The 53,544-nt window shown below is 66.9% G+C and carries 60 protein-coding genes and 1 tRNA gene; 32 read left to right on the plus strand and 29 right to left on the minus strand.

Annotated features, from left to right (window positions below; translation table 11 throughout):
- The first annotated feature begins 550 nt into the window (after positions 1–550).
- The gene (locus tag AB7U46_RS02780) at positions 551–865 is read left to right on the plus strand and encodes a head-tail connector protein (protein ID WP_428335407.1); all 315 of its coding nucleotides are present in this window, start codon (positions 551–553) and stop codon (positions 863–865) included.
- Between the two features lie 170 nt (positions 866–1,035).
- On the opposite strand, the gene AB7U46_RS02785 is transcribed toward AB7U46_RS02780, so the two are convergent.
- Positions 1,036–1,281, minus strand: coding sequence for a hypothetical protein (locus tag AB7U46_RS02785; protein WP_428335408.1), 246 nt, complete (start codon positions 1,279–1,281; stop codon positions 1,036–1,038).
- Between the two features lie 176 nt (positions 1,282–1,457).
- Between AB7U46_RS02785 and AB7U46_RS02790 the strand changes: the two genes are divergently transcribed.
- Genes AB7U46_RS02790 through AB7U46_RS02815 form a run of 6 tightly spaced genes read left to right on the plus strand, consistent with a single transcriptional unit; the run spans position 1,458 to position 6,678 of the window.
- On the plus strand, positions 1,458–2,972 hold the full coding sequence (locus AB7U46_RS02790) for a terminase large subunit domain-containing protein (RefSeq protein WP_428335409.1): 1,515 nt from the start codon (positions 1,458–1,460) through the stop codon (positions 2,970–2,972).
- Positions 2,969–3,301 (plus strand): HNH endonuclease, encoded by a 333-nt coding sequence (locus tag AB7U46_RS02795; RefSeq protein WP_428335410.1) that lies wholly within the window; start codon positions 2,969–2,971, stop codon positions 3,299–3,301. The genes AB7U46_RS02790 and AB7U46_RS02795 overlap by 4 nt, the downstream gene beginning before the upstream one ends.
- 2 nt (positions 3,302–3,303) lie before the next feature.
- Entirely contained in the window at positions 3,304–4,566 is a 1,263-nt protein-coding gene (locus tag AB7U46_RS02800; protein ID WP_428335411.1) for a phage major capsid protein, read from the plus strand.
- On the plus strand, positions 4,566–5,120 hold the full coding sequence (locus tag AB7U46_RS02805; RefSeq protein ID WP_428335412.1) for an HK97 family phage prohead protease: 555 nt from the start codon (positions 4,566–4,568) through the stop codon (positions 5,118–5,120). Before AB7U46_RS02800 ends, AB7U46_RS02805 begins: the two co-directional genes overlap by 1 nt.
- 1 nt (position 5,121) lies before the next feature.
- Positions 5,122–6,174, plus strand: coding sequence for a phage portal protein (locus AB7U46_RS02810; protein ID WP_428335413.1), 1,053 nt, complete (start codon positions 5,122–5,124; stop codon positions 6,172–6,174).
- Between the two features lie 3 nt (positions 6,175–6,177).
- Positions 6,178–6,678, plus strand: a complete 501-nt coding sequence (locus AB7U46_RS02815; protein ID WP_428335414.1) for a hypothetical protein — start codon at positions 6,178–6,180, stop codon at positions 6,676–6,678.
- A gap of 560 nt (positions 6,679–7,238) precedes the next feature.
- Here AB7U46_RS02815 and AB7U46_RS02820 read toward each other — a convergent pair.
- A tRNA-Ala gene (locus AB7U46_RS02820) sits at positions 7,239–7,314 on the minus strand.
- 196 nt (positions 7,315–7,510) lie between these two features.
- Positions 7,511–7,840 carry a TIGR02300 family protein gene (locus AB7U46_RS02825; protein ID WP_428335415.1) on the minus strand — a complete coding sequence of 110 codons (330 nt, stop codon included), beginning with the start codon at positions 7,838–7,840 and terminating at the stop codon, positions 7,511–7,513.
- A gap of 146 nt (positions 7,841–7,986) precedes the next feature.
- Between AB7U46_RS02825 and AB7U46_RS02830 the strand changes: the two genes are divergently transcribed.
- The 3 genes from AB7U46_RS02830 to AB7U46_RS02840 are packed head-to-tail and all read left to right on the plus strand — an operon-like array spanning position 7,987 to position 9,948.
- Positions 7,987–8,685 (plus strand): M48 family metallopeptidase, encoded by a 699-nt coding sequence (locus AB7U46_RS02830; protein WP_428335416.1) that lies wholly within the window; start codon positions 7,987–7,989, stop codon positions 8,683–8,685.
- Positions 8,686–8,732: 47 nt separating this feature from the next.
- Complete coding sequence (locus AB7U46_RS02835) at positions 8,733–9,380, plus strand: GntR family transcriptional regulator (protein ID WP_428335417.1); 648 nt, start codon at positions 8,733–8,735, stop codon at positions 9,378–9,380.
- Positions 9,381–9,435: 55 nt separating this feature from the next.
- Complete coding sequence (locus AB7U46_RS02840) at positions 9,436–9,948, plus strand: acyl-CoA thioesterase (RefSeq protein ID WP_428335418.1); 513 nt, start codon at positions 9,436–9,438, stop codon at positions 9,946–9,948.
- Positions 9,949–10,100: 152 nt separating this feature from the next.
- Here the strand turns inward: AB7U46_RS02840 and lpdA are convergent, their stop codons facing one another.
- From lpdA to sucC, 8 genes are all read right to left on the minus strand, one after another.
- Entirely contained in the window at positions 10,101–11,489 is a 1,389-nt protein-coding gene (gene lpdA, locus AB7U46_RS02845) for a dihydrolipoyl dehydrogenase (protein ID WP_428335419.1), read from the minus strand.
- 72 nt (positions 11,490–11,561) lie between these two features.
- Positions 11,562–11,990 carry a hypothetical protein gene (locus AB7U46_RS02850; RefSeq protein WP_428335420.1) on the minus strand — a complete coding sequence of 143 codons (429 nt, stop codon included), beginning with the start codon at positions 11,988–11,990 and terminating at the stop codon, positions 11,562–11,564.
- 102 nt (positions 11,991–12,092) lie between these two features.
- Positions 12,093–13,625: a 2-oxoglutarate dehydrogenase complex dihydrolipoyllysine-residue succinyltransferase gene (odhB, locus tag AB7U46_RS02855; protein ID WP_428335421.1), complete on the minus strand. Its 1,533-nt coding sequence runs from the start codon at positions 13,623–13,625 to the stop codon at positions 12,093–12,095.
- A gap of 3 nt (positions 13,626–13,628) precedes the next feature.
- Positions 13,629–16,598, minus strand: a complete 2,970-nt coding sequence (locus tag AB7U46_RS02860; RefSeq protein ID WP_428335422.1) for a 2-oxoglutarate dehydrogenase E1 component — start codon at positions 16,596–16,598, stop codon at positions 13,629–13,631.
- Positions 16,599–16,650: 52 nt separating this feature from the next.
- Complete coding sequence (locus tag AB7U46_RS02865; protein ID WP_428335423.1) at positions 16,651–17,022, minus strand: hypothetical protein; 372 nt, start codon at positions 17,020–17,022, stop codon at positions 16,651–16,653.
- 13 nt (positions 17,023–17,035) lie between these two features.
- The gene (locus AB7U46_RS02870) at positions 17,036–17,407 is read right to left on the minus strand and encodes a hypothetical protein (protein WP_428335424.1); all 372 of its coding nucleotides are present in this window, start codon (positions 17,405–17,407) and stop codon (positions 17,036–17,038) included.
- Positions 17,408–17,478: 71 nt separating this feature from the next.
- Positions 17,479–18,366 carry a succinate--CoA ligase subunit alpha gene (sucD, locus tag AB7U46_RS02875; protein ID WP_428335425.1) on the minus strand — a complete coding sequence of 296 codons (888 nt, stop codon included), beginning with the start codon at positions 18,364–18,366 and terminating at the stop codon, positions 17,479–17,481.
- 4 nt (positions 18,367–18,370) lie between these two features.
- A complete protein-coding gene (sucC, locus tag AB7U46_RS02880) occupies positions 18,371–19,564 on the minus strand; it encodes an ADP-forming succinate--CoA ligase subunit beta (RefSeq protein WP_428335426.1) in 1,194 nt (397 codons plus the stop codon).
- A gap of 328 nt (positions 19,565–19,892) precedes the next feature.
- Between sucC and AB7U46_RS02885 the strand changes: the two genes are divergently transcribed.
- A complete protein-coding gene (locus tag AB7U46_RS02885) occupies positions 19,893–20,963 on the plus strand; it encodes a glycosyltransferase family 2 protein (RefSeq protein ID WP_428335427.1) in 1,071 nt (356 codons plus the stop codon).
- On the opposite strand, the gene AB7U46_RS02890 is transcribed toward AB7U46_RS02885, so the two are convergent.
- The gene (locus AB7U46_RS02890; protein ID WP_428335428.1) at positions 20,950–22,191 is read right to left on the minus strand and encodes a hypothetical protein; all 1,242 of its coding nucleotides are present in this window, start codon (positions 22,189–22,191) and stop codon (positions 20,950–20,952) included. The genes AB7U46_RS02885 and AB7U46_RS02890 overlap by 14 nt on opposite strands.
- A gap of 68 nt (positions 22,192–22,259) precedes the next feature.
- On the minus strand, positions 22,260–23,222 hold the full coding sequence (gene mdh, locus AB7U46_RS02895) for a malate dehydrogenase (protein ID WP_428335429.1): 963 nt from the start codon (positions 23,220–23,222) through the stop codon (positions 22,260–22,262).
- A 236-nt stretch (positions 23,223–23,458) separates the two neighbouring features.
- Here mdh and AB7U46_RS02900 point away from each other — a divergent pair, with 236 nt between their 5' ends.
- A complete protein-coding gene (locus AB7U46_RS02900; RefSeq protein ID WP_428335541.1) occupies positions 23,459–24,193 on the plus strand; it encodes a sulfite exporter TauE/SafE family protein in 735 nt (244 codons plus the stop codon).
- A gap of 97 nt (positions 24,194–24,290) precedes the next feature.
- On the opposite strand, the gene AB7U46_RS02905 is transcribed toward AB7U46_RS02900, so the two are convergent.
- The gene (locus tag AB7U46_RS02905; protein ID WP_428335430.1) at positions 24,291–24,605 is read right to left on the minus strand and encodes a hypothetical protein; all 315 of its coding nucleotides are present in this window, start codon (positions 24,603–24,605) and stop codon (positions 24,291–24,293) included.
- A gap of 178 nt (positions 24,606–24,783) precedes the next feature.
- Between AB7U46_RS02905 and AB7U46_RS02910 the strand changes: the two genes are divergently transcribed.
- Genes AB7U46_RS02910 through AB7U46_RS02925 form a run of 4 tightly spaced genes read left to right on the plus strand, consistent with a single transcriptional unit; the run spans position 24,784 to position 27,464 of the window.
- Positions 24,784–25,659, plus strand: coding sequence for an HpcH/HpaI aldolase/citrate lyase family protein (locus tag AB7U46_RS02910; protein ID WP_428335431.1), 876 nt, complete (start codon positions 24,784–24,786; stop codon positions 25,657–25,659).
- A gap of 10 nt (positions 25,660–25,669) precedes the next feature.
- Complete coding sequence (locus AB7U46_RS02915) at positions 25,670–26,227, plus strand: NnrU family protein (RefSeq protein ID WP_428335432.1); 558 nt, start codon at positions 25,670–25,672, stop codon at positions 26,225–26,227.
- Positions 26,224–26,427, plus strand: a complete 204-nt coding sequence (locus tag AB7U46_RS02920) for a DUF1737 domain-containing protein (protein WP_428335433.1) — start codon at positions 26,224–26,226, stop codon at positions 26,425–26,427. The genes AB7U46_RS02915 and AB7U46_RS02920 overlap by 4 nt, the downstream gene beginning before the upstream one ends.
- Positions 26,427–27,464 carry a MaoC family dehydratase gene (locus AB7U46_RS02925; protein WP_428335434.1) on the plus strand — a complete coding sequence of 346 codons (1,038 nt, stop codon included), beginning with the start codon at positions 26,427–26,429 and terminating at the stop codon, positions 27,462–27,464. The genes AB7U46_RS02920 and AB7U46_RS02925 overlap by 1 nt, the downstream gene beginning before the upstream one ends.
- A 117-nt stretch (positions 27,465–27,581) precedes the next feature.
- Here the strand turns inward: AB7U46_RS02925 and AB7U46_RS02930 are convergent, their stop codons facing one another.
- On the minus strand, positions 27,582–28,706 hold the full coding sequence (locus tag AB7U46_RS02930) for an alpha/beta fold hydrolase (protein WP_428335435.1): 1,125 nt from the start codon (positions 28,704–28,706) through the stop codon (positions 27,582–27,584).
- Between the two features lie 305 nt (positions 28,707–29,011).
- Between AB7U46_RS02930 and sdhC the strand changes: the two genes are divergently transcribed.
- The 7 genes from sdhC to AB7U46_RS02965 all read left to right on the plus strand — a co-directional run bounded on the left by sdhC (position 29,012) and on the right by AB7U46_RS02965 (position 34,061).
- A complete protein-coding gene (gene sdhC / locus AB7U46_RS02935) occupies positions 29,012–29,407 on the plus strand; it encodes a succinate dehydrogenase, cytochrome b556 subunit (protein ID WP_428335436.1) in 396 nt (131 codons plus the stop codon).
- Positions 29,408–29,417: 10 nt separating this feature from the next.
- Entirely contained in the window at positions 29,418–29,816 is a 399-nt protein-coding gene (locus tag AB7U46_RS02940) for a succinate dehydrogenase, hydrophobic membrane anchor protein (RefSeq protein ID WP_428335437.1), read from the plus strand.
- 15 nt (positions 29,817–29,831) lie between these two features.
- Complete coding sequence (gene sdhA / locus AB7U46_RS02945; RefSeq protein WP_428335438.1) at positions 29,832–31,637, plus strand: succinate dehydrogenase flavoprotein subunit; 1,806 nt, start codon at positions 29,832–29,834, stop codon at positions 31,635–31,637.
- A complete protein-coding gene (locus tag AB7U46_RS02950; RefSeq protein ID WP_428335439.1) occupies positions 31,637–31,945 on the plus strand; it encodes a hypothetical protein in 309 nt (102 codons plus the stop codon). Before sdhA ends, AB7U46_RS02950 begins: the two co-directional genes overlap by 1 nt.
- A gap of 3 nt (positions 31,946–31,948) precedes the next feature.
- On the plus strand, positions 31,949–32,731 hold the full coding sequence (locus AB7U46_RS02955; protein ID WP_428335440.1) for a succinate dehydrogenase iron-sulfur subunit: 783 nt from the start codon (positions 31,949–31,951) through the stop codon (positions 32,729–32,731).
- 196 nt (positions 32,732–32,927) lie between these two features.
- Entirely contained in the window at positions 32,928–33,107 is a 180-nt protein-coding gene (locus AB7U46_RS02960) for a hypothetical protein (RefSeq protein WP_428335441.1), read from the plus strand.
- 90 nt (positions 33,108–33,197) lie between these two features.
- Positions 33,198–34,061 carry an urea carboxylase-associated family protein gene (locus AB7U46_RS02965; protein ID WP_428335442.1) on the plus strand — a complete coding sequence of 288 codons (864 nt, stop codon included), beginning with the start codon at positions 33,198–33,200 and terminating at the stop codon, positions 34,059–34,061.
- 127 nt (positions 34,062–34,188) lie between these two features.
- On the opposite strand, the gene AB7U46_RS02970 is transcribed toward AB7U46_RS02965, so the two are convergent.
- Complete coding sequence (locus AB7U46_RS02970; protein WP_428335443.1) at positions 34,189–34,533, minus strand: ArsR/SmtB family transcription factor; 345 nt, start codon at positions 34,531–34,533, stop codon at positions 34,189–34,191.
- Between the two features lie 213 nt (positions 34,534–34,746).
- Between AB7U46_RS02970 and AB7U46_RS02975 the strand changes: the two genes are divergently transcribed.
- From AB7U46_RS02975 to AB7U46_RS02995, 5 genes are all read left to right on the plus strand, one after another.
- Positions 34,747–35,118 (plus strand): AtpZ/AtpI family protein, encoded by a 372-nt coding sequence (locus AB7U46_RS02975; protein ID WP_428335444.1) that lies wholly within the window; start codon positions 34,747–34,749, stop codon positions 35,116–35,118.
- Positions 35,119–35,144: 26 nt separating this feature from the next.
- The gene (locus tag AB7U46_RS02980) at positions 35,145–35,885 is read left to right on the plus strand and encodes a F0F1 ATP synthase subunit A (RefSeq protein WP_428335542.1); all 741 of its coding nucleotides are present in this window, start codon (positions 35,145–35,147) and stop codon (positions 35,883–35,885) included.
- A 66-nt stretch (positions 35,886–35,951) separates the two neighbouring features.
- The gene (locus AB7U46_RS02985) at positions 35,952–36,191 is read left to right on the plus strand and encodes a F0F1 ATP synthase subunit C (protein ID WP_428335445.1); all 240 of its coding nucleotides are present in this window, start codon (positions 35,952–35,954) and stop codon (positions 36,189–36,191) included.
- A 75-nt stretch (positions 36,192–36,266) separates the two neighbouring features.
- A complete protein-coding gene (locus AB7U46_RS02990; protein WP_428335446.1) occupies positions 36,267–36,827 on the plus strand; it encodes a F0F1 ATP synthase subunit B' in 561 nt (186 codons plus the stop codon).
- Between the two features lie 4 nt (positions 36,828–36,831).
- Positions 36,832–37,386, plus strand: a complete 555-nt coding sequence (locus AB7U46_RS02995; RefSeq protein ID WP_428335447.1) for a F0F1 ATP synthase subunit B — start codon at positions 36,832–36,834, stop codon at positions 37,384–37,386.
- A 67-nt stretch (positions 37,387–37,453) separates the two neighbouring features.
- Here AB7U46_RS02995 and AB7U46_RS03000 read toward each other — a convergent pair whose 3' ends face one another.
- From AB7U46_RS03000 to AB7U46_RS03015, 4 genes are all read right to left on the minus strand, one after another.
- Positions 37,454–38,224 (minus strand): FadR/GntR family transcriptional regulator, encoded by a 771-nt coding sequence (locus AB7U46_RS03000; protein WP_428335448.1) that lies wholly within the window; start codon positions 38,222–38,224, stop codon positions 37,454–37,456.
- 116 nt (positions 38,225–38,340) lie between these two features.
- Complete coding sequence (locus AB7U46_RS03005; RefSeq protein ID WP_428335449.1) at positions 38,341–39,015, minus strand: OmpA family protein; 675 nt, start codon at positions 39,013–39,015, stop codon at positions 38,341–38,343.
- A gap of 121 nt (positions 39,016–39,136) precedes the next feature.
- On the minus strand, positions 39,137–40,177 hold the full coding sequence (locus AB7U46_RS03010) for a methylated-DNA--[protein]-cysteine S-methyltransferase (protein WP_428335450.1): 1,041 nt from the start codon (positions 40,175–40,177) through the stop codon (positions 39,137–39,139).
- 96 nt (positions 40,178–40,273) lie between these two features.
- Positions 40,274–41,209: a Hint domain-containing protein gene (locus AB7U46_RS03015; RefSeq protein WP_428335451.1), complete on the minus strand. Its 936-nt coding sequence runs from the start codon at positions 41,207–41,209 to the stop codon at positions 40,274–40,276.
- 162 nt (positions 41,210–41,371) lie between these two features.
- Between AB7U46_RS03015 and nth the strand changes: the two genes are divergently transcribed.
- From nth to AB7U46_RS03030, 3 genes are read left to right on the plus strand one after another with little or no spacing between them, the layout of a single operon-like run.
- Positions 41,372–42,016 carry an endonuclease III gene (gene nth / locus AB7U46_RS03020; RefSeq protein WP_428335452.1) on the plus strand — a complete coding sequence of 215 codons (645 nt, stop codon included), beginning with the start codon at positions 41,372–41,374 and terminating at the stop codon, positions 42,014–42,016.
- 19 nt (positions 42,017–42,035) lie between these two features.
- Positions 42,036–43,022: an adenosine kinase gene (locus AB7U46_RS03025; RefSeq protein ID WP_428335453.1), complete on the plus strand. Its 987-nt coding sequence runs from the start codon at positions 42,036–42,038 to the stop codon at positions 43,020–43,022.
- A gap of 3 nt (positions 43,023–43,025) precedes the next feature.
- Positions 43,026–43,703 (plus strand): class I SAM-dependent methyltransferase, encoded by a 678-nt coding sequence (locus AB7U46_RS03030; protein ID WP_428335454.1) that lies wholly within the window; start codon positions 43,026–43,028, stop codon positions 43,701–43,703.
- A gap of 9 nt (positions 43,704–43,712) precedes the next feature.
- On the opposite strand, the gene AB7U46_RS03035 is transcribed toward AB7U46_RS03030, so the two are convergent.
- From AB7U46_RS03035 to AB7U46_RS03070, 8 genes are all read right to left on the minus strand, one after another.
- Entirely contained in the window at positions 43,713–44,720 is a 1,008-nt protein-coding gene (locus tag AB7U46_RS03035; protein WP_428335455.1) for an ABC transporter permease, read from the minus strand.
- The gene (locus AB7U46_RS03040) at positions 44,717–46,249 is read right to left on the minus strand and encodes a sugar ABC transporter ATP-binding protein (protein ID WP_428335456.1); all 1,533 of its coding nucleotides are present in this window, start codon (positions 46,247–46,249) and stop codon (positions 44,717–44,719) included. The genes AB7U46_RS03035 and AB7U46_RS03040 overlap by 4 nt, the downstream gene beginning before the upstream one ends.
- A 70-nt stretch (positions 46,250–46,319) precedes the next feature.
- The gene (gene torT / locus AB7U46_RS03045; protein WP_428335457.1) at positions 46,320–47,387 is read right to left on the minus strand and encodes a TMAO reductase system periplasmic protein TorT; all 1,068 of its coding nucleotides are present in this window, start codon (positions 47,385–47,387) and stop codon (positions 46,320–46,322) included.
- An 80-nt stretch (positions 47,388–47,467) separates the two neighbouring features.
- Positions 47,468–48,436 (minus strand): biotin-dependent carboxyltransferase family protein, encoded by a 969-nt coding sequence (locus tag AB7U46_RS03050; RefSeq protein ID WP_428335458.1) that lies wholly within the window; start codon positions 48,434–48,436, stop codon positions 47,468–47,470.
- A complete protein-coding gene (locus tag AB7U46_RS03055; protein WP_428335459.1) occupies positions 48,426–49,301 on the minus strand; it encodes a 5-oxoprolinase subunit B family protein in 876 nt (291 codons plus the stop codon). The genes AB7U46_RS03050 and AB7U46_RS03055 overlap by 11 nt, the downstream gene beginning before the upstream one ends.
- 9 nt (positions 49,302–49,310) lie before the next feature.
- Positions 49,311–50,684, minus strand: coding sequence for an acetyl-CoA carboxylase biotin carboxylase subunit (locus AB7U46_RS03060; protein ID WP_428335460.1), 1,374 nt, complete (start codon positions 50,682–50,684; stop codon positions 49,311–49,313).
- A 4-nt stretch (positions 50,685–50,688) separates the two neighbouring features.
- Positions 50,689–50,922, minus strand: a complete 234-nt coding sequence (locus AB7U46_RS03065) for an acetyl-CoA carboxylase (protein ID WP_428335461.1) — start codon at positions 50,920–50,922, stop codon at positions 50,689–50,691.
- Between the two features lie 17 nt (positions 50,923–50,939).
- Positions 50,940–51,719 carry a 5-oxoprolinase subunit PxpA gene (locus tag AB7U46_RS03070; protein ID WP_428335462.1) on the minus strand — a complete coding sequence of 260 codons (780 nt, stop codon included), beginning with the start codon at positions 51,717–51,719 and terminating at the stop codon, positions 50,940–50,942.
- 227 nt (positions 51,720–51,946) lie between these two features.
- Here AB7U46_RS03070 and AB7U46_RS03075 point away from each other — a divergent pair, with 227 nt between their 5' ends.
- Positions 51,947–52,846, plus strand: coding sequence for a LysR family transcriptional regulator (locus AB7U46_RS03075; protein WP_428335463.1), 900 nt, complete (start codon positions 51,947–51,949; stop codon positions 52,844–52,846).
- Between the two features lie 10 nt (positions 52,847–52,856).
- Here AB7U46_RS03075 and AB7U46_RS03080 read toward each other — a convergent pair whose 3' ends face one another.
- Positions 52,857–53,378: a hypothetical protein gene (locus tag AB7U46_RS03080; protein ID WP_428335464.1), complete on the minus strand. Its 522-nt coding sequence runs from the start codon at positions 53,376–53,378 to the stop codon at positions 52,857–52,859.
- Between the last annotated feature and the right edge of the window lie 166 nt (positions 53,379–53,544).

A 53,544-nucleotide genomic window follows, 5' to 3' on the forward strand; every position in this document is an offset into this window, starting at 1 on the left:
ACCAAAACGGTGACGTCTGAGCCCTTGACGTCACCAAAACGGTGACAGGACGTCACCAAAACAGTGACGAAACCGGCCTTTTCAGGTGGGGTGACGTCACCAAATCAGTGACACCCTTAATTACCATATACACCGGCGATTTAAGGCTGCGCCGAAAGAGCCGGAAAGGCTCAAGCGCCAGCACCGTTACCACCATTGCCAGCGTTCGCTGTGGCTCTGGCTAGCATGGCTGGAGCGGCAGGGGTGAGATAAGACGATCGGGTTCGTCTCAAGCGTTTGCATGTGCTTTGCAATGCATTTGCATGGCGGTTTTCACTGCAATATCAATGACTTGCGGTGGCATCACCCGCAATCGCCCTCATTGATTGAAGCAAAACACGACGCACGTTCAACAATATCAATGGCTTAGGCGTGATGTTTCGCTGATCGACCCGGCACCGGCTGCGCATTCAGGAATAGCCCTTCCATGCGATGAAACGTTAGGAAGTGTGATAGTTATCAAAGTCTTGGCCTGAAGGTATGATAGGGGCACCCAATTGGAGGTGCGCCTGTGACCGTCGCAACCGAACTGCTCTCCCAAGCCAAGAGCCACGCCCGCGTTGACCATGACGACGAGGACGCGACGATTGCGCTGATGCTGGCAACCGCATTGGCTGATGTTGCGCACGCTGCGGCCTTTGGCCTGCCCGCCACGCTGGCCGAGCTTCCCGCCGATCTGCAATTCGCGGCCTGCGATCAATTCAGCCTGCTTTACGACAACCGGGGCGGCGTGACCGAACGAGATCGCCCGCTTGGGCTGTCGCTGGCCGCGTCACGCATCTGCGCGCGCTATCGCGGCGTCTCGCTGGGCGAGGTGGCGGAATGACCGAGGCCGCGCCGACCAAGCGCCCGAGGGGCAGGCCCCGCAAGACTGGTCCCAATGCCGAGACTTCGGAGGGGGCCGGGACCGGCGGTCGGACTGTTCCTCTCGCTCTCCCGGAAAAATCGGGCGGGGAGGATTGGACGCCCGGCCCAATCAAGAGCCGGGCGTTTAACTCATACAGCCAAAAGCGTGCGTTCGGCGGCGATGCACGCTCTCTTCTCGGTGTCCGTAAGGAAGACGGTGATGGCTCCCGCCCCTTGGTGTTGGGAAAGCCCGAGTGCGATGCAATGGATTGCTTCGTAGCTGGGGCCTCGACGGTTCTTCGGCAGGTCGCGCAATCGCGACGTGAGGGCCAAAATAAGCGCTTCGGCATCGTCGGCACTCAAGGTCTTCTTCCAAGTTGGGTTAGTGTTTGTCATGGCGCGTTCTCCACATGGCACAAAGATCCAGCGGCTAAGCGCCGCTCAATTGAATATGCCGTGCCATGCCTTGCCGTGACCACGCTCGGGCGCATGAGCCCCCCGAACCTACGGCCGAAGCCGCGCAGCAAGGGTAGACGCACCAATTCTCGACGTCAAGTGATAGGATTCTGCTGATGGTCGCGGAAACGGTGATCGGCTTCCTTGAAACCCTGAAAATTCCCGAGGGGCCGAAGGCTGGCGAGCCTCTGCGGTTGGCCGAATATCAAAAGGCTTTCGTGCGCGGCGCGATGGCTCCGGGCATCATGGTGGGCTGCCTCTCGATCGGGCGCGGCAATGCCAAGACCGCGCTTTCGGCGGGCATTGCGCTTGGCTCTTTGATGGGCGTTTGGGATGCCCAACCCCGGCGCGAAATCCTCATGGCCGCGAGAAACCGCGACCAAGCCAAAACCGCCTTCGGCTTCATGGTCGGCTTCATCAATGGGCTGTCGGAGGAAGATCAAGGGCTGTTCACCATCCGGCGCGGCTCACGGCTGGAGATCGAATATTCCGCCAATGGCGAAGGGCTGGCAAGGTGCATCGCAGCCGATGGCCGCTCGATCCTTGGCGGCGCTCCGACGCTGGCGATTTTGGACGAGAGGGCGGCATGGGAACGCGAAAAAGGCGACCGGCTAGAAGACGCGATTTTGTCGGGCCTCGGCAAACGCGATGGCCGGGCGTTGATCATCTCGACCTCGGCGCCCGATGACGCGAACACCTTTTCTCGGTGGCTGGACGAACCGCCCCCCGGAACCTTCGTTCAGGAACACCGGCCCCCGTTCGGGCTGCCCGCCGATGATCTGGAAAGCCTTCTGATTGCCAACCCCGGCGCGGGTGAAGGCATCGGCGCAAGCCCCGAATGGCTGGTGGCACAAGCCCGGCGGGCGATCGCGCGCGGCGGCTCTGCGCTGTCCAGCTTTCGCAACCTCAACCGGAACGAACGGGTTTCGAGCGAAAGCCGATCGGTGCTTTGCAGCGTCGACGAATGGTTGAGCGCGGAATGCGCGCCCGATGATCTGCCCGAGCGGGCCGGGCCTTGCGCGCTGGGCGTCGATCTGGGCGGCTCTCGTTCCATGTCGGCGGCGGCGTTCTACTGGCCCGACACCGGGCGGCTTGAGGCTGTCGGCACCTTCCCCGGCGCCCCCGGCCTTGCCGATCGAGGGGCCGCCGATGGCGTGGGTGATCGGTATTCGCAGATGCACGACCGGGGCGAATTGACGGTGATGGGCGAGGCGACGGTGCCGCCCGGCCCGTGGCTGGCCGAAGTCGTGCGGCGCCTCGACGGGGGGCAACCGGCCTGCATCTGCGGCGACCGTTTCCGCAATGCCGAGTTTATCGAGGCGATGGACAAGGCGGGCCTGTCGCGGGTGCCGGTGATCTGGCGCGGCTTTGGCTGGAAGGACGGTTCCGAAGACATCGAACGGTTTCGCCGCGCGCTCTTTGACGGCGAAATCTCCGTCGCCCCTTCGATGCTTCTGCGCTCCGCCTTTTCCGACGCGATCACGCTGGTTGATCCGGCAAACAACCACAAGCTGGCGAAAGGGCGCTCTCTGGGACGCATCGACGCTGCGGCGGCAACCGTGCTGGCCGTGGCGCAGGGGGCGCGCATGAAGGCCACGCCAGAGCGCAAGCCGAAGGTGGCGTGGTTGTGAGCAAGCGCGACGAACACATTCGCTACTCGAAGCACGTCACGCGCACCAAGCGCTGGGCGGTGCTGCGGCAGGCGATCCTTGAGCGCGACGGCTGGGCCTGCCGGTGCTGCGGCGAGCGGCGGCGGCTTGAGGTGGACCATATCCAGCCGGTGCGACTGCGCCCGGATTTGGCCTTCGAACCCCGGAATTTGCAGGCGCTTTGCCCGCGCTGCCACACGAAAAAGACCCGGCTCGAGGTCGGGCACAAACCGAAATCCCCCGCGCGAAAGGCGTGGGATGCAGCCGTTGCCGAACTGGCGACGAAACCCAACCCGGCAATGGAGAATTGAACATGCTGGCCTCTACGACGATTGCCAAACGGCAAAGTGAAATCCGCCAGACCCTTGCAGGCCTGTGCGGCAAGGCGACCCCGACCGAGGACGAAACCCGCCAGATGGGCGACCTCGACCGCGAATATCAGACCAACGAAACCCGCTATCGCGCGGCGCTCATTGCCGAAGACACCGAGCGGCGCGAAGCGGGGGCCGATCTGGAAACCCGGGCGGGCCGTGAATGGTCTGACCTGATCGCCGGTTTCCAGATGCGCCAGGTGATCGGCGCGCTGAATGAAGGTCGCGCGCTGGACGGCCAGACCGCCGAAGTCGTGACCGAGCTGCGCAACGCGGGCGGCTATCGCGGCATTCCGGTGCCGCTGATGGCGCTCGAAGCGCGGGCCGGCGAAACGGTCTCGACCGGCACCCCGGACCCGATGCAAACGCGCCCGATCATCGACCGCCTGTTCCCGGCCTCTGTCGCGGCGCGCATGGGCGCGCAGATGATCCAGATCGGTTCCGGCGCGGTGGAATGGCCGGTGGCGACCTCTGCCGTGACGGCGGGATGGGCGGCGAGCGAAACCGGCAGCATCCCCGATCCGACCGCTTACGAAACGACCGACAAGTCGCTGAAGCCCGAGCAAACGATGGGCGTTCAAATGCGGATCACCCGCAAGGCGCTGTTGCAGTCGGGCGAGGCGCTGGAAGCGGCGATCCGGCGCGACATGAACGGGGCGATGGCGGCGGAACTCGATCGCGCGATCTTCCTCGGCACCGGCGCGGACGGGCAACCTCTGGGTGTGATCACCGGCGCCGCGACCTATGGCATCACCTCGACCGCGATCGACGCAGCGGCATCATGGGGCGCTTATCGCGAGGCCGTGGTGCGCTTCATGGCGGCGAATGCGGCGGGCGGGCCGGGGGGCGTCAATCTGATGATCCGCCCCGAGGTCTGGAATTTCATGGATGACGCCGAGGCCTTCGCGGGCACCGCCGTGACGGAATGGGACCGCCTGCTGAAGAACATCCCGGCGGGCAATATCGCCATGTCTTCGACCGCGCTTGCGGCTCCGGTTGCTGATGCCTGCACCTCGCTCCTGACCACCTCGGCGGGCGGCGTGGCGCCGGTCTTCGTTGGCATGTGGGGCGCCGTGGACCTGATCCGCGATCCGTTCAGCGATGCCGCCTCGGGCGGGCTGCGCCTGACCGCGCTGACCACCTGCGACGTGACCGTCGCGCGCGGTGCGCAGCTTGAACTCCTGACCGGCGTGCAGGTGGCGTGATGCTCTGGGGCGGAAATCTCGGAACGCTGGAAATCCGCGCGGAAGGTGGGGCAACCCACCTTTCGGCCCGGTTCCCCTATGGCGCCGAAACCGAGCTGGCACCGGGGCGGCGCGAGGTTTTCGCCCCCAATGCCTTCCGGGCGCGGATCGAGGCGGGCGAGGAAATCCACCTGCTCAGCCAACACGACTATGCAAAGCCCCTCGCCAGCACGGCGGCGGGCACCCTGCGGCTTCGCAGCACCGACACCGCGCTTGAGATCCGCGCAACGGTGGACGGCTCGACCACCTGGGCGAAAGACTTCCTTGCGGCGCATCGGGCGGGCCTCATTCGCGGCCTGTCGCCCGGTTTCCGGGTGCCGAACGGCGGCGATCGAGTGGAACGGCGCGGCGCGGATCTTCTGCGCACAGTTACGGCGGCGCAGCTGTTCGAGGTCTCGGCCGTCACGGTTCCGGCCTATCCCGCCGCGCAGATCGAGGCGCGGGGCTGGGAAACGCATCAAGACCGGCAGCCCTTCGCGGGCGCGGTTCACCCCCTCAATCGGTGGAGGCTCTGACATGTGGCCGTTCAAACGGAAACTGGAACAGCGCGACACGCTGGCGGCAGGCTATACGGCGGCGATCCTTGCCGCGCGGGAAAGCTATATCTCGGGCGTGTCGGGGATCGCGGAACTGACCGCGACGGTTCAAACCTGTGTCACGCTCTGGGAATCGGCCTTCGCGCTGGCCGATGTGACCGGCACCGACCTGCTGGACCGGCGCACGATGGCGCTCATTGCCCGATCGGCGGCGATGCGGGGCGAGGCGGTGCTGTTGATCCGCGATCGGCTCATTCCCTGCGCCGATTGGGATCTGAGCACCCGCGACGGCATCCCCCGCGCCTATCGCGTCACGGTCTCGGAGGCGGGCGGCTCGACCTCGCAAACCGTCTTGGCGGGCGAGGTGCTGCACCTGCGGCTGGGCGTTGACCCGGTGGCGCCTTGGACGGGACAAGCGCCGCTGCGCCGCGCCAGCCTCTCGGCCTCGCTCTTGCATGAGATCGAGACCGCGTTGCGCGATACCTGGCAGAATGCCCCGATGGGCTCGCAGATCGCGCACATGCCGGAAGGCTCTGCCGGTGATATGGCGGCGATGCGCAATGCCTTCAAAGGGCGGCGCGGTGCGGCGCTGGTGGTCGAAGGCGTGGCGCAGGCGACGGCGGCAGGCATGAACCCGAACCTTGGCCGCAGCCCGGACCAACTGACCCCCGATCTGCAACGCGCCATGCCTGCCGAGCTGCTGGACGCGGCGCGCGGCGCGATCTTCGCAAGCTATGGCGTGCTGCCCGCGATGTTCTCGCAGGCCGCGCAGGGGCCGCTTGTGCGCGAGGCGCAACGGCATCTGGCGCAGGTCATCATGCAGCCCATGGCGATGCTGCTGGCCGAGGAAGCGACCGAGAAGCTGGGCGGGGCGGTCAAGATTGACGTGGTGCGCCCGATGCAGGCTTTCGACGCCGGCGGCAAGGCTCGGGCGCTGGCGACAATGGTGGGCGCGCTGGCGCAGGCGAAAGAGGCCGGGATCGAGGGCGCGACGTTGAACGATGCTCTCAGCTTCATCGACTGGGCGGACTGAGCCATGCTTCAGCTTCCCCCGCATCTTATCAATCGGAGAGAACGGCGGGCGCGCGATGCCCGCCGGGGCCGCATGGGCGAGGCGCGGTATAACGCCTTGGTCGTGGAACTGGCCCGTGTGATCCGGCTTGCCTTTCAGGCGGGCGCGACGGGCAGCCTGTGGGGCCTCGAAGGGCCGCTTCGGGCGGGCATCCGCTCCGATCTGTGCTTGCAGGGCTGGGGGTGGAGCGCCGCCGATCTGATGGCGCGGGAAGTGCTCGAGGACGCTCACCGCATCGCAGGGGCGATCCGCCCGACATGGAACGAGGGACAACCGGAATGGACGATCGAGGCCGGAACACTGATCGAGCGGACCCGCTGCGCGAACTGCGGCAAGGAATTGCCCGAGACGCGCCACAAGTTTTGCTCCGACCTCTGCGCGAGTGCCATGCACATGCGGGTTCGGCGGATCAAGGAGGCGAACGAAGAAACGGCGCTCGACATGGCGGTGAGGAACACCCTCTAAGTGCGGAATGCGAGTGGTGCGGCGGGCCGTTGCCCGAGGGCGCGACTGCGCGGCGGATGTATTGCAGCGGGAAGTGCAAGAACGCTGCGAACAATGCCCTTGTTGCGCAGGCGCGTGCCGAGGCGCGCAAGGGGCGCATCTGTCCGATGTGTGGCGGGCCGGTTCCTGATCATCTTCGGGCCGATACGATCTATTGCAGCAGACTTTGCCAAAGAAGGGCGAGTAAGGCTTATGCGCGTGGCAAGCGCGAGAAGACGTGCGCCCATTGCGGCAAGCCGTTCTTTGCTCACCACGACACGCAAAGGTTCTGCTCGGTGCGATGCGGGCACAGGGTCTCGCCGATCGAGCCCAAGCCGTGCGCGCATTGCGGCATGATGTTCACGGGCAGGCCGGGGCAACGATTCTGCGGCAAGCCCTGCACCACGGCGGCGCGCTGGGCAGCGGGCGGGATGAAATTACCAACCCGGCGCAAGGGCGGCTGACCTGTTCCCCCGGTGTTCCCCCAAAGCAAAACCCCGCCGAATGGCGGGGCTTTTTGCTTTGTAAGCCTTTGATTTATTTGGTGGAGCCAAGGGGGGTCGAACCCCTGACCTCTTGAATGCCATTCAAGCGCTCTCCCAACTGAGCTATGGCCCCACCGGAGGTCTGCAGCGCGTCGCCGCCCTGCGTGGGGGGTCGTATAAGGCCCCCCCAGACAGGGCGCAAGAGGAATTTCCGCTCCCCTCGCGTTTTTTTCGAAAACCCGTTTCGCCCCCGCCCCGCGCACCGGACATGCGCGCAAAGCAAAGGGCGCGAGGCCTGGCCCCGCGCCCGTATCGCCTTGAAAAGACGATCAGTTCTCTTCTTCGCCGCCGGGAACGTCGGCGATGTCGTCGAGCGAGACGTTGTCGTCCTCGTCATCCTCGAGCAGATCGTCGTCGAGATCGACATCGCCCGAATCCTCGTCGAGATCCTCGTCGGACAGATCCTCGACATCGAGATCGTGTTCCCGCGGAGCCGCCTTGTCGGCGACCAGAACGCGACCGCGGCCCGCCGCCGTCAGGTTCTCGACCGTGAAGCTGTTGCCGCAGACCGGGCAGGTCATCGGGTCTTTCATCAGATCGTAAAAGCGGCTCGCGCAATGCGGGCAGAGGCGCTTGACGCCCCATTCCTCTTTCGGCATGGAATTCTCCTGGCAAGCTCTTTCGCACAGAGTCGCAGCCAACTGCCACAAGACCCGCGGGGTGTCAAAGGCTTTTCGCGCCGAACGCCCCGTCACCGCCGCCGCGCGCGCCGAAGTGCCGAAGCCCGAGTGCCGAGAAGGGGCCGATGACGATCCAGGATCACGAGCTCAGATCGCTGCCCGGCGTCCGCGTCGCGCTGAAGCGCTCGGCCCGGGCGCGCCGCTTCGCCCTGCGGGTGAGCCGGGTCGACGGCGCCGTCACCCTCACGCTGCCGCCGCGCGCGCCGCTGGCCGAGGCGATCGCCTTCGCCGAGGGGCAGGCGGACTGGCTTGCCCGCGCGCTCGCACAGATGCCGCAGGCGCGCCGCCCGGCCTTTGGCGCGACGCTGCCCTTCGAGGGCGTCGAATGCCGGATCGAGGCGGGGGCGGTGCGCGCCCCGCGGCTCGAGGGGGCGCGGCTGATCGTGCCGGCGGGGGAGGAGCGGCTCGCGCTGCGGCTCGAGACCTTCCTCAAGCATTGCGCGCGCGCCCGCCTGCAGGCCGCGACCGAGCGCCACGCCGCCGCGCTGGGCCGGCCCTTCCGCCGCATCACCCTGCGCGACACCCGCTCGCGCTGGGGCTCCTGCGCGCCCGACGGTTCGCTCAGCTATTCCTGGCGGCTGATCATGGCGCCGCCCGCGGTGCTCGATTACGTCGCCGCCCATGAGGTCGCCCATCTCGCGCAGATGAACCATTCGCCCGCCTTCTGGGCCGAGGTCGCGCGGCTGATGCCCGGCTACGAACCCCATCGCCGCTGGCTCAAGCGCGAGGGCGGCGCGCTGCAGGCGATTCGCTTTCGCGACTGACGAAAGCGCCAGTTGACGGAGGGGCGATTTGTGATCACAAACGCCCCATGACCACGATCACCACCCGCCCGATCGAGACCGCGGCGCATGACCGGCTTTATCGCCAGCTGCGCCTGCAGATCATGCATGGCGAGATCGCGCCGGGCGAGGCGCTGACGCTGCGCGGGCTGGCGAAACAATACGGTCTCTCGATGACCCCGGTGCGCGAGGCGCTGCGCCGGCTGATCGCCGAGGGGGCGCTGATGCTCTCGGCCTCGGGGCGGGTGACGACGCCCGAACTTTCCAACGAGCGGATCGAGGAGCTTGCCGCGCTGCGTGCGCTGATCGAGCCGGAGCTTGCCTCCCGCGCGCTGCCGCGCGCGCACCTTGCGCTGATCGACCGGCTGAGCGCGATCAACGTCTCGAATGCGGAGGCGGTCGCGAAGCACGATGCGGTGGCCTACATCCGCACCAATCTCGAGTTTCACCGCACGCTCTACCTGCGCGCCCAGGCGCCGGCGATGCTCGCCGTGATCGAGACGGTCTGGCTCCAGCTCGGCCCCACGATGCGCGCGCTTTACGGCCGCGTGCAGCGCAACGAGCCGCCGCGCCATCACCGGCTGATCCTGGCCGCCCTGCGCGCAGGCGACGAGCCGGGGCTGCGCCTGGCCGTGCGCACCGACGTGACGCAGGGGCTGCGCCACCTCGCGCAGTAGGCGCTTGACGCGCGCCGCGGTGCCGTCATGCTGCAGGGCAGCAACGGAGGCGCCGATGACGAGCGAGACGATCCCCAGCCAGCTGACCGAGGCCGAGCGCCGCACCTTGCAGATGACGGTGCTGATGACGCCCGACATGGCGAATTTCTCGGGCAAGGTGCATGGCGGCGCGCTCTTGAACTGGCTCGACCGCGTCGCCTTCTCGCTCGCCTCGCGCTACTCGGGGCGTTATGCGGTGACGCTGAGCGTCGATCAGGTGATCTTCAAGGAACCGATCCATGTCGGCGAGCTGGTGCTGTTCCGCGCCGCGGTGAACCACACGGGCCGGACCTCGATGGAAATCGGCATCCGGGTCGAGGCGGAGAACATCACCAAGGGCTCGCGGCGCCACACCAACAGCTGTTATTTCACGATGATCGCGGTCGATGAGGCGGGGCGCCCGGCGGAGGTGCCCAAGCTCGTGCCCGCGAGTGAGGTCGAGGCGCAGCGCTGGCACGCGGCCGAGATGCGCAAGGCGCTGCGGCGCGAATTCGCCGAGAAGATGGCGGCCACCTCGCAGGTAAGCTGAGCGGGGCAGGGGCGCTGCCCCTCGGCCTGCGGCCTCACCCCGGGATATTTCCTCTCTATAGAAACATGTCTTCTACAGAGCCGAAATATCCCCGCCGGAGGCAAAAGGCGGCCCGAAGGCCGCCTTTTTCATTCCTGCAAGCTGGCGCGGGCTCAGGCGTGGATCGCGCCGTCGCCACAGGCAAGCGCCGCCTCGCGCACCGCTTCCGAGAAGGTCGGGTGGGCGTGGCAGGTCAGCGCGACATCCTGCGCCGAGGCGCCGAATTCCATCGCGACGCAGATCTCGTGGATCAGCTCGCCCGCCGAGGGCCCGATGATGTGGCAGCCGAGGATGCGGTCGGTGCCCGCATCGACGATCAGCTTCACGAAGCCTTCCGACTGGAACACCGCCTTCGCGCGGCCATTGCCCATGAAGGAGAACTTGCCGACCTTGTAGGCGCGGCCTTCCTGCTTCAGCGCCTCTTCGGTCTTGCCGACCGAGGCGACCTCGGGGGTGGTGTAGATCACGCCGGGGATCACGTCGTAATTCACGTGGCCATGCTTGCCGGCGATCACCTCGGCCACCGCCATGCCCTCGTCCTCGGCCTTGTGGGCGAGCATCGGGCCGGTGATCGCATCGCCGATCGCATAGATGCCGGGGACCGAGGTCGCCCAATGCGCGTCGGTCTTCACCTGGCCGCGCGGCAGCATCTCGACGCCCACCGCCTCGAGGCCGAGCCCCGCGGTGTAGGGCTTGCGGCCGGTCGCGACGAGCACCACCTCGGCCTCGAGCGCGGCTTCGCTCTCGTCCTTGCGCAGCTTGTATTTGACGGTGTTCTTGCCCTTGCCCTTCTCGACGCCCTGCACCGCGGCGCCGAGCACGAATTTCAGGCCTTGTTTGGACAGGATCTTCTGGAAGTTCTTGGCGATCTCGCCATCCATGCCGGGGGTGATCGCGTCGAGATATTCGACCACGGTCACTTCGGCGCCAAGGCGGGCATAGACCGAACCCATCTCGAGCCCGATGACGCCCGCGCCGATCACCACCATCGACTTCGGGATCTTCGGCAGCGAAAGCGCGCCGGTCGAGGTGACCACGGTCTCCTCGTCGATCTCGATCCCCGGGAGCGAGGCGGGTTCCGAGCCGGTGGCGATCACGATCGCCTTGGCGGAATGCACCTCCTCGCCGACCTTCACCTGACCCGCGGCGGGGATCGAGCCCCAGCCCTGCAGATAGGTCACCTTGTTCTTCTTGAAGAGGAACTCGATGCCCTTGGTGTTGCCGTCGATGACGTCCTGCTTGTAGGACTGCATCTTCGCCCAGTCGACCTTCACCTTGGCACCGGTGAGGCCCATCTTCTCGAAATTCTCATGCACCTCGTGCAGCTCGTGCGTCGCATGCAGGAGCGCCTTCGAGGGGATGCAGCCCACGTTGAGGCAGGTGCCGCCCAGGGCGCCGCGGCCCTCGACACAGGCGGTTTTCAGCCCGAGCTGGGCGCAGCGGATCGCGCAGACATAGCCACCCGGGCCGCCGCCGATCACGATAACGTCGAAGTCTGCCATCTCATTCTCCTCGTTCAGGGCGAGGCGCTTGGCCTCGATTTTGACTTGGCGTGGCCCGCATGGCCACGCGGATCAGGTAAGTGTGCTTCGCCGGGCAAGGCGAAGGGTCCAAAGCACGAGCACCACCGAAAGGATCACGGCGCCGCCCCAAAAACCGACGAAGACGGGCAGCACCTTAGGTGGGACCACCCGCCCCCAGGCCGCTTGATCGACGTGTCCCCAGACACCGACGAGGCTTGCGCCGAGGTGCAGGAACGCCGTCGGCACGGCCAGTCGACTGCGACGCAACAGGAAGAGCCCGCACAGGAACAGCGCCCCCCAAGCGAGCAGGTCGAAGGGCCAGAGCGGAACCTTGGCCGACAAGATTCGCGGCAGGTTCGGTTCCCCTTGGTCATAGCCCCCTAGCCGCCACATCAGCACGAGGTTCACGGCGGCCCAGATCACCAAGGCGGCCGCGACGATGCGTGCGAAACCGGAGAGAGGGGGGCTGGACGGTGTCACTGGCCGGGGTCCGATCGCTTGCACGGGGCATCGGCTTCACGCCCCCGCTCGGGTCGGGCGCTGCCCTCCGAGCGGTGAGTGTGAAGCCGGTCCCTCATCGGATCACAGATCCAGCAGCAGGCGGCGCGGGTCTTCCAGCGCTTCCTTGACGCGCACGAGGAAGGTCACCGCGCCCTTGCCGTCGACGATGCGGTGATCGTAGCTCAGCGCCAGATACATCATCGGGCGGATCACGATCTGGCCGTTCACCACGACCGGGCGATCCTGGATCTTGTGCATGCCGAGGATGCCCGACTGCGGCGGGTTCAGGATCGGCGAGGACATCAGCGAGCCATAGACGCCGCCGTTCGAGATGGTGAAGGTGCCGCCCTGCATTTCCGCCATCGTCAGCTTGCCGTCACGGGCGCGCTTGCCCTTTTCGGCGATCGCCTTCTCGATGTCGGCGAAGGACATCTGGTCGGCGTCGCGGATCACCGGAACGACGAGGCCGGTGGGCGTGCCCGCGGCGACGCCCATGTGGACGTAGTGCTTGTAGACGACATCGCCGCCGTCGATCTCGGCGTTGACCTCGGGCACTTCCTTCAGCGCGTGGCAGCAGGCCTTGGTGAAGAAGGACATGAAGCCCATCCGCACGCCGTGCTTCTTCTCGAACTGGTCCTTGTACTCGTTGCGCAGCGCCATGATGCCCGACATGTCGACCTCGTTATAGGTCGTGAGCATCGCGGCGGTGTTCTGCGCGTCCTTCAGGCGGCGCGCGATGGTGGCGCGCAGGCGCGTCATCTTCACGCGCTCCTCGCGGGCGGCGTCATCGGCCGGAACCGGCGCGCGCGGCACCGAGGCCGGGGCGGGCGCGATCGAGACGGCGGGGGCGGCAGCCGGCGCGGCCTTCGCGGCGGCGACGTCTTCCTTCATGATCCGGCCATCGCGGCCGGTGCCGGTGACCTGCGACGGCGAGAGGCCGGCCTCGGCCATCGCCTTCTTCGCCGAGGGGGCGTCCTCGACATCCTTGCCGGCCGGGGCAGGGGCCGCGGCGGGCGCGGCGGCGGGCGCGGCGGCCGGGGCGGCGACGGCACCGGCGGCGCCTTCGGCGACGACGGCGAGCTTCGCGGCGGCGGCGACGGTGGTCCCCTCGGGGGCGACGATCTCGGTCAGCACGCCGGCGACGGGCGAGGGCACCTCGACCGAGACCTTGTCGGTTTCGAGCTCGCAGAGCATCTCGTCGACGGCGACGGTGTCACCGACCTTCTTGAACCAGGTCGAAACCGTGGCTTCGGAGACGCTCTCGCCCAGGGCGGGCACCATTACATCCGTCATCTTGACCTCTTTGGATTGCGGCGCGGCCGATTGAGGGGCTGCCGGGCCTTCGGATTTCGATTGCGGCGCCGCGGCGGCGGCACCGGCTTCATTGATCATCGCGAGGAGCGCATTGACGCCCACCGTCGTGCCTTCGGGCGCGACGATCTCGCCGAGCGTGCCGGCGGCGGGCGCCGGCACCTCGACGGTGACCTTGTCGGTCTCGAGCTCGCAGAGCATCTCGTCGGCTGCGACCGCGTCACCCGGCTTCTTGAACCAGGTGGCGACGGTGGCCTCGGAAACGCTTTCGCCAAGCGTGGGAACGCGGACTTCGATCGCCATGGCTCAGCCCTCCAGCGCGTCGTGGACGAGCGCTTCCTGCTCGGCCTTGTGGCGCGAGGCGAGACCGGTCGCCGGCGAGGCCGAGGCGGCGCGGCCGGCGTAGCGCGGACGGCCGTGCTTCGCGTCGATCTTCGAGAGCACCCATTCGATGTTCGGCTCGACGAAGGTCCAGGCGCCCTGGTTCTTCGGCTCTTCCTGACACCAGATCACCTCGGCGTCCTTGAAGCGGCTCAGTTCCGTGACCATCGAATGCGCCGGGAACGGGTAGAACTGTTCGAGACGCAGGATGTAGACATCCTCGAGGCCGCGCTTGTCGCGTTCCTGGAGCAGGTCGTAATAGACCTTGCCCGAGCAGATCACGACGCGCTTGATCTCGCTGTCCGGCTTCACCGTGAAGGTCGAATTGCCGGTCTTCTGCGCGACGTCGGCATCGTCCCACATCACGCGGCGGAAGAAGGAGCCGGTGGTGAACTCTTCCGCGGTCGAGACGCAGAGCGGGTGGCGCAGGAGCGACTTCGGCGTCACCAGGATCAGCGGCTTGCGGAAGTTGCGGTGGATCTGCCGGCGCAGGATGTGGAAGTAGTTCGCCGGGGTCGAGCAGTTCGCCACGATCCAGTTGTCTTCCGCCGAGAGCTGCAGGAAGCGCTCGAGACGCGCCGAGCTGTGCTCGGGGCCCTGGCCCTCGAAGCCGTGCGGCAGCAGGCAGACGAGGCCCGACATGCGCAGCCACTTGCGTTCGCCCGAGTTGATGAACTGGTCGAACATGATCTGCGCGCCGTTGGCGAAGTCACCGAACTGCGCTTCCCAAAGCGTCAGCGCGTTGGGTTCCGCCAGCGAATAGCCGTATTCGAAGCCGAGCACCGCATATTCCGAGAGCATCGAGTCGATGACCTCGTAACGCGACTGGCCGGGCTTGATGTGGTTGAGCGGGTAGTAGCGCTCTTCCGTCGACTGGTCGATGAAGGCCGAATGGCGCTGCGAGAAGGTGCCGCGGGTGCAGTCCTGACCCGAGAGGCGCACCGCGAAACCTTCGGTGAGCAGCGAGCCGAAGGCCATCGCCTCGGCGGTCGCCCAGTCGAAGCCCTTGCCGTTCTCGAACATCGCCTTCTTCGCCTCGAGCTGGCGCGCGACGGTCTTGTGGATGTCGAAATTGTCCGGATGCGAGGTCAGCGCCTTGCCCACCTCGGCCATCAGCTCGGGCGAGATCGGCGTGACGCCGGCGTCGTAATCCTGGGTTTGGCGGTCGAGATGCTTCCAGCGGCCGTCGAGCCAGTCGGCCTTGTTCGGCTTGAACGCCTTGCCGATCTCGAACTCGCTGTTCAGCGTGGACTGGAAGGCGGCCTTCATGTCCTCGATCTCGCCTTCCGGGATCAGCCCGTCGGCCACGAGACGCTCGGTGTAAAGCTGCAGCGTGGTCTTGTGGCCCTTGATGTTCTTGTACATCGCCGGGTTGGTGAACATCGGCTCGTCGCCTTCGTTGTGACCGAAGCGGCGGTAGCAGAAGATGTCGATCACCACGTCCTTGTGGAACTGCTGGCGGAACTCGGTGGCGACCTTGGCGGCGTGGACCACGGCCTCCGGGTCGTCGCCGTTGACGTGGAAGATCGGCGCCTCGACCATCAGCGCGATGTCGGTCGGGTAGGGCGAGGAGCGCGAGAAGTGGGGCGCGGTGGTGAAGCCGATCTGGTTGTTCACCACGATGTGGATGGTGCCGCCGGTGCGGTGGCCGCGGATGCCCGAAAGCTGGAAGCATTCCGCCACCACGCCCTGGCCGGCAAAGGCCGCGTCGCCGTGCAGCAGAACCGCCATCACCTGGGTGCGGTCATGGTCGTTGAGCTGGTCCTGCTTCGCGCGCACCTTGCCAAGCGCCACCGGGTTCACCGCCTCGAGGTGCGAGGGGTTCGCGGTGAGCGAGAGGTGCACGTTATGGCCGTCGAAGGTCCGGTCCGAAGAGGCGCCGAGGTGATATTTCACGTCGCCCGAGCCGTCCACGTCGTCGGGCTTGTAGGAGCCGCCCTGGAATTCGTGGAAGATCGCGCGATAGGGCTTCATCATCACATTGGCGAGCACCGACAGACGGCCGCGGTGCGGCATGCCGAAGACGATCTCCTTCAGGCCGAGATTGCCGCCGCGCTTGATGATCTGTTCCATCGCCGGGATCAGCGCTTCGCCACCGTCGAGGCCGAAGCGCTTGGTGCCCATGTATTTGACATGCAGGAACTTCTCGAAGCCCTCGGCTTCGACAAGCTTGTTCAGGATCGCGCGCCGGCCCTCGCGGGTGAACTGGATCTCCTTGCCGTAGCCCTCGATCCGCTCCTTCAGCCAGGCGGCTTCCTCGGGGTTCGAGATATGCATGTATTGCAGCGCGAAAGTGCCGCAATAGGTGCGCTTGAGCACGTCGATGATCTGCCGCATCGAGGCGACCTGCATGCCGAGCACGTTGTCGATGAAGATCGGGCGATCCATGTCGGCATCGCTGAAGCCGTAGCTCTTCGGATCGAGCTCGGGGTGGCTCGTCTCGTCGCGCATGTGCAGCGGGTCGAGTTCGGCGATCAGGTGGCCGCGGATACGGTAGGCGCGGATGATCATGATCGCGCGCACCGAATCGAGCACCGCGCGTTTCACGGCTTCTTCCGAAACCTCGACGCCGGCGGCCTTGGCGGCGGATTTGATCTTGTCGCCGGCGGCTTTCGCCTCTTTCGAGGGCAGCATCGGCCATTCGCCGGTGAGCGCGGCGGTCAGATCGTCGGCCGGGGTCGGCGGCCAGTCGGAGCGCGACCAGCTCGCGCCGTCGGCGGCGTGCTTGACGTCAAGCTCGGCATCGCCGAGCGAGGCGAAGAAGGCGGCCCAGGCCGGATCGACCGAAGCGGGATCGGCAGCGTATTGGGCGTAGAGATGTTCGACGTAATCCGCGTTGGCGCCTTGCAGGAAGGACGAAGCGTGGAATTGATCGTTGGGGGATTGGTCGTTCATGACGGTTTCCTTGAGGCGGCTGAGGGGCCAGTGAGGGGCGGGGGCGGCGGGCTCAGGTCGTGCAGTCCACCACGAGCACCTTCAGCCCGGGTTCCCGGTCCGAAGGCTCTGTGACGTAGGACGACTTCAGCCCCTTGCCATAGGAGGCGCAGAGCTTCGCGGGCGCGGCGGTGACCGCCGGTTTCTGCGCGGCGAAGAAGTCGAAGTAGATATAGGAACGGCGCGCATCGCCGCTGACCGCGGAGACGGCGTCGCCATTGATGCCGGTGATCTGTTCGAACATCCCGTGCGAGCGTTCGTCCCGCGGCACCGGGGGCGCGAGCGGGCCCTCGATGCCGGGTCCGGTCGGGGATCCGGCCTCCATGCAGCCCGCGAGCGAAAGAAGCAGCGTGGCGCCGAGCGAAGGCGCGAGGAGAGATCGCATTTCCGGCTCCGGCTTAGCGATAGGGGGAGGCCGTGCCCGGCAGGCCGGCGGCCTGGCCGCAGGCGATGTCGTAGCCGCCACCGGCGTTCTCGGCGCCGCACTGGGCGGCGGTGCCGTCGACGATGGTGCCGTTCGAGCGTGCCGAATTGGCGGTGGCGTAGCCGGTCGCGCCGGTCGGCGTGGTGCCCGCGGGAACCTTGGTCTGGCCGATGATCGGGAAGGTCGTGATCGGGCCGTAGGCCGACGGCGGGATCGGCTCTTTGCCCGCGGTGCTGCAGGCCGCGAGCGCGAGCGCCGCGAGGGTGAGGATTGCGGTGGTCTTCTTCACTTCCATACTGACCTCCCAGTCAAAGGCCGCGTCCGGCCCGGTAAGTGCACTCGTCAAGGCGAAGGGGCATCCCCCTTGGCGCTGGCGGGTGGAGAGGGCGCCGCGGTTTCCCGCGACGCCCGTCTGTCTCATTCGCCCTTGATCGCCTTCATCACGGCTTCGCCGAGATGGGCCGGGCTGTCGGCGACCACGATGCCCGCCGATTTCATCGCTTCGATCTTCGAGCCGGCATCACCCTTGCCGCCCGAGACGATCGCGCCGGCGTGGCCCATGCGGCGGCCGGGAGGAGCGGTGCGGCCCGCGATGAAGCCGGCGGTCGGCTTCCAGCGGCCCTTCTTCTTCTGTTCCTTGAGGAACTCGGCGGCCTCTTCCTCGGCCGAACCACCGATTTCGCCGATCATGATGATCGAGGTGGTTTCCGGATCGTCGAGGAACATGTCGAGCACGTCGATATGCTCGGTGCCCTTGATCGGGTCGCCACCGATGCCCACGGCCGAGGACTGGCCGAGGCCGATGTCGGTCGTCTGCTTCACCGCTTCATAGGTCAGCGTGCCCGAACGCGACACGACGCCGACCGAACCGCGCTTGAAGATCGAGCCCGGCATGATGCCGATCTTGCATTCGTCGGGGGTCATGACGCCCGGGCAGTTCGGCCCGATCAGACGCGACTTCGAATCGATCAGCGCGCGCTTCACCTTCATCATGTCGAGCACCGGAATGCCCTCGGTGATGCAGACGATCAGCTCGATCTCGGCGTCGATCGCCTCGAGGATCGAGTCCGCGGCGAAGGGCGGCGGCACGTAGATCGCGGTCGCATTGGCGCCGGTCTTGGCCACGGCCTCGTGGACCGAGTTGAACACCGGCAGGCCGAGGTGCTCGGAGCCGCCCTTGCCCGGCGTCACGCCGCCGACCATCTGGGTGCCGTAGGCGATCGCCTGTTCGGTGTGGAAGGTGCCTTGCGAGCCGGTGATGCCCTGGCAGATGACCTTGGTGGATTTGTTGACGAGGACTGCCATGTTCTTAGCCCTTCACAGCTTTCACGATTTTCTGCGCGCCGTCGGCGAGGTTGTCCGCCGCGATCACGTTCAGGCCGGATTTCGAGATGATCTCCTTGCCCAGCTCGACGTTGGTGCCTTCGAGGCGCACCACCAGCGGAACCTTCAGCCCGACTTCCTTCACCGCGGCGATGACGCCCTCGGCGATGATGTCGCAGCGCATGATGCCGCCGAAGATGTTGACCAGGATGCCCTTCACGTTCGGGTCCGAGGTGATGATCTTGAAGGCTTCGGTGACCTTTTCCTTGGTCGCGCCGCCGCCCACGTCGAGGAAGTTCGCCGGCTCCGCACCGTAGAGCTTGATGATGTCCATCGTCGCCATGGCGAGGCCCGCGCCGTTCACCATGCAGCCGATCTCACCGTCGAGCGCGATGTAGTTCAGGTCGTATTTCGAGGCCTCGAGTTCCTTCGGATCCTCTTCGGTCTCGTCGCGCAGCGCCATGATGTCCGAGTGACGGTAAAGCGCGTTGTTGTCGAAGCCGAGCTTGGCGTCGAGCAGCTTGAGATTGCCGTCGGTCATCACGATCAGCGGGTTGATCTCGAGCATCTCCATGTCCTTCTCGATGAAGGCACGGTAGAGGTTCTTGACCAGCGCGACGCACTGCTTGACCTGCGCGCCTTCGAGCCCGAGGGCGAAGGCCACGCGGCGGCCGTGGAAGTCGCTCAGCCCGGTCGCCGGGTCGACGGAGAAGGACATGATCTTCTCGGGGGTCGAGGCCGCGACTTCCTCGATGTCCATGCCGCCTTCGGTCGAGACGACGAAGGAGACGCGCGAGGTCTGGCGGTCAACCAGCAGCGCGAGATAAAGCTCGCGCGAGATGTCCGAACCGTCTTCGATGTAGATGCGGTTCACCTGCTTGCCGGCGGCGCCGGTCTGGTGCGTCACCAGCGTGCGGCCGAGCATCTGCTTGGCGAGCTCGGCGGCCTCTTCGACCGACTTCGCGAGGCGGACGCCGCCCTTTTCGCCGGCTTCCGGCTCCTTGAACTTGCCTTTGCCACGGCCACCGGCGTGGATCTGGGCTTTCACGACCCAGAGCGGGCCGTCGAGTTCGCCCGCGGCGGTCTTGGCGTCTTCGGCCTTGAGGACCGCGCGGCCGTCCGAGACCGGGCAGCCATAGCTCTTGAGGAGCTGCTTGGCCTGATATTCGTGGATGTTCATGGCAGAGTTCCCATGCTGGTGCGATTTGGTCGGTGGTGTGGCACATCCGGGCGGTGTTACAAACCGATAAATGTGCGTTTCGGCGGTTTCCGGCCGGAAAACCGCATTTTGTGATCACAGGTTTCGAGGCTGTGATCACAATTCCCGGGGCGATAGCGGAAACGCTGCGCTGCGACTCGATCCGGGGGGGCAAGAATGCTGCATTTGCAGCATTTTCCGCCGTGGCGCAGCATTTTCGGTCGCGCGCGGGCGCGCGGGCGATCAGATCTTGCCCGGCCGCGGGGCGGCTGACAGGATGGGGCGAATGAGAAACGGGCGAGGCGGAGCGATGGCGACAGGGCAGGAGGCAAGCTGGGGCGTGGCGGCGCTGGTCGACGAACCGGCGGCGCTGATCGCGGCGTTTGCGGCCTATCACCTCGATCGTGGCGCGGCTCAGGTGCATCTTTGCCTCGACCGGCCGAACCCGGAGGCGCGCGATCTGCTGGCCGGTCTGCCGGGGGTTGTGGTGACCGAGTCCGGCGCCGACGGTTGGCGCTTTCACGGCGTCGGCAAGCGCCCGCAGAAACATCTCGGCCGGCAGAAATACCATGCGAGCCGGGTGCTCGCCGAGACGAATCTCGACTGGATCGTGCATTGCGATGCCGACGAATTCGTGCAGCCGGTGACGGGGGAGAGCGTCGGCGCGGTGCTGGGCGCGGTGCGGCAGGGCGCCTCCTGGGCGAAGATCCCGGTGGCCGAACGCGCGCATCTGACTGGCGCGCCGGAGCCCGACCTGTTCCAGGGCGTGTTCCGCCTGCCCTGGGACGATTTCGAAAGCCGCGGCGCGCGGATCTACGGCGACGCGTCGATGATGCTTCTGCACGGCGGGCTTTGCGGGCACCGGCTCGGCAAGGCGGCGGTGCGCGCGGGGCGCGGCCTTTTCGTCGGCGTGCACCGGCCGATGCGCGACTGGAAGGGCGCCGATCGCGAGATCCCGGTCGAAGGGCTCAACACGCTGAAATTGCTGCATTTCGATGGTCTGACCGAGCTGCATTACGCGCTCAAGATGATGCGTCGCGCGCTCAATGCGCTCGGCGACAACCCGCCCTCGCACGGGGCCTCGCGGCGGCTGCAATATCTGACGATGGCGGAGGAGGCGACGAATGTCGCGCATCTGCACGAGCAATATGCGGCGACGAAGGCGATCGACGCCGAACAGGCCGAGGCGCTGGAAAATCTCGGCGTGCTCGGCCGCTGGCAGCCGGAGATCGCCGAGCGCACCGCCCGCGTCTTCGGCCGCGCGATTGACCTGTCGCCGGCCGCCTTCGACCGCGCGCTTTTGCGCCACGAACGCGAGATGATCCTGCGCGCGGCGCAGACCTTCGGCTTCGACCCGCTGCCGCTCGTCAGTTCAGCGTGATCGCCATGAAGGCGCCGTTGCGGTTGCCCACCAGGGTGACGAACTGGCGCCAGTTCGCGGCGTCGATCGGCGGCGCGGCGGTGAAATAGGGGGCGAGCGCCCATCCCTGGACCACGCCCGGCAGGTCGAGCGGCGCCGGCGCGTCGAGCCAGGCGGCCAGGTCGATGCCCACCGATTTCGCGCGCCAGAACGGGATGCTGCGGCGGCCCTCGAGCAGCGCCGCGCCATCGTCGAGCACGGCCTGCCAGCGCGTGCCGAGTCCCGGCGGAAAGGCGAAGCCGAGCATCGAATCCTGCCGGTCGTTCGGGATCCATTCGGCCTGATTGTCGGTCTCCTGCGCCACCAGCGCCCAGAACCGGCGGTTGTCGGCGATCATCGCGCGCCAATGCGCCGCGGCGGCGCGGGTATGCGCGGGATCGGGCTGATGGCTGAGGGTTTCGAGCAGGATCGGGAACAGATCGAGATAGCCATCATAGGCGTCGAAGCGGGAGGTGCCCCCCTGCGTTTTCAGGGCCTGCAGCCGCTCCCGCGTGCCGCGCGCCCTGGCGATCGCCGGTTCGAGATCGAAGGCCAGCGCCATCTCGCCGATCCCCGCGAGCACATGCGCATAGGCCGAAAGCCAGGCCGCATCGGCCGCGTCGAAGCGCACGATCGGCGGGGTGTCGCCCGACCCCCGCGCCCGGCCGAGCCCCGCCATGCGCCGCAGGAGCGGGGTGGCGGCCTCACGCAGGCCGCGCTGGCCATCGCCGTCGATATCGAACCAGAGATCGTTGAAATTCAGCACGAAGCCCGGATCGGCGCCTTCGGGGAGATCGGCCAGCGCCGCGCTGCACCGCTCCATCGCCGCAACGAAGTCGCGCGTCGCGGCGTCGAGCGCGCCGGGGGCGAGCGGACGCTCGAGCCCCGGCGGTGCGACCGGGGAGAGCGGCGGCAGAAACAGGCTGATGTCCCGGGGCGACGAAATCTGCGCGCGCAGCCGTGCGGCGCCTTCGACCCCGGCCAGAAACGCGAGCCCGGCGCGGGCGAAGCGCTCGTCCGGCGTCGGATCGGGCAGCGCGGCGAGGCGTGCGAGCGTCGCGCCGATCCCCCGGGCGCCGATCTCGGCCGAGATCGGATCGACTGCCGGCGTCCCGGCGCGCGGGATCTTCTCGATCGCGGGGGCAGGGGCCTCCTGCGCGGCGGCGACAAGCGGCAGGGCGGCAATCAGGGCGGCGGCAAACAGGCGCATGAAATCCTCGCAACGAAAAGGGCGCCCCCGAAGGAGCGCCCCCAATCTCGTCGCAAAAACTCAGGCGATCAAGCCAGGGTCGGGTCGATGCCCTTGCAGGCCGCCACGAGCCCCTTCACCGAGTCGACCGACTTGTCGAACATCGCCTGCTCGTCCTTGTTCAGCTTGATGTCGATGACCTTCTCGATGCCACCGGCGCCGATGATCGTCGGCACGCCGACATAGATCCCGTCGAGGCCGAGCGCGCCCTTGACGTAGGCGGCGCAGGGCAGAACGCGCTTCTGGTCCTTGAGATAGGCTTCCGCCATCTCGATCGCCGAGGTGGCCGGCGCGTAGAAGGCCGAGCCGGTCTTCAGCAGGCCGACGATCTCGGCGCCGCCGTCACGGGTGCGCTGGATGATCGCGTCGAGCTTTTCCTGCGAGGTCCAGCCCATTTCGACCAGGTCCGGCAGCGGGATGCCGCCAACGGTCGAATAGCGGGCAAGCGGAACCATCGTGTCGCCGTGGCCGCCCAGAACGAAGGCGGTGACGTCGCGCATCGAGACGCCGAATTCGGTCGCGAGGAAGTGACGGAAGCGCGCCGAGTCGAGCACGCCGGCCATGCCGACGACCTTTTCCGCGGGCAGGCCCGAGAACTGCTGCAGCGCCCAGACCATCGCGTCGAGCGGGTTGGTGATGCAGATCACGAAAGCGTTCGGAGCGTATTTGCCGATGCCTTCGCCGACCGACTTCATCACCTTGAGGTTGATGCCGAGCAGGTCGTCCCGCGACATGCCGGGCTTGCGCGGCACGCCGGCGGTCACGATGCAGACGTCGGCGCCGGCGATGTCCTCGTAGCTGTTGGTGCCCTTGAAGACACCGTCGAAGCCTTCGGAGGGGCCCGATTCCGCGATGTCGAGGGCTTTGCCCTGCGGCGTGCCTTCGGCGATGTCGAACAGGACGACGTCACCGAGTTCTTTGATCGCGGCGAGATGGGCGAGCGTGCCGCCGATCTGGCCGGCGCCGATAAGGGCGATCTTGGGTCGGGCCATGGGGATCCTCCAAAGGTCAGGGATGGGTTGAAACTGACGCGGATGGGTTAGCCCTTCGCGCCCCGTCTGGCAAGGGCGCAGCGTGGCCGCACAGGGGGATGTGCGTCCCGGTATGCGATTGCATGCCGAAAAAACCCGGCGTTTGCGCTAAACATTCCGGCGCCTGCGGGGCAAGTTCGCCGCGCGGGGCGCCGCTGCGGGGCAGGGGCGGGCCGATTCTCGGAGGGGTGATGGATCTGGATGTCTGGGGCTGGGCGATCGCGGTGATCGCCGCCATCTCGGTCGGCATGGCGAAGGGCGGCTTGCCGATGGTCGGCTCGCTTTCGGTGCCGCTGCTGGCCTCGGTGATGAACCCGGTCGCGGCGGCGGGGCTGCTGCTGCCGGTCTATGTGATCTCCGACGTCTTCGGGCTGATCGCCTATCGGCGCGACTTCGACGCGCGGGTGCTGAAGATCATGGTGCCGGCGACGGCGCTTGGCGTCGGGCTCGGCTGGGCCACCGCCTCGCGCGTGCCCGAGGCGGCGGTGACGTTCCTCGTCGGGCTGATCGGCGCGGTCTTCGCGCTCAACGCACTCCTGCGCCCGCGGCTTGGCGCGGCGCGCGAGCCGCGGGTGGCGCCCGGCTATTTCTGGGGCCTCATCACCGGCTTCACCAGCTTCGTCAGCCATTCCGGCGCGCCGCCGTTCCAGGCCTATGTGATCCCGCTGAACCTGCCGCGCACCACTTTCGCCGGCACCGCGACGATCCTCTTCGCCTGGGTCAACGCGATCAAGCTGATCCCCTATTGGGCGCTCGGCCAGATCAATCTCTCGAGCCTCGAGACGGCAGTGATCCTCGCCATTCCCGCCGCCGCGGCGGTTTTCCTTGGCGTGAAGCTGGTGCGGGTGATCCCGCATGAGACCTTCTACAAGATCATCACCTGGGCGCTGCTGCTGATCTCGCTCAAGCTGATCTGGGATGCGTTCCGCTGAGGTTCATGCCTCCGGCGGAAGTATTTGTGCCAAGAAGAAACCCTGTCGCTTTTTCTTGGCATAAATACTCATTCCCCGGCCGGCGCCGGGCACAGCGTCAGATGCCCTTGCCCGGCGCCTCCCGCAGCGGCTGATACTCCGCGCCCGAGGCGAGCAGGCAGCTCTGCCCCGAGGGCAGGGTGACGACGATCGAAAACGTCCCGCTCTCCTCCGAGGCGAAGACCTCGAGCACCGCGTTGTTCGCCGCGATGCCGATGCCCCGGCGCGTCTCGTGATAGCGGTCCGTCAGCTGCGCGACGATCTCGGCGCGCGCGCCGCAGGCGATCCCCTCGGGATGCGCCACCTGTGTCGCCGCGATCAGCGCGGCCAGGCCGAAGGAAAGGGCGAAAAGCTGCTTTTGCATCCTGGGCATCGGAACCTCCGGAAACGGCGTTATGCGGAAAGGCTGCGCCGGAGCGCTTGAAAATTGGTTAACGCTGCCGCCGTTCCCGCCGCGTTCTGCCTGTTCCCGCCGCGCTGCGGCAAATCGGGTCTTGCCGGAAGTGTCTTCGTCGTGCTCTTTGGCGCAAGATTGTTGCGAGGAGAGAATCATGTCCGCCCAGTCCGCGACCCGCCCCTATCGTTCGGTGCTCTATATTCCCGGCTCGAAGGAGCGCGCGCTGGAAAAGGCCACCGGCCTTGCCTGCGACGCGATCATCTTCGATCTCGAGGATGCCGTCGCCGTCGATGAAAAGGTGAACGCCCGCGGCATTCTCGCCAAGGCGCTGACCGAGGCCGATTACGGCGGGCGCGCGCGCATCGTGCGGATCAACGGGCTCGACACCGACTGGGGCAAGGACGACGTGCTGGCGATGGCCGCGGCGATCCACGCCGGCGCGAAGATCGACGCGATCCTGATCCCCAAGGTCTCGATGAAATCCGACCTCGACGCGGTGGCGAACCTGATCAACGGCGTGCCGCTCTGGGCGATGATGGAGACGACGATGGGCATGCTCAACGCGCCCGAAATCGCCGCCCATCCGCGGCTCGAGGGCATGGTGATGGGCACCAACGACCTCGCCAAGGAACTGCAATGCCGCTTCCGCGCCGACCGGCTGCCGATGCTGACCGGGCTTGGCCTCTGCGTTCTGGCGGCGAAGACCTATGGCAAGATCATCGTCGACGGCGTCTATAACGCCTTCAAGGACGAAGACGGCCTCAAGGCCGAATGCGAGCAGGGCCGCGACATGGGCTTTGACGGCAAGACGCTGATCCACCCCGCCCAGCTCGAGATCGCGAACGCCGCCTTTGCGCCCTCGGAGGCCGAGATCGACCTCGCGAAGCGCCAGATCGCCGCCTTCGAGGAGGCCGAGAAAGCCGGCCTCGGTGTCGCGGTTGTGGATGGAAAGATCGTCGAAAACCTGCATATCGTGACCGCGCGGCAGGTTCTCGCGAAGGCGGAGGCGATCGCCGCGCTCAACGCTTGAAAGGCGCGCCATGACGATCCTGATCCTCGGCATCCTGCTCTGGGTGCTGCCCCATATGTTCAAGCGCCTCGCGCCGCGGCGGCATCTGATGCTGATGCCGCAGGTGCGCTCGATGGTCGCCGGCCTCGTCGCCGTGGGCGTCGTGCTGATGGTGATCGGCTACCGGATGACCGGGCCGCAGGCCAATCTCTATGACCCGCTGCCGGGCATGGGGCACGCGAACAACACGCTGATGCTGATCTCGATCTACCTCTTCGGGGTGAGCGGCGCGCGTTCGGTGCTGATCGACAAGATCCGCCACCCGATGCTTACCGGCATGCTGCTCTGGGCCGTCGCCCACCTCTTGGTGAACGGCGATCCGGCCTCGGTGGTGATGTTCGGCTCGCTCGGTGTCTGGGCCGTGGTCGAGATGGTGCTGATCAACCGCGCGGGTCCGTGGAAGAAACCGAAGCCCGGCTCCTTCACCGGCGACATCAAGAACCTGATCGGCACGCTCCTGATCTACGGCATCATCGCCTGGATCCATATCAAGCTTGGCCACAACCCCTTCCTGGGAACCTATCCATGAAACTCTATCGCCTGCTGACCGAGGACGACACCTCGGCCTTCTGTCACAAGGTCTCGCTCGCGCTTTCCAAGGGGTGGGAACTGCACGGCGACCCCGCCTATGGGTTCGACGCGGCGCGCGGCGTGATGCGCTGCGCGCAGGCGGTGACGAAGGACGTTCCGGGCGACTACCACCCCGATCTGAAACTGGGAGAGCAATGATGGCGGCGAAAACCAATCCGGGCCGGTTTTTCGAGGATTACAAGATCGGCGAGGTGATCACCCATGCCGTGCCGCGCACCGTGGCCGAGGGCGAACGTGCGCTTTATCACGCGCTCTACCCGGCGCGGCATGCGCTTTACTCGAGCGACGTCTTCGCGGCGAATAGCGGCCTCGACGGCTCGCCGGTGGATGACCTGATCGCCTTCCACATCGTCTTCGGCAAGACCGTGCCGGACATCTCGCTCAATGCCGTCGCCAATCTCGGTTATGCCGAGGGGCGCTGGATCTTGCCGGTCTATCCGGGCGACACGCTGCGCTCGGAAAGCGAGGTGATCGGCCTCAAGGAGAACTCGAACGGCAAGTCGGGCGTCGTCTATGTCCGCACTCGCGGGATCAACCAGAACGACGAGGTCGTGCTGGAATATGTGCGCTGGGTGATGGTGCGGAAGGGCAACCTCGACGCGCCGGCGCCGAAGACGGTGCTGCCCGACCTGCAAAAGGTCGTGCCGGCCGAGGATCTGATCGTGCCCGAGGGCCTCGATTTCAGCGAGTATGACTTCACCCTCGCGGGCGAGCCGCACCGGCTGGGCGATTACGAGATCGGCGAGAAGATCGACCATGTCGACGGCGTGACGATCGAGGAAGCCGAGCACATGATCGCGACGCGGCTTTGGCAGAACACCGCCAAGGTGCATTTCGACGCCACCTTCCGCGAGGACGGCAAGCGGCTGATCTACGGCGGCCATGTGATTTCGATGGCGCGCGCGCTCTCGTTCAACGGGCTCGCGAATGCGCAGATGATCGTCGCGCTGAACGGCGGCGCGCATGCCAACCCCTGCTTTGCCGGCGACACGGTGAAGGCCTGGTCGGAAGTGCTCGACAAGGCCGAGACCGATGCCCCCGGCGTCGGCGCGATCCGGCTGCGGCTCGTTGCAGTGAAACAGGGCGCCGCCCCCTTCGCGCTCAAGGGCGAGGATGGCAAATACGCGCCCGAGGTGCTGCTCGATCTCGACTATTGGGCGCTCATGCCGGTGTAAGCGCCGGCGGCTGCGCCGGGCTTCGAGTATTTAGACCAAGGAAAAGGAAGCGGTCTTTTTCCTGGCTCAAATACTCTAAATCCGACGCCACCAGAGGCGCGCCGCTGAAGGGGAGGCTCACGCCTCCCCGTTTTCCTTCAGCCATTTGGCGATCAACGGCCAGGCCTCGGTCAGCGTGCGCGAGCCCATGAAGAGGCCGATATGCCCGCCGGGCACCAGCTTCTCCTCGATCTTCGCCTTGGGCGTGCCGAGCAGATCGCGCGCGGCGAAGACCTGTTCCTTCGTGGTGATGTCGTCGCTCTCGCCCGCGAGCAGATAGGTGGGGCAGGTGACATCGGACAGTTTCAGCTCACGCCCGAGACCGACGAACTTGCCCTTGGCGAAGAGGTTCTGCTTGAACAGCAGGTTGATCGCCTGAAGGTAGTAGCGGCCGGGCAGGTCGACCGGGTTCTCGTACCAGCTCTCGAACACCTCGGTGCGCTTGATGTAATGCGGATCGTGGATGTTCTCGTAAAGGTCGATGTATTTCGTCACATATTGCTTGTCGGGGTGCATCGCCTTCCAGCCGGCGAGCATGTTCGCGCCCAGCATCCGCCCCTCGCCCGCGACCACCATCTGCTCGTAAAGCGAAAGCGGCATCTTGTGCGCGAGCGCCCGGATCGGTCCGTCGCCGGCATTGGTGTCGATCGGCGAGCCGGCGAGCACCAGCGTCGCGACCTTGCCCGGGAAGCGCGCGGCATACATCGCCGACATCCAGCCGCCCTGACACAGCCCGACCAGGTTCACCCGCCCGCCCAGCTCGTCGACCACGACGTTCAGCTCGGCCAGATACTTGTCGATGTCGAAATCCCGCATCTCTTCCGTCGCGGTCTTCCAGTCGGTGACGTAGACGCGCCCGATCCCGTTCGCGAGCAGCGTCGCGGCCAGGCTCTGCCCCTCGGCGAAATCGGCGATCGTCGAATTGTGCCCGGCATAGGGCGCGTCCACCACCACCGGCAGGCCCTTCGCATCGGGCGCCGAAAAATCGCGCAGCCGCATCGTGTCGAGATCGAGGCGCACGGTGTTCTTCGTCGCCCATTTCGGCTGCGGCGGGTTGCGGATCTTCTGCGCGAGATCGACGAATTTCATGTTGCGCCGGAAAGCGTCGAGCCCGGCCTCGCCGATTTGCAGCCCGGCTTCGAGCGGCCAGAAGATCGGCAGAGAGAATTCACCCGTGGAGGATTTGCTGGAGGTTTCGGTCATCTCAGAACTCCTATGATCCTCCTCCCTGGCCTCCAGATGGACAGCGCGCGTCCCGGTTTCAACCCCGACGCTGCGTCGCGCGCGCTGAGTCGCGCGAGCGGTAACATGTGATCACGCGCCGAAAATTTGTGATCACGATGCCTGTTTTTTCGCCGTTCGCGGGGGATAAACCGCGTTTTCATCATTCAGCCCTCGTGACTTGGCCGAAATATGCGTTATTGAGGAAGCGCAATCCGGCCAGCTCCGCCCGCGCCAGCCGCCCTCGACAGGCGCGCCCCCGGGGCACAGCGACAGAGGGACCCAAAATGGCTGAGACGAAACGGGTCGAGCGACCCCTTTCCCCCTTCATGCTCGGACAGTATTACCGCGTCCAGATGACCTCGATGAGCTCGATCGTCACGCGGATCACCGGCAATGCCTTGATCGCGAGCTTCTTTCTCGGCGCGTGGTGGCTTCTCGCCGCGGTCACGAGCAAGGAATATTTCGACTTCGTGAACTGGATCGCGACCTCCTGGATCGGCTGGCTGATCTGGATCGGCTCGGCCTGGGCGATCTGGTATCACTACCTCGCGGGGCTGCGGCACCTGCTGTGGGACGCCGGCAAGGGGCTCGAGATCGGCATCGCCGAAAAGCTCGGCTGGGCCTGCGTCATCGGCTCGGTGGTGCTCACCGCGCTGACCATCGTCTTCGTCATGGTCTGAGGAGGCTTTCATGCGTTATCTGACCGACCGCAAGCGCGCCGTGGGCAAGGGCGCCGCGCATACCGGCACCGAAACCCACTGGTACATGACCATGTCCTCGGTCGTGCTCGCCTTCCTGGTGCCGACCTTCCTCTTCATCTTCGGCCGCGCCCTTGGGCAGGACCAGCAGACCGTGGTCGAGACCTTCGGCCGCCCGTTCCCGGCGATCCTGACCGCGCTCGTCACGCTGATCGGCATGCGTCACTTCGCCAAGGGCGCGCAGATGATGCTCGAGGACTACACCCAGGGCACGATGCGCAAGGGTCTGGTGATCCTCGTCTATTCGCTCGCCTACCTGGTGACGGCCATCGTGCTCTACGCGCTGGCCAAGATGACTTTCCTCGGCATCGTGCTGAGCGCTGCGAACTGATACGGGAACCGGAAAATGGCTGCTTATACCTACGAGACGCATGATTACGACGTCGTGGTGATCGGTGCCGGCGGTGCCGGCCTGCGCGCGACGCTCGGCATGGCCGAACAGGGCCTGCGCACCGCCTGCGTGACCAAGGTCTTCCCGACCCGCTCGCACACCGTGGCCGCGCAGGGTGGCATCGCCGCCTCCCTGGGCAACATGGGCCCGGACAGCTGGCAATGGCACATGTACGACACGGTGAAGGGCTCCGACTGGCTCGGCGACACCGACGCGATGGAATATCTCGCGCGTTCCGCCCCCGCCGCGGTCTATGAGCTCGAGCACTACGGCGTGCCCTTCTCGCGCACCGAAGAGGGCAAGATCTACCAGCGCCCCTTCGGCGGTCACACCACCGAATTCGGCGAAGGCCCGCCGGTGCAGCGCACCTGCGCCGCGGCCGACCGTACCGGCCACGCGATCCTGCACACGCTCTACGGCCAGTCGCTGAAGAACAACGCGGAATTCTTCATCGAATATTTCGCGATCGACCTGATCATGTCGGAAGACGGCGTCTGCCAGGGCGTGGTCTGCTGGAAGCTCGACGACGGCACCTTCCACGTCTTCAACGCGAAGATGACGGTGCTCGCCACCGGCGGTTATGGCCGCGCCTATTTCAGCTGCACCTCGGCGCATACCTGCACCGGTGACGGCGGCGGCATGGTGGCGCGCGCGGGCCTCGCGCTGCAGGACATGGAATTCGTGCAGTTCCACCCGACCGGCATCTACGGCTCGGGCTGCCTGATCACCGAGGGTGCCCGCGGCGAAGGCGGCTACCTGACGAACTCGGAAGGCGAGCGGTTCATGGAACGCTACGCGCCGCACTACAAGGATCTGTCGCCGCGCGACTACGTCTCGCGCTGCATGACGATGGAGATCCGCGAAGGCCGCGGCGTGGGCGAGCACAAGGATCACATCTTCCTCAACCTGAGCCACCTGCCGAAGGAAGCGCTCGCCGAGCGTCTGCCGGGCATCTCGGAATCGGCGAAGATCTTCGCCGGCGTCGACGTGACGAAGGAGCCGATCCCGGTGCTGCCGACCGTGCACTACAACATGGGCGGCATTCCGACGAACTACTGGGGCGAGGTGCTCAACCCGACGCCCGAGAACCCGACCGGCGTCGTCCCGGGCCTGATGGCCGTGGGCGAGGCGGGCTGCGCCTCGGTGCACGGGGCGAACCGCCTCGGCTCGAACTCGCTGATCGACCTCGTGGTCTTCGGCCGCGCCGCCGCGATCCGCGCCGGCGAGATCGTCGATCCGAAAGCCTTCCCGGCGAAGCTGAACAAGGCTTCGGTGGACAAGGCCTTCGACCGCTTCGACGGGCTGCGCAACGCCAGCGGCGGCACGCCGACGGCCGAGCTGCGCCTCGAGATGCAGCGCACGATGCAGGCCGACGCGGCGGTGTTCCGCACCGACAAGACGCTCGCCGAGGGCGTCGAGAAGATGACGGCCGTCGCCGGCAAGCTGGGCGATCTGCATGTCACCGACCGCTCGCTGATCTGGAACTCGGATCTGATGGAGACGCTCGAGCTGACCAACCTGATGCCGAACGCGCTCGCCACCATCGTCGGCGCCGAGGCGCGCAAGGAAAGCCGTGGCGCCCATGCCTCGGAAGACCATGCGACGCGCGACGACGCCAACTGGCGGATCCACTCGGTGCTGCGGGTCGACGGCGACAAGGTCGATCTGACCTACCGTCCGGTGATCACCGAGCCGCTGACGACCGAGGCCGAGGGCGGCATCTCGCTCGCCACGATCGCGCCGAAGGCTCGCGTGTTCTGATGCGGTTCGGCGGGGCATATGCAGCGCTGGCGGCGGGGCTCGTCCTCGCCGGCTGCGCGCCTGTCCACGTCGAGACCGCCGAACGGCAATGCCTGCAGCAGCTGCGACCGAAGGCCCCGATCTCGGGTGAGGCCGGAATGGGCGTCACCTCGGACGGGTTCCGCACGAGGACGAAGGTCGAGGTCAACCTCGGCACCAGCCTCGGCGGCACCACCGACCCTTCGGCCGCCTTCGACGCCTGCGTCTATCGAAAATCCGGCCGCATGCCGACGCGGCCGCTTTACGCCCGAACCGATTGGAAGGGATAAACCATGGTTCAGTTCACGCTTCCCAAGAACTCCAAGATCCGCGTCGGCAAGACCTGGCCGCGCCCGTCCGCCGCCAAGAACGTCCGCAAGTTCCAGATCTACCGCTGGGATCCGGACACCGGCGAAAACCCCCGTGTCGACACCTATTTCCTCGACATGGACAAATGTGGCCCGATGGTTCTCGACGCGCTCTTGAAGATCAAGAACGAGATCGACCCGACGCTGACCTTCCGCCGCTCCTGCCGTGAGGGCATCTGCGGCTCCTGCGCGATGAACATCGACGGGATCAACACGCTCGCCTGCATCTACGGCCTCGACGAGATCAAGGGCGACACCGTCAAGATCTACCCGCTGCCGCATATGCCGGTGGTGAAGGATCTGATCCCCGATCTGACGCATTTCTACGCGCAGCACGCCTCGATCATGCCCTTCCTGCAGACGAAGACGAACACGCCCGAGAAGGAATGGCGCCAGTCGATCGAGGATCGCAAGAAACTCGACGGTCTCTATGAATGCGTCATGTGCGCGTCCTGCTCGACGTCGTGCCCGAGCTACTGGTGGAACTCCGACCGCTACCTCGGCCCGGCGGCGCTGCTGCACGCCTATCGCTGGCTGATCGACAGCCGCGACGAGGCGACGGCGGAACGTCTCGACGCGCTCGAGGATCCGTTCAAGCTCTACCGCTGCCACACGATCATGAACTGCGCGAAGACCTGCCCGAAAGGCCTGAACCCGGCCAAGGCGATCGCGGAGATCAAGCGGATGATGCTCTCGCGCATCGTCTGAGCGCGGCACAGCCACAAGATCTGGGCCTCGGGGCGACCCGGGGCCCTTTTCGTTGCTGCTCCGCCACGGAAATCAGGCAAAATGCTGCACTGCAGAAAAATGACGCTGCGTCCGCGGCATTTTTCCTTTTCTTTTACCTTGTGCCCCCCTAAATGGGCGTCAGGGAGGAACTCGACCATGATCACAGGAGAGTTCCATGTCGAAAGTCGTCAAGTTCCTGAAGAAGTCGGAACAGGACAAGGCCGCTGAAGCGCTGAAGGTGCTGGAAGACCTCTACGCCTATTACACGCCCGAGACCGACACTCCGGTGGCGGCGGGTGCGGTGAAAGAGGAAAGCGCGCTCGGGCTGATGTATGCCTATTATTCGGCCGCCTGACCGGCGCCGGATCGCAAGACCGGGCCCCGGCATTCGCCGGGGCTTTTCTTTTGCCGCGCGCTGCGCAGGATGGCGGCAAAGGAGACCCCGATGAAACTTGCCCAACCCGAACATGCCGCCCCCGCCGCCGCCGCCGCGCTGAAGGCGATCCCGCCGGTGATCTGCTATCCGGTCGAAACCCTGCCGCGCCCCGATGTCGCGGGCTATCGCGCGGTGCGCCCCGGCTGGGATCTGCTCGAGGAGGTCATCATCCCCGCGCGCGAGGCCCGCTTCTTCGAGGTGCAGGCGGGGCATTTCTTCCGCATCGTCTCGATCGAGGGGCCGCAGGTGGGCGATCTGAACCTCTGGAGCCTCGAGGATCTGAACGAGCGGTTCTATTCCGGCAAGACGCGGGCGCTGCACGGCACGCATCTGTCGACCGGCGATCAGCTCTGGTCCTCGATCCCCTATCTGCGGCCGATGGCGACGATCACCGAGGACACGCTCGACTGGTACGGTTTCGACGAGCACGGTGGCTCGGTGCATGACGTGATCGGCACGCGCTGCGATCCCTACACGCATTATCTGCTGTCGGGGGGCGAGAATTACCACCATTGCTGCCATTCGAACCTGACCCGCGCGCTGACCGAGGAAACCGGGCTGATGAAGCACGCCTGCGAATTCCATGTGCATGACGTGCTGAACGTCTTCATGTGCACCGGGTTCACCCGCGACACCGGCCAGTATTTCATGAAGGCCTCGCCGGTGCGCCCGGGCGATTTCCTCGAATTCTTCGCCGAGATCGACCTCGGCTGTGCGCTTTCGGCCTGTCCGGGTGGCGACTGCTCTTCCGAGCACAGCTCGGACGCCGCCGCCTGCCATCCGCTGAAGGTCGAGATCTACCGCCCGCAGCAGGCCCCCGCCGGATGGGAGCCGGCCGCCTACAACGGCTACGACCGCAGTCACGGGATCTGAGCGGGGCAGGGGGCTCCGCCCCCGTCCTTCGGACTCCCCCGGGATATTTCAGCACTTTGGAAGCGCCTTTCCAAAGTGCCCAAATATCCCGGGGTGAACGGGCCGCAGGCCCGGAGGGGCAGCGCCCCTAGCCGGCCTCTCCGTCGCGCAGTTCGATCTCGAGGAAGCGCTCGAAATCCTCGAGGTCGATCGGTTCGAGCTGGCCGAAGCTCTGGATCCAGGTGATCGCGCCATGCATCGCCGCGGGTTCGAGCTTGCACCACTTCAGCCGGCCGCGTTTTTCCTGACTGATCAGCCCCGCCTCGGCGAGGATCGCGAGATGTTTCGAGATCGCGGCGAGCGACATCTCGAACGGTTCGGCGACATCGGTCACCGCCATGTCGTCCTCAAGCAGCATCGTCAGGATCGCCCGCCGCGTCGGATCGGCGAGCGCGGCAAAGACCTGATCGAGTGGCGTGGCGGCGGATGTCATGCCCCAGTCATGCGGCGGAGCGCGAAAAACGTCAACTGATCGGTTGAATATGCCCGGGCGGCGAAAACCGCCGGACGGGCGGCATGCGCGCCGAAGAAAATCTGTGAAATCACGCCTTTTCAGTCACTTGCATACGGCTTCTGCGGGCGCTAACGGCGTTGACTCACTCGGCCGTGAACTGTATCACCACGGCGAAGAGTTGCGGGGGTATCCATGACCGATCGTCCCTCGGAGGAGCAGCATTCCGAACGCCTCGCGGCACTGGAAAAGCGGCTCGCCGAACGGCGCAAGGCCGAGGAAGTGGCGAAGCCCGCAGCGGATGGCTCGTTGCGCATGGCTGACATGGCCTGGCGGATGGTCATCGAACTGGTTTCGGGGCTGGGGATCGGCTTCGGCATCGGATACGGGCTCGACTCGCTCGCGGGGACGAAGCCCTGGCTGATGCTCGTGTTCACGATCCTCGGGCTTGTGGCGGGGGTGAAGGTGATGCTTCGATCCGCCGCCGACATGAACAAGGCTGCGGCGGCAGGGGTCGTCGCGACGGGAAATCCGGTGGTGCGCACCACCGATGAAGAAGGAAGATAGACGTGGCGGAAGATGCTGAAGGCCTGATGTTCCACCCGATGGAGCCGTTCAAGATCCATCCGCTGTTCGGCGACGGCCCGATCCACTGGTACACCCCCACCAACGCGACACTCTGGATGGCGATCGGCGTGCTCGCGATCGCGCTCCTGCTCGTCGTCGGCACCCGCGGCCGCGCCATCGTGCCGAGCCGGATCCAGTCGATCGCCGAGCTCGCCTATGGCTTCATCCACAAGATGGTCGAGGATGTCGCCGGCAAGGACGGGCTGAAGTTCTTCCCCTATATCTTCACGCTCTTCCTGTTCATCGTCTTCTCGAACTTCCTCGGGCTGATCCCGATGGCCTTCACGCCGACCTCGCATATCGCGGTCACCGGCGTGCTCGCGCTTGCCGTGTTCCTGACCGTGACGATCGTCGGCTTCGTGAAGAACGGGGCGAGCTTCCTTGGCCTCTTCTGGGTCTCCTCGGCGCCGCTGATCCTGCGTCCGATCCTTGCCGTGATCGAGGTCATCTCCTACTTCGTGCGCCCGGTCAGCCACTCCATCCGACTTGCGGGCAACATGATGGCCGGCCACGCCGTGATCGAGGTCTTCGCCGGCTTCGCGCCGCTGATCCTGATGTCGGCGATCGGCATCGCCGTGACCCCGCTCTCGGTTCTCGCGATCACCGCGATGTACGGGCTCGAGATGATGGTGGCCTTCATCCAGGCCTATGTCTTCACGATCCTGACCTGCGTCTACCTCAAGGACGCGCTGCATCCGCACCACTAATTCCCGCGGCGGCACAGGCCGCCCGGGCCAACCCGATACACCTCTTCCAACCGTAAGGAGATCACTATGGAACTCATCGCCGCCGCCGCTCTGGGCAAATACATCGGTGCTGGCCTCGCCTGCATCGGCCTCGGTGGGGCCGCCATGGGCGTGGGCAACGTCGCCGGCAACTTCCTCGCTGGCGCCCTGCGCAACCCGTCGGCCGCCGCCGGCCAGACCGCGACCCTGTTCATCGGCATCGCCTTCGCGGAAGCGCTCGGGATCTTCGCGTTCCTCGTCGCGCTCCTGCTGATGTTCGCCGTCTGATCCCAGACCTATCCTTGCGGTCGGCTGGGTGCGTTCGCGCGCCCAGCCGGTAACTGAAGGGTCCAGGGGGACGATATGGCAAACGAAACTGAAGCGGCCGGGATGGCGCATGACATGGCGGAAGCCGCCGGTCACGCTGCCGAATCCGCGGGCATGCCGCAACTCGATTTCTCGACCTTCCCGAACCAGATCTTCTGGCTCGTGGTCACCCTGGTCGTGATCTACTGGCTGCTTTCGCGCATCGCGCTGCCGCGGATTTCCTCCGTGCTCGCCGATCGCCAGGGCGCCATCGCCGGCGACGTCGCCGCGGCCGAGGATTACAAGCTGAAGGCGAAGGACGCCGAGGCCGCCTATGAAAAGGCCCTCGCCGACGCCCGCGCCCAGGCGCAGAAGATCGTCGCGGAAGCCCGTGCCGAGATCCAGAAGGAGCTCGACGCTGCCACCGCGAAAGCCGATGCCGAGATCGCCGTGCGCGCCTCGGAATCGGAAGCGAAGATCGGCGAGATCCGCGCCGGTGCGCTCGAGGCGGTTCAGGCCGTCGCGAAGGACACCGCGGCCGAGATCGTCGCGGCTCTGGGCGGCAAGGCGGATGCCGGCTCGCTCGAAGCGGCCGTCGGCGCGCGGCTGAAAGGGTAATGTCATGAAGAAACTCTCGTTCTTCCTCATGCTCGCCGCGAGCCCGGCCTTCGCCTCCGAAGGTCCGTTCTTCTCGCTGCGCAACCCGAACCTGGTGATCCTGATCGCCTTCCTGCTGTTCTTCGCGATTCTCGGGAAGTTCAAGGTGCCGGGCATGCTCGGCGGGCTGCTCGACAAGCGCGCCAAGGCGATCAAGGCCGATCTCGAGGAGGCCCGCAGCCTCCGCGAGGAAGCGCAGTCGATCCTCGCCAGCTACGAGCGCAAGGCGCGCGAAGTGCAGGCGCAGGCCGACGAGATCGTCGTCGCCGCGAAGCGTGACGCGCAGGCCGCGGCCGATCAGGCGAAAGCCGATCTGCAGGTCTCGATCGCGCGGCGCCTGAAGGCGGCCGAGGATCAGATCGCTTCGGCCGAGGCTTCGGCGCTGAAAGAGGTGAAGGATCGCGCGGTGCAGGTGGCTGTGGCCGCTGCCGGCGAGGTTCTGGCGAACCAGATGTCGGCGGGCGACAAGTCCGGCATGATCGACACGGCGATCGACGAGGTCGCGACCCGGCTCAACTGAGCCGAACCGGTCGAAAGATCCGCAAGACCCGGCCCCGGCCGGGTCTTCGCATTTTCGGGGGGGAGGCTCAGCCCTTCGGCGCCTGGTGCTGCAGCCGCAGCTTGGCCAGGGCCTCGTTGCGTTCGGCCCGCCGCTGTTCGGTCAGCGCCACCTCGACGAAATTCATGTGTACCGCCACCGCCGCCCGTGCGGCCACCCCGTCGCGCGCCTGGATCGCCGCGTTGATCGCGCGGTGCTGTTCGAGCAGCGCGTCGCGGGTGGTGCGGTTGCGGAACATGATCTGGCGGTTGTAGAACACGCCCTCCGCCAGCAGCTCGAACATCGCCCGCATCATGTGCAGCGTGATGATGTTGTGGCCGGCCTCGATGATCGCCATGTGGAATTGCGCGTCGAGCGCGGCCTCGTCGGAGGGGTTGCGCTTCGCATGCGCCGCCTCCATCCGCTGGAACAGCGTGTCGATCACCTTCAGATCGGTGTCGGAGCCGAGCTTCGCCGCGCGTTCCGCCGCCATCCCCTCGAGGTCGCGGCGAAAGGCGAGATAGTCGAAGACGGCCTGATCGTTGCGCGCGAAAAGCCGGATCAGCGCCGGCGAGAAGGCGGAGCCGAGCACCTCGGCCACGTAGATCCCGGCCCCGGCGCGGGTGGTGAGCAGCCCCTCCTCCTGCAGCTCGGCCACCGCCTCGCGCAGGCTTGGCCGCGAGACCGCCAGCCGCTCGGACAGCTCGCGCTCGGAGGGCAGCCGCTCGCCCGGGCGCAGCACGCCCTGCACGATCAGATCCTCGATCTGGCGCACGACGGCGGTGGCGAGCTTTTCGGATTCGATCTTCTGGAACGGCATTTCGGTCTCCTGTGGTCAGATTCTATGACCAATGCCCCAGGCCGACAATGCGATTCGCCCAAGCAAAAGGCCGGGCAAAACCCGGCCTCCGCAGATGTTCCGATGCCGGTCCCGGCTCAGTTGGTGTTCGGGCGGATGATGAACTCGACGCGGCGGTTCTGCGCGCGGCCCTCGGCGGTGAGGTTGGAGGCGATCGGCTGATCCTCGCCGCGGCCCACGGCGACGAGGCGCGAGCGCGGCACGCCGGCGCCGACCAGCACCTCGACCACCGCCTGCGCGCGCTGCTGCGAGAGGCGCTGGTTATAGGCGGCATCGCCGGTGTTGTCGGTGTGGCCGATCACCTGGGTCGTGGTGTCGGGGTAGCGGTTGAGGCTGCCGGCGAGCGTGTAGAGATCGCGCTGCAGGTCGGCGCGCACCACCGAGCTGTCGGTCGCGAAGAGCACGTCCTGCGGCATCGTCACCACCAGCTGCGAGCCGGTGTTGACCACCGAGACGCCATTGGTGTCGAGGTCGCGGCGCAGCTCCTTCGCCTGCTTGTCGAGCGAGCTGCCGATCGCGCCGCCGATCAGCCCGCCGACCATCGCGCCGGCCGCGGCCTTGGCCAGCTTGTCGTCGCCGCGCCGGGTCGCGCCGAAGACGCCGCCGATGATCGCGCCGGTGATCGCACCGGAATTGCGGTTCGCGTTCGGGTCGGTGTTCGCGTCATAGCTCGAGGAGCCATAGGGATCGGTGCAGGCCGTCAGGCCGATCAGCCCGGTCGCCGCCACGAGGAGGGGGATGTTCTTCTTCATGCTCTCGCCTTCGTCTGTGTTACGCCCGCTCGGGCGTTCCGCATAATTCTACGCGGTTCGCGGCGGATTGTTCCACGCGATCTGCGTGGGCGGCGGCTTTCCGCGCATCACTTCTGGGCGATCACTCCGCCGCTTCGCGCCGCGCGGCCTCGCGCGCGAGCATCGCGCGTTTCACCGGCAGGCCCCAGTGATAGCCGCCAAGCCCGCCCGATTTGCGCAGCGCGCGGTGGCAGGGGATCAGGAGACCGATCGGGTTGCGCCCGACTGCGGTGCCGACGGCGCGCACCGCCTTCGGGTGCCCGATCCGTTCGGCGAGCGCGGAATAGGTGGTGACATGGCCCGTGGGGATCTCGAGCAGCGCCTCCCAGACCTTGATCTGGAAGGGCGCGCCGATGGGCGCGAGCGGCGCGCTGCCGGTGCCGGCGAAGGCCGCCTCGACCCAGGGGGCGAGCGCCGCGGCGTCTTCGATCAGCGTGGCGCCGGGCCAGCGCGCGGCCATGTCGGCAAAGCCCGCGTCGAAGCCCGTCTCGGCGATGAAGGCGAGGCCGCAGAGCCCGCGCGGCGTGGCGAAGGCGAGCGCCTCGCCGAAGGGGGAGGGGAAGCGGCCCCAGCGAATTTCCATCCCCGCGGCGCCGGAGGCGAATTCGCCCGGGGTCATCGCCTCCCAGCGCAGCATCAGGTCGTGCAGCCGCGAGGAAGCGGAGAGGCCCGCCGCCGCGGCCACCGCCTCGAGCGGAAGCTTCTCGGCAAGGAGCTCGCGCGCGAGGTGCAGCGAGAGATATTGCTGGTAGCGCTTCGGCGAGACCCCGACCCAGGCGGAGAAGACGCGCTGGAAATGCGACGGCGAAAAGCCGAGCCGTGCCGCGAGATCGCCGAGCGAGATCTGCGCCGGGCGGCCCGCCGCGACGGCTTCGGCCTGCGCCGCGTCGATCTCGGCCAGGGCGCGGGCGATCACGCGGTAATGGTAATCCGCGGGCAGCGGCTCGGCCCCCTCCGCGCCGGTGATCCCGGGCGGCGGCGCAACCCGAAGCGCCGCCGCGCAGGGAGCCCCGCCCGTTGCCGGGCGTTTCATCCCCGTTCCGGGGATTGTCGTCATCGGATCCGCCTTGGGCGCGGCTCCGGTTTCGCGCGGCGTGGCCTGGGGAATGTCGCTCTCGGTCATGGGGCACCTCTTGCCCCAGATTAGGCCGCGCGGCGTCGCGAGGCGACCCGAAAGCTGCGCTTTCCCGGGCGGGGCGCCGGGCCGGCCGCGGGCGGTTCAGGCGGCGATGCGGCGCTTGCGGGCGATCCGTTCGCGGCGGAACATCGCCACTTCCCAATCGGCAAGCCAGGCGCGGGCCGGGGTCTGATGCGCGGCCCCGATCCGCGGCGCCAGCGCGCTGCGCACGCGGTCGGGCAGGAGCGCGACGAAGGCGGCGTCGGCATGGACCGAGCCGATCCACATCCCCTCCGCCAGCACCACCTCGGGGGCGGCGAAAAGCAGGGTGTAGAGCGGTCGCTTCCCCTCCAGCGGTTCGGCGCGAATCACCAGATCCGCCGCGCGCGAGAGCATCTCCGTCTCCCCGAACCAGAGGTCGAGCTCATGGCCGGCAAGCAGGATCCCGGTGCCGGGGCTGACAACCATGTCGCGTTCGGGCAGCGCCTCGCCGAAGGCGCCGGCGGCGACGCGCAGCGGTCGCGTCTCGGGCGGCGAGCGGCGCGGCACGACATGCTGGCCAAGCCAGAGCAGCGGCTGATAGCCGTTGTCGCGGGTCAGCACCCGGTCGCCCGGGCGCAGCCAGTCGATCGGTTGCGGCCCCTCGTCGGTCGCGATCATCGCCCCGGTGCCGAGCGCCGGGAGCAGGGCGATCTCCTCCGGCCGGGCCGGGCGGGCGGTGCCCGCAAGCGCGCTCGTCTCGCGATAATCGACGCCGGCCTCCAGCAGTTCGGAGGGCAGGAACAGCATCAGCTTGCCGTCGATCTCGATCCGGTCGAGGCGCAGCGTGCCGCCTGCGGGTTTCGAGAGCAGCAGCGGGATATCGGCGGTCATCGCCCCGCTCGCGACGGTCTTGCCCAGCGCGTCGATCAGATGCGCGCCGGCCTCGTCATGCCGGATCTGCCAGAGCATCGTGGCGGCATCGAAATCGTGCTCGAGCGACCAGAGCCCTCTCCCCGCGTCATGACTGAATGCCGTGACCGGATAGCCGTATTCCATCCCCGCCTCCAATGCCGATCGTCCGATTCCTTTCCGAAATCCTCGGCGATCTCGGCAAATGGCCCGTTAACAACGCGCGTTAACTGTCTTCAATTTGTGGAAAATGGTTACCGCCGCGCGGCCCCCCTTGCCCCGGCCCGGCGGGGCGGGCAGAACGGGGGAATGACCGCCCAGCTCGCCTATCCGCAGATGAAGGAAGCCTTCCGCCGTTTCGCGGAGGCCGAGCCGCATCCGAAGGGCGAGCTCGAGCATACCAACGCCTTCACCCTCCTCGTCGCCGTCGCGCTTTCGGCGCAGGCGACCGATGCCGGGGTGAATAAGGCGACGCGCGGCCTTTTCCCCATCGCCGACACGCCCGAAAAGATGCTCGCCCTCGGCCTGGAGGAGCTGACCGACCGGATCAAGACGATCGGTCTCTTCCGGCAGAAGGCGAAGAACGTGATCCGCCTCAGCCAGATCCTCGTCGAGGATTTCGGCGGCGAGGTGCCCTCCTCGCGCGCGGCGCTGATGCGGCTGCCCGGGGTCGGGCGCAAGACCGCGAATGTCGTGCTCAACATCTGGTTCCACTATCCCGCGCAGGCGGTCGACACCCATATCTTTCGCCTCGGCAACCGCACCGGCCTTTGCCCCGGCAAGGATGTCGAGGCGGTCGAGCGCGCGATCGAGGACAATGTCCCGGTCGAATACCAGACCCACGCCCATCACTGGATGATCCTGCACGGGCGTTATATCTGCACCGCACGCAAGCCGCGCTGCGCCGATTGCCTGATCCGCGATCTGTGCCAGTTCGACGAGAAAACCGACTGAGTTCCGAGGAGATCCCCGCGTGAAACATTACCAGGTCGTCGGCATCGGCAACGCCATCGTCGACGTGATCGCACAATGCGACGACAGCTTCCTCGGCCTGATGGGGATCGAGAAGGGGATCATGCAGCTCGTCGAGCGGGAGCGTGCCGAGACCCTCTTCGAGGCGATGGAGAACCGCACCCGAACCCCGGGCGGCTCGGTCGGCAACACGATCGCGGGGCTGGGCAATCTCGGCCTGACGACCGCCTTCATCGGCCGCGTGCGCGACGATCTGCTCGGCTCCTTCTACGAGGCGGCGCTGAACGCCGAGGGCACCGATTTCCCCAATCCGCCGGTCGCGGGCACCGATCTGCCGACCTCGCGCTCGATGATCTTCGTCACCCCCGACGGCGAGCGCTCGATGAACACCTATCTCGGGATTTCGGCCGAGCTCTCGACCGAGGACGTCTCGCTCGAGGTGGTCGAGAATTGCGACATTCTCTTTCTCGAGGGCTATCTCTTCGACAAGGATCATGGCAAGGCGGCCTTCCTCAAGGCGGCGCAGGGTTGCCACCGCGGCGGCGGGCGCGCGGGGATCGCGCTTTCCGATCCGTTCTGCGTCGACCGCCATCGCGCCGATTTCCGCCGGCTTGTGCGCGATCAGATGGATTACGTCATCGGCAATCAGCACGAGTGGGAATCGCTCTACCAGACCGATCTCGAAAGCGCGCTGAAGCAGGCCTCGGCCGAATGCGGCATGATCGTCTGCACCCGCTCGGGCGCCGACGTCATCCTGATCCGCGGCAGCGAGCGGGTCGAGGTGCCGGTGCGCCGCGTCGTGCCGCTCGACGCGACCGGGGCCGGGGACCAGTTCGCCGCGGGCTTCCTTTACGGCTATGCGACGGGAGAGAGCCTCGCCACCGCGGGGGCGATGGGCTGCACCGCCGCGGCCGAGGTGATCGGCCATTACGGCGCGCGGCCGGAAACCGACATCCGCGCGCTTTTCGCGGCCAAGGGGCTGCTCTGAGCGGTGGCGGTGGTCACCCCCTACGGTGCCGATTTCTACGCGCGCGAGTTGGCGCGCGGGCGCCACCGCGAGATTGTCGGCGGCCGCTGGGAGGAGACCGGCGAGGCGCAGATGGCGGCGCTGCTCGATTGGGGGCTGCGGCCCGACCACGTGCTGCTCGACATCGGCGCGGGGTCACTGCGGCTTGGCTGCCGGGCGGTGCCCTATCTCGCCCCCGGGCATTACTGGGCGACCGACGCCTCGCGCGCGATGCTGCTCGCCGGCCATGCGAACGAACTCGAAGACCCTGCGCGGCTCGATCCCGCGCAGCTGATCGAGGACGCCGATTTCGCGCTGCCCGGCGTGCCCGACACGATCACCCACGCGCTTTGCTTCGCGGTCTTCCCGCATCTGCCGCCCGAAACGCCGCGCCGCCCCTTCGAGACGTTGCGCCGGTTTCCGCGGCTCGAGGCCTACCTCTTCACCGTCTTCCTCGCGCCCGATGCGGAAACCGCCGCCACGCCCTACCGCCAGCGCGACGGCGTCGTCACCCATGCCGCGCGCCCGCCCTATCACATGCTGGAAAGCGATCTGCGCGCGATGGCCGCGCAGACCGGCTGGGCGCTGACCCGCGACGACCGCAAGCTGCCGCGCGGGCAGGTGCTTTTCCACGCGATCCGAAGCCCGGAGCGGAGCGGCTGAGGGCCGCCCTCAGCCCTTCACGATCATCCGGTAGCGCAGCTGGTCGAAGACCACCGCGGCGATCAGCAAAAGCCCGACCAGAACCATCTGCATGTAGGAGCTGATCTGCGCGAGGTTCATCCCGTTCTGCACGAGGATGATGAAGAAGGCGCCAAGCACCACGTTCTCGACCCGGCCGATGCCACCACGCAGCGAGACGCCGGCGATCACGCAAGCCGCGATCGATTCCATCGCGATCGTGCCGCCGAGATTGGCGTCGCCGCTTTCCACCCGCGCGGTGAGCAAAAGCCCGGTGATCGCGGCGAAGACCGAACAAAGCCCGTAGACGAGGACGAGCACCCCGCGGGTGTTGATCGCGGAAAGATGCGCCGACTTGATATTGCCGCCCACCGCGTAGATCCGCGCGCCGGCGCGGGTGCGCGCCATGAACACCCACATCGCCGCGATCGCGACGAGGGCGATCGCCACCGGAACCGGCAGGCCGAGGATGCGGCCAAAGCCGAAAGTGTCGCCGAAGGCAAAGGGCAGGTCGGAGACCGGCACGCCCCCGGTGAGGAAGAGCGCGAGCCCCGCGCCGACCGAGGAGACGCCGAGCGTCATGATGAAGGGCGAGACCTCGAAAAGCGCGACGCCGATGCCGTTGATCGCGCCCACCACCAGCGCCACGCCGAAGCCCGCGAGCAGCCCGCCGAGGATCACCAGCCAGACCGCGTCGGGAAAGACCGGCGCGAGCGCGGTCATCGTGAGTGCCGAGACCACGGAGGAGAGCGCGATCACTGTGCCGACCGAGAGATCGAAGCCGCCGGCGATCAGCACCAGCATCTGCCCGAGCGAGACGAGCACCAGATAGACCGACTGCCGCGCCACGTTCACGAGGTTCTGCGCGCTGAGGAAATTCGGCGAGAGGATCGCGAAGAGGATCATCGCCGCGATCAGGAAGAACGGCAGCACGCCGAGCCGGATGAAGATGCGCAGCGGCAGCGAGGCCAGGCTGCGGCCGGATTTTGCCTGCGTCATGCGGGGGTTCCTTCTGTTTGGGGGGCTGGCGCCGGGACCGGGTCGGTCTCCTGGGCGTCGAAGAAGTAGCGCAGGATCACCTCCTCGCGGAGCTCCGCGCGGGGAAGCTCGGCGGTGATCCGGCCATTGGCGAGCACGATCGCGCGATGGGCGAGGTTCATCACCTCGGGCAGGTCGGAGGAGATCACCACCACCGCCTTGCCGCTTTCGGCAAGCTCCGCGATCAGCCGGTAAAGCGCGGCGCGGGTGCCCATGTCGACGCCCACCGTCGGCTCGTCGAAGATGTAGAGATCGGCCTCATGGCCGAAGGCCTTGCCGAAGAGCACCTTCTGCTGATTGCCGCCCGAAAGCTTGCCGACGCTGCGGACCCGGTAGGCCGGGGGCAGCTCGACATGGGTGAAGATGCGCTCCGCCGCGGCGCGCAGCCGCGCGATGCGCAGAAACGCGCCACCGGCCAGCATCAGGTCCATGCGCAGGTTGCCCGCCGGCGTCTCGGCGAGGATCAGCCCCTCGTGCTTGCGGTCGGGCGAGAGATACCAGGCCCCCGCGCGCACCATCGCCCGCGTCGTCGCGCCGGTCATGTCGCGCCCCTTGAAGCGCACGCGCCCGGCATGGGTCGCGTTCAGCCCCATCGCCGCGCGGAAAAGCCGCGACTTGCCCGAACCGACGAGCCCGGCCACGCCCAGCACCTCGCCGCGCCGCACCTGCACCGAGGCGCCGCGCAGCCCGGGCCCGGAAAGCCCGTCGATTTCCAGGATCACATCGCCGGGGTTGTGGGCAATGCGCGGGTAGATGTCGCGGATCTCGCGCCCGGCCATCATGTCCACGAGCTTCTGCTCGGTCATCTCGGCCATCTGTTCGGTGCCGATCCGGGCGCCGTCGCGCAGCACGGTGACGCGCTCGGCGATGCGCTCGAACTCGTGCACCCGGTGCGAGATGTAGATGATGCCGACGCCCTGCGCCTTCAGCCGCGCGATCACCGCGAAGAGCTGGTCGACCTCGCGGTCGGTGAGCGAGGCGGTGGGTTCGTCGAGGATCAGCACCGAAAGCGCGCCCTGCATCGCCTTCGCGATCTCGACCATCTGCTGCTGCGCGCGCGACAGCCGCCCGACGTCGATCTCGGGGCGGATGTCGAAGCCGAGATCGGCGAGCACCGCCGCCGCCTTTGTCCGCATCGCGCGGGGCGAGAGGAACGGCCCCGGTCCCGGCTCGTGGCCGAGGAACATGTTCTGCGCCACGCTCATCGTGGGCACGAGGGAGAACTCCTGGAACACCGTGTAGATGCCCCGCGCCTGCGCATCGGCGACCGAGGCGAAGGAAACCGCCTCGCCGCGGATCCGGATCTCGCCGGCGCTGGGCGTGTTCGCCCCCGCGAGCAGCGAGATCATCGTCGATTTGCCGGCGCCGTTCTCGCCGAAGAGCACATGGACCTCGCCCGCGCGCAGGTCGAAATCGACCGCGTCGAGCGCGAGGACGCCGGGATAGGCCTTGGTGAGCCCCCGGGCTTCCAGCAAGGGGTCTGCCGGCATCGGCTGCCTCCGATCTGGTCTGTCTGGAATGGGAAGGGGCGGCCCCGGGGGGGACGGGGCCGCCTGTGCGTCAGTTCACCGAGAACACCGGCTGGAAGCCGTCGGGCGGCAGCACCGCCTCGCGCGCGGTGGCGTCGATATTGTCCTTGGTGATGACGAAGATCTTCGGGCCGACATGCTTGACGTAGTCCTTGCCCTCGAGCACGCGCACCGCCTGATCGACCGCGATGCGGCCCTGGATCACCATCGAATCCGCCGGCGCCGCCTCGATGAAGCCGCGCTTGATGCCGGCATAGACGCCCGGCGTCAGATAAAACGCGAGGTTGCCGACCTTGTCGGTCAGCCCGCGTTCGCGCAGAAGGCCCTGCGCCGCCTCGGCGGTGACCGCGGTGCCGGCGATGTAGCGCACATCGGGGTTCGCCTGCAGCACGTCCTCGACGAGCTTGAGCTGCGCCTCCTTGCCGGTGTCGCCGTAGCGCGGTTCGAGCACGGTCACCGCCGAGCCCTTCACCGCCTCCATGAAGCCCTTGTTCGCGGCCTCGACCCAGCCGGCGCCGGCCGGGCCCGGGAACCAGCCGACCTTGACCTCGGGGCTGCCGGCGGGGTGTTTCGCGGCGAGATAGGCGCCGATCTCATGGCCCATCGTCTCGAAGGAGACGAGCGATTTCGCCGCGATGTCGGGCGAGGACATGCCGTTCACGAGGTCGATCACCGGGATCCCCTTGGCGGCGGTTTCCTTCACCACCGAATTCAGCCCGTCATAGGAGATCGCGCCGATGATCACCGCCTGCGCGCCGCCGGCGACGCAATCCTCGATCTGGCTGATCTGCTTGGGCAGTTCGGTATAGCCGCCGGCCTCGACCACGTTGAGCTTGACGCCCTCGCGCTTCGCCTCCTCGGTGACGCCGTAATCGACGCCGAGCCAGTAGGCGTCCTTCATGTGCGGGAAGGAGACGCAGATCTTGAAGGGCTTGTCGGCCTTGTCGAGCGCGACATAGTCGATCGGTGCGGGTTTGCCCTCGGGCGAGAAGGCCGGGGTGACCTCCTCGGCGGGGTAGGGGAACCAGGCCTCTTCGGCAAGCGCCGGAGCGGCGAGGCAGGTGGCGCCCAGAAGGGCGGAGATCAGGGCATGTTTCATCGTTCAGAGACCTCTCTGTTGGGGGGATGGGGCGGGTTGATCCCGCCGCCTTGCTTTGGGGTATCGGGCGCGGGCCGGGCTCAGCCCAGCGCCGCGCGTGTCCTGGCAAGCCGGTCCTTGCGCGCGGCGCGGGCGGCGAGCGCCTCTTCCATCGTCACCTCGGTGAAGCGCACCTTGGTGTTGGGCTGCAGCTGGCCGATCAGGTCCATGTCGGCCGAGATCACCGCGCCAAGCGTGAAGTAACCGCCGCCCGAGACCGCGTCGCGGTGGAGCACGATCGGCTCCTGCCCGCCGGGCACCTGGATCGAGCCGTAGGAATAGCAGCCGTCGACGATGTTCGAGGGGTCGGAGCCGGCGCCGAAGGGCTGTTCGCGCTCGACGAATTCCATCGGCGCGCCGCCGCGGAAGCGATAGCCCATGCGGTCGGCCTCGGGCGCGACGACCCATTCGTCGGCGAAGAAGCGCGCCTGGCAGGCGGGCGTCAGCCGGTGCCAGTAAAGCCCGGTGAGCACGCGGAGCGGCACCGGCGGCACCAGCGGCGCGAGGAGCGCGCGGTCGAGCCGGCGCTCGGTCATCGCGGCGGCCTCGCCCACCGGCACCACGTCGCCCGCGGCGATCGCGCGGCCGTCGATGCCGCCCAGCGCGCCGATCGGATAGGTCGAGCGGCTGCCAAGCGCGAGCGGCGTCGCGATGCCGCCGCCGAAGGCGATGTAGATCCGCGCCCCCGATTTCAGAAAGCCGAAGCGCAGGGTCTGGCCCGCCTTCACCACGAAGGAACTCCAGCCCTCGCGCGGCTCGCCATCGACGGTGATCGGCATCTCGGCGCCGGTGACGGCGACGAGCGTGTCGGCGTCGAAGCTCAGCTCCGGCCCCATGAACACCGCCTCGAGCCCGGCCGCACCCTCGTCATTGCCGACGAGCATGTTCGCGACGCGCAGCGCGTAGCGGTCCATCGCGCCGCCCTCGGGAATGCCGAGGTGGAAATAGCCGGGGCGGCCAAGGTCTTGCACCGTGGTCGAGAGCCCGGGTTTGACAACCTTAAACGCCATCGAGGGCCTCCATCAGTTTCGCGTTGGTGCCGGCGATGTCGGCGTTGAAGGCGTCGAGGTCGAAGGTGACCTCGGCGATCCGCGGGGCATAGCTGCCGGCCTGCACCTCCGCCGCGATCCGGTCGTGTTCCTCGCGCCCGATCGGCTTCCATTTCACGATGTCGCCGGGGCGGAAGAAGACCATGAAATCCTTGAGATAGGAGACGGTCTGGGTCGGGTCGTAGATCGGCACCGGGGTGATGCCGAAAAGCTGGTAGCCGCCCGCGCCGCGCACCGAGTAGATGCAGCCGAAGCAGCCGCCGATGCCAACCGAAAGCTTCGGCGTGTCGGTGCGCGGGCGCAGGTATTTCGGCACCTGGATCTGCTTTTCGCGTTCGACGAGCTGATAAAGGAAGGGCAGCCCGGCGACGAAACCGACCATCGAGACGAACCAGGGCTGCGAGTGGAAGGCCTCGAGGAAGGCCTCGACGCTGTCGTAGCCGTTGATCCGCGCCGCATAGTCGAGGTCGGAGCCGGTCGGATCCTGGTGCCGCTCGCGGAAGCGCATCAGCGTCTCATGCGTCCAGGGATCCTGGAAATAGACCGGGATTTCGATGATCCGGGTGGTGAGGCGCTTTTCCGAAACCTCGGCCTTGTGCTCGAGCTCCTTGATCCGCGCCATCATCGCCTCGGGGGCGATCACGTCGGGATCGAAGCGCACCTCGAAGGAGGCGTTCGCCGGGCAGATCTCGGTCACGCCGGGGATCTCGGCCTCGGCCACCGCATTGCGCAGCGAGAGCGCGATGAAGAAGGCTTCGAGCGACATCTCCTCGTCGACCTCGACATAGACATGCTCGTCGCCGCCAAAGGAATATCTGGTCTGCACGGGCCGCTCCTATGCTGCGGGTTTCGCGGTCAGGTTCCCGGCGGCAAGCCAGGGTTCCAGCCATTGGGTGTGGAAGTCCCCCGCGCGCACGCCCGGATCGGCGGCGAGCGCGAGGTGGAGCGGGATCGTCGTCTTCAGCCCGGCGATCTCGATGCCGGTGAGGGTTTCGGCCATCAGATCAATCGCCGCCTCGCGGTCCTCGGCCCAGACGATCAGCTTGCCCAGAAGCGAGTCGTAGAACGGCGGGATCTGGTAGCCCTCGTAAAGGAAATGGTCGAAGCGCACGCCGGGCCCGTCGGGGATCGTCAGGCCGGAGACCTTGCCGGGGAAGGGCAGGAACTGCATCAGCGGGTCTTCGGCATTGAGCCGCACCTCGATCGCGTGGCCGGTGCAGGTGATCTCGTCCTGCGTCAGCGGCAGCGCCTCGCCCCCCGCGATGCGCAGCATCAGTGCGACGAGGTCGAGCCCGGTCACCATCTCCGTCACCGGATGCTCGACCTGGATGCGGGTGTTCATCTCGATGAAGTAGAAGCCGCCGGTGGCGTCGTCATAAAGATATTCGATCGTCCCCGCGCCGCGGTAGTTCACCGCCCGGGCGAGCGCGACGGCGCTGTCGCAAAGCGCCTTGCGGGTCGCTGCGCTCAGTCCGAAGGCCGGCGCCTCTTCCCAGACCTTCTGGCGGCGGCGCTGCAACGAACATTCGCGCTCATAGCAGTGCACCGCCGCCCCGGTGCCGTCGCCGAGGATCTGCACCTCGACGTGGCGCGGGTTGAGGATCACCTTCTCGAGGTAGAGCCCGCCGTCGCCGAAGGCAGCCTCCGCCTCGGCGCGCGCCTGCGGGGCGAGGCGGGCGAGTTCCTCGGCCGAGGTGGCGATGCGGATGCCGCGCCCGCCGCCGCCCGCCGCCGCCTTGATCATCACCGGATAGCCGATGCCCTCGGCGATCGCGAGGGCCTCGGCCGCCTCGATCCGCCCGTCGGAGCCCGGCACCGTCGGCACGCCCGCGGCCTGCGCCGCCTGCTTCGCCGCGACCTTGTCGCCCATGCGCTCGATCGTCTCGGGCGTGGGGCCGACGAAGATCATCCCCGCCGCCTCGACCGCGCGGGCGAAGTCGGCGTTCTCGGCGAGGAAGCCATAGCCCGGATGCACCGCGTCACAGCCGGCCTCCTGCGCCGCCGCGACCACCGCCGCAATGTTCAGATAGGATTTCGCCGCCTGCGCGGGGCCCACGCAGGCCGCACCATCGGCCAGCCGCACCGCGAGCATCGCGGCATCCGCCTCGGAATGGGCCTGCACCGTCTCGATGCCGAGCGCGCGCGCGGCGCGGATGATGCGCACGGCGATTTCGCCGCGGTTCGCGATGAAGAGTTTGCGGATCGCCATCGGCTCAGTCCATCTCCGCCAGAACGTCGCCGGCGGAAACCGGGGTCGCATCGGCGACGGCATAGGCCTTGAAGGTGCCGGCGCTCTCGGCCTTGACCTCGATGAAGGTCTTCATCACCTCGATCAGCCCGATCGTGTCATCCACCGCGACCGCCGCGCCCGGTTCCTTGAAGGGCGGCGCGTCGGGGGCGGGCTTGTGGTAGAAAGTGCCGGGAAGGGGCGAAAGGATATCGGTCATGGCTCTCTCCTGTCAGGTCAGTTCCGGGCGATCACGCTGGCCGCGGGGGCGATGGTGATGCCGTTTTGTTGCAGCCCCGCCTTGATGGCGCGGCCGATTTCGAGGGCTCCGGGCGTGTCGGAATGGAAGCAGATCGACTCGAAGTCGATCGAGATGTCTTTTCCGCTCACCGTCTGCACCTTGCCCTCGAGGCAGGCGCGGACGCATTTCTCGGTCACGCGGGCGGGGTCGAGTGGCGCGACATGGCGCGCGAAGACGATCGAGCCGCTGTCGTCATAGTCGCGGTCGGCGTAGAACTCGCGCACCACCGGCTGGCCGAGCCGGCGCGCCACCGCATAGGTGTGCGAGATGTCCATGCAAAAGAGGATGAGATCGGGTGCGGTGCGTTGCAGCGTCTCGACGAGGTGGCGTGAGAGATCCTCGTTCACCGCCGCCTCCATGTAGAGCGCGCCATGCGGCTTGACGTGTTGCAGCGCGATGCCGTAGCGGCGGCCGAATTCGCGCAGCGCGCCGATCTGGTAGAGGATGTCGTTGACGAGTTCCTCGGGCGTGGCGCGGATGTTGCGCCGGCCGAAGCCGACGAGATCGCGGAACCCGGGATGCGCGCCGAGCGCGACCGCATGCTGCTGGCACAGGTTCACCACGCGGTTCATCAGCGTCGGATCGCCGGCGTGGAACCCGGTCGCGACATTGGCCGAGGAGACGATCTCCATCAGATCGGCATCCGGGGCCTCGCCCATCGTCCAGTGGCCGAAGCCTTCCCCGAGGTCGCAGTTCAAGTCGATGAGTCTGGGCATGTCGTCTTCCGGTATTGCAGCACAGGATCAGGTTTCTCGAAAATGACGGTCATGTAAAATTCAAATAATTACTGTATAAAAATTGGAAAATCAGATAATGCTGGTGCCGAGAGAAGGCCGCAACTCCCACAGAAAACAGGGTTTGCGGCGCTTTTCGGCAGAATGCGAAGCAGGAAATTCGGAAATGTGTGACAGGCATTATCGGAATTTCAGAACGGATGACAGCGATGAACTTTCGGCAGCTGAAATATTTCGTCGCCACGGCGGAGACCGGGCAGGTCAGCCGCGCCGCCGCCGATCTGGCGATCTCGCAATCCTCGGTCACCACCGCGATCCGCGAGCTGGAGGCCGAGCTCGGCGCCGATCTCTTCATCCGCACCGCGCATGGCATGGAGATGACGCAGTCGGGGCGTGAGCTTCTCGCGCTCGCCTATGAGATCCTGACCAAGCTCGACGAGGCGGTGAACATCCGCGAGCGGGCGAGCGGCACGCGCGGGAAGATCGTCGTCGCCACCACCTACACGGTGATCGGCTATTTCCTGCCCTATCACCTCGACCGGCTGGCGCGGCTGCATCCGAACCTCGACATCCAGATCCACGAGCTCAACCGCGAGAGCGTCGAGGAGGGGCTGCTGTCGAACCGTTTCGACATCGCGATCGTGCTGACCTCGAACATCTCCAACCCCGAGCTGGAGACCGAGCCGCTGATCCGCTCGCCGCGGCGGCTCTGGCTGCCGCAGGGGCATCGGCTGGCGAGCAAGCGGCGGGTGACCTTCGAGGAGGTCGCGGGCGAGGATTACGTCATGCTCACCGTCGACGAGGCGGCGAACACCACGATGAAATACTGGAATTTCGGCACGATCCAGCCGCGGGTGCGGCTGCGGACCTCCTCGATCGAGGCGGTGCGCTCGATGGTGGCGAACGGGCAGGGGGTGACGATCCTCTCCGACATGGTCTATCGGACCTGGTCGCTGGAGGGGAAGCGGATCGTCACGGTCGAAACCTCGCCGCCGGTGCCGACGATGGACGTCGGTCTGGCCTGGCGGCGCGGGATCGCGCTGCAACCGCCGGTGCAGGCGCTCTTCGACTATTTCCGCCTCGCCTTCAACGCGCCGCAGCTGCCCTGAGCGGGCGCGCTTACGGGCATTCGGGCACGCCGAGGCGGATCAGCTCGGCGCCGGGCAGGATCTCCGGGCTCACGGCATAGCGGGCCTCGCGCAGATACCAGCTGCGGATCGCGGGCGGGTAATGCGCGGCGATCACCTGCGACCAGAACTCGAACTGGTCGGGGGCGAGCGCGATGCCGTAATAGCTTGGCCGGTGAAAGCCGAACTGGGTGCGGCGGTTGACGCAGGTGCCGGGCAGCGCGAGATACATCGTGCAGGCGGAATAGCAGGCGGAGCCGCGGATCTCGACGCTCTGGCCGGCGGCGCGCATCGCGGCGATCTTGTTGGCGCGGGCGCCGACATCGCCGCCCATGTCGTTGCGGATCACCACCGCGCGCGGCGCATAGCCGGCGGGCACCGCCTGTGCGGCGGCGGCTGTGCTCAGCCCTGTCAGGGCGAGGAGCGCGGCGCCGAGAAGGGCGGCGAGGCGCGTGGAAACAGGATGGAACCGGCGCGCCGGCACGGCGCACAGGGCACGGAAGTCGCTTGTCATGATGTCACCCCAGGTCGGGTCGCGGTTCTCGCGACGGACGACGCCCCCCGGCACCGTCAGGGGGAATTAGAGCAGGGGCGGTTTAAGAAAGGCTTACCCCCTGCGGCCGGGGGCGGGGCGCAGGGGGAGGAAGCCTGTTCAATTCGAACGAATGCGGGGAACGCGC

The organism is Paenirhodobacter sp. (assembly GCF_050177655.1).
Classification (GTDB): Bacteria; Pseudomonadota; Alphaproteobacteria; order Rhodobacterales; family Rhodobacteraceae; genus Rhodobacter.

Bases quoted from the DNA above. Each gene is read 5' to 3' on its own strand.
- AB7U46_RS03000 (WP_428335448.1), bottom strand. From the start codon at position 38,224: ATGCCGTTCCAGAAGATCGAATCCGAAAAGCTCGCCACCGCCGTCGTG.
- sucC (WP_428335426.1), bottom strand. From the start codon at position 19,564: ATGAACATCCACGAATATCAGGCCAAGCAGCTCCTCAAGAGCTATGGC.
- AB7U46_RS02905 (WP_428335430.1), bottom strand. From the start codon at position 24,605: ATGCCCAGGATGCAAAAGCAGCTTTTCGCCCTTTCCTTCGGCCTGGCC.
- AB7U46_RS02995 (WP_428335447.1), top strand. From the start codon at position 36,832: ATGAAGAAACTCTCGTTCTTCCTCATGCTCGCCGCGAGCCCGGCCTTC.
- sdhA (WP_428335438.1), top strand. From the start codon at position 29,832: ATGGCTGCTTATACCTACGAGACGCATGATTACGACGTCGTGGTGATC.
- AB7U46_RS03075 (WP_428335463.1), top strand. From the start codon at position 51,947: ATGAACTTTCGGCAGCTGAAATATTTCGTCGCCACGGCGGAGACCGGG.
- odhB (WP_428335421.1), bottom strand. From the start codon at position 13,625: ATGGCGATCGAAGTCCGCGTTCCCACGCTTGGCGAAAGCGTTTCCGAG.
- AB7U46_RS03050 (WP_428335458.1), bottom strand. From the start codon at position 48,436: ATGGCGTTTAAGGTTGTCAAACCCGGGCTCTCGACCACGGTGCAAGAC.
- AB7U46_RS02955 (WP_428335440.1), top strand. From the start codon at position 31,949: ATGGTTCAGTTCACGCTTCCCAAGAACTCCAAGATCCGCGTCGGCAAG.
- torT (WP_428335457.1), bottom strand. From the start codon at position 47,387: ATGAAACATGCCCTGATCTCCGCCCTTCTGGGCGCCACCTGCCTCGCC.
- sdhC (WP_428335436.1), top strand. From the start codon at position 29,012: ATGGCTGAGACGAAACGGGTCGAGCGACCCCTTTCCCCCTTCATGCTC.
- AB7U46_RS02805 (WP_428335412.1), top strand. From the start codon at position 4,566: ATGCTCTGGGGCGGAAATCTCGGAACGCTGGAAATCCGCGCGGAAGGT.
- AB7U46_RS02815 (WP_428335414.1), top strand. From the start codon at position 6,178: ATGCTTCAGCTTCCCCCGCATCTTATCAATCGGAGAGAACGGCGGGCG.
- AB7U46_RS03005 (WP_428335449.1), bottom strand. From the start codon at position 39,015: ATGAAGAAGAACATCCCCCTCCTCGTGGCGGCGACCGGGCTGATCGGC.
- AB7U46_RS02865 (WP_428335423.1), bottom strand. From the start codon at position 17,022: ATGCGATCTCTCCTCGCGCCTTCGCTCGGCGCCACGCTGCTTCTTTCG.
- AB7U46_RS02975 (WP_428335444.1), top strand. From the start codon at position 34,747: ATGACCGATCGTCCCTCGGAGGAGCAGCATTCCGAACGCCTCGCGGCA.
- AB7U46_RS02965 (WP_428335442.1), top strand. From the start codon at position 33,198: ATGAAACTTGCCCAACCCGAACATGCCGCCCCCGCCGCCGCCGCCGCG.
- AB7U46_RS02920 (WP_428335433.1), top strand. From the start codon at position 26,224: ATGAAACTCTATCGCCTGCTGACCGAGGACGACACCTCGGCCTTCTGT.
- AB7U46_RS02985 (WP_428335445.1), top strand. From the start codon at position 35,952: ATGGAACTCATCGCCGCCGCCGCTCTGGGCAAATACATCGGTGCTGGC.
- AB7U46_RS02940 (WP_428335437.1), top strand. From the start codon at position 29,418: ATGCGTTATCTGACCGACCGCAAGCGCGCCGTGGGCAAGGGCGCCGCG.
- AB7U46_RS02925 (WP_428335434.1), top strand. From the start codon at position 26,427: ATGGCGGCGAAAACCAATCCGGGCCGGTTTTTCGAGGATTACAAGATC.
- AB7U46_RS02790 (WP_428335409.1), top strand. From the start codon at position 1,458: ATGGTCGCGGAAACGGTGATCGGCTTCCTTGAAACCCTGAAAATTCCC.
- sucD (WP_428335425.1), bottom strand. From the start codon at position 18,366: ATGGCAGTCCTCGTCAACAAATCCACCAAGGTCATCTGCCAGGGCATC.
- AB7U46_RS02930 (WP_428335435.1), bottom strand. From the start codon at position 28,706: ATGACCGAAACCTCCAGCAAATCCTCCACGGGTGAATTCTCTCTGCCG.
- nth (WP_428335452.1), top strand. From the start codon at position 41,372: ATGACCGCCCAGCTCGCCTATCCGCAGATGAAGGAAGCCTTCCGCCGT.
- AB7U46_RS03040 (WP_428335456.1), bottom strand. From the start codon at position 46,249: ATGCCGGCAGACCCCTTGCTGGAAGCCCGGGGGCTCACCAAGGCCTAT.
- AB7U46_RS03015 (WP_428335451.1), bottom strand. From the start codon at position 41,209: ATGGAATACGGCTATCCGGTCACGGCATTCAGTCATGACGCGGGGAGA.
- AB7U46_RS03010 (WP_428335450.1), bottom strand. From the start codon at position 40,177: ATGACCGAGAGCGACATTCCCCAGGCCACGCCGCGCGAAACCGGAGCC.
- AB7U46_RS03070 (WP_428335462.1), bottom strand. From the start codon at position 51,719: ATGCCCAGACTCATCGACTTGAACTGCGACCTCGGGGAAGGCTTCGGC.
- AB7U46_RS02800 (WP_428335411.1), top strand. From the start codon at position 3,304: ATGCTGGCCTCTACGACGATTGCCAAACGGCAAAGTGAAATCCGCCAG.
- AB7U46_RS02810 (WP_428335413.1), top strand. From the start codon at position 5,122: ATGTGGCCGTTCAAACGGAAACTGGAACAGCGCGACACGCTGGCGGCA.
- AB7U46_RS02915 (WP_428335432.1), top strand. From the start codon at position 25,670: ATGACGATCCTGATCCTCGGCATCCTGCTCTGGGTGCTGCCCCATATG.
- lpdA (WP_428335419.1), bottom strand. From the start codon at position 11,489: ATGGCAGACTTCGACGTTATCGTGATCGGCGGCGGCCCGGGTGGCTAT.
- AB7U46_RS03080 (WP_428335464.1), bottom strand. From the start codon at position 53,378: ATGACAAGCGACTTCCGTGCCCTGTGCGCCGTGCCGGCGCGCCGGTTC.
- AB7U46_RS02970 (WP_428335443.1), bottom strand. From the start codon at position 34,533: ATGACATCCGCCGCCACGCCACTCGATCAGGTCTTTGCCGCGCTCGCC.
- AB7U46_RS02980 (WP_428335542.1), top strand. From the start codon at position 35,145: ATGTTCCACCCGATGGAGCCGTTCAAGATCCATCCGCTGTTCGGCGAC.
- AB7U46_RS02885 (WP_428335427.1), top strand. From the start codon at position 19,893: ATGGCGACAGGGCAGGAGGCAAGCTGGGGCGTGGCGGCGCTGGTCGAC.
- AB7U46_RS02950 (WP_428335439.1), top strand. From the start codon at position 31,637: ATGCGGTTCGGCGGGGCATATGCAGCGCTGGCGGCGGGGCTCGTCCTC.
- AB7U46_RS02785 (WP_428335408.1), bottom strand. From the start codon at position 1,281: ATGACAAACACTAACCCAACTTGGAAGAAGACCTTGAGTGCCGACGAT.
- AB7U46_RS02890 (WP_428335428.1), bottom strand. From the start codon at position 22,191: ATGCGCCTGTTTGCCGCCGCCCTGATTGCCGCCCTGCCGCTTGTCGCC.
- AB7U46_RS02830 (WP_428335416.1), top strand. From the start codon at position 7,987: ATGACGATCCAGGATCACGAGCTCAGATCGCTGCCCGGCGTCCGCGTC.
- AB7U46_RS03060 (WP_428335460.1), bottom strand. From the start codon at position 50,684: ATGGCGATCCGCAAACTCTTCATCGCGAACCGCGGCGAAATCGCCGTG.
- mdh (WP_428335429.1), bottom strand. From the start codon at position 23,222: ATGGCCCGACCCAAGATCGCCCTTATCGGCGCCGGCCAGATCGGCGGC.
- AB7U46_RS02825 (WP_428335415.1), bottom strand. From the start codon at position 7,840: ATGCCGAAAGAGGAATGGGGCGTCAAGCGCCTCTGCCCGCATTGCGCG.
- AB7U46_RS02990 (WP_428335446.1), top strand. From the start codon at position 36,267: ATGGCAAACGAAACTGAAGCGGCCGGGATGGCGCATGACATGGCGGAA.
- AB7U46_RS02840 (WP_428335418.1), top strand. From the start codon at position 9,436: ATGACGAGCGAGACGATCCCCAGCCAGCTGACCGAGGCCGAGCGCCGC.
- AB7U46_RS02835 (WP_428335417.1), top strand. From the start codon at position 8,733: ATGACCACGATCACCACCCGCCCGATCGAGACCGCGGCGCATGACCGG.
- AB7U46_RS03035 (WP_428335455.1), bottom strand. From the start codon at position 44,720: ATGACGCAGGCAAAATCCGGCCGCAGCCTGGCCTCGCTGCCGCTGCGC.
- AB7U46_RS03065 (WP_428335461.1), bottom strand. From the start codon at position 50,922: ATGACCGATATCCTTTCGCCCCTTCCCGGCACTTTCTACCACAAGCCC.
- AB7U46_RS02960 (WP_428335441.1), top strand. From the start codon at position 32,928: ATGTCGAAAGTCGTCAAGTTCCTGAAGAAGTCGGAACAGGACAAGGCC.
- AB7U46_RS02860 (WP_428335422.1), bottom strand. From the start codon at position 16,598: ATGAACGACCAATCCCCCAACGATCAATTCCACGCTTCGTCCTTCCTG.
- AB7U46_RS02910 (WP_428335431.1), top strand. From the start codon at position 24,784: ATGTCCGCCCAGTCCGCGACCCGCCCCTATCGTTCGGTGCTCTATATT.